The sequence below is a fragment of the Streptomyces sp. NPDC054932 genome (assembly GCF_053610205.1).
Map to the genome: position 1 here is coordinate 1 of NZ_JBSGXU010000046.1, position 47,644 is coordinate 47,644.

Below are 47,644 nucleotides of genomic sequence, written 5' to 3' on the forward strand. Positions count from 1 at the left end.
GCCTTATGGCGGGGGCCTTTTTTTTGTTTTATCGGACCCGTGCCGCCGCCGCATCGATGAACGCGGTCAGGGCCTCCTCGAAGCGGGCCTCGATCGCGACGACCTCCTGGAGGTCATCGGCATGGCCGATGGACCCGAGGTGCGTCGAAATCGCGGCCATCAGCGGACGCAGGCCAGGGTCGTCGGCGACGAGACGCAGACGGAAAGCGGCGGCTTCGGCGGCCGCCCCCAGACGGTCGCTGTCCAGCTGGGCGGTCTGGAGTTCCTCGCGGCTGTCCTGGTCCCGCAGGGCCCGCCGCCGGCGGAACCACAGTGTGATCAGCCCGCGTTTGAGTTCGGTGACCGCGGCGGCGTACGCGCTGTACGCGGCGAGCCGCTCCTGCCGGAGCCGTTCCACCCGGCTCACCGCCTCCGCGCGTTCGGCGCTGCGCCGCTGGAACAGGTACGTGCTCCAGGAGCCGATCAGCGTGCCGCCGACGGCGACCGCGCTGGTGAGAACAGCGAGAAGGGTATTCACCCGCAGGAGTCGACCACACGGCCCGCGGAAGCGACAGGGGGCGGGTCAGTCGCCCTTGCGCTGTTCCGGGACGCGGAAGGCCAGGATGGCCATGTCGTCCGAGGCGGGTTCGGCGGCGAAGCGTTCCACTGCCCGCAGGACCCGGGAGGCCACCGCGCCCGCGGTGAGGCCCGTACAGGTGGTCAGGACCTCGGCGAGGCCGTCGTCGCCGAGCATGCGGGTGCCCTCGCGGCGTTCGGTCACGCCGTCCGTGACGCAGAGCAGGACATCACCGGGGTCGAGCGTGAGGGTCTGTTCGTAGAGGTCCAGGTCGTCGATCACGCCCAGCAGGGGCTGCGGGTCCGCGGCAGCGTCGACCTGGCCGTTCGGGCGCAGGCGCAGCGGCAGCGGGTGGCCCGCGCAGACGACCTTCATCAGGGCGCCGCCGTCGGGCTGGGGGTGCAGCTCGCCGTAGAGGAGGGTGAGGAAGCGGCTGCGGGCGCCCTCGTCGAGGATGGCCGCGTTGAGGCGTTCGAGGACCGCCGGGCCGCCGAGGCCCTCGCGGGCGAGCAGGCGCAGTGCGTGCCGGGCGAGGCCGGTGACGGCGGCCGCCTCGGGGCCCGTACCGCAGACGTCGCCGATGGCGAAGCCGTACGCGCCGTCGCGGATCGGGAAGACGTCGTAGAAGTCGCCGCCGACCTCGTTGCCCTCGCCGGCCGCACGGTAGATGACCTCGACCTCCATGCCGGGGATCGCGGGGGAGCCGGGCGGCAGCAGGCTGCGCTGGAGGGAGCGGCTGATCGCGGTGCGCTCGGAGTAGAGGCGGGCGTTGTCGAGGGCCAGGGCGGCCCGGCGGGAGAGGTCCTCGGCGAGTTCGAGGATCTCCTGGCGGAAGTGCTCCTCGCGGGGCTTGCCGAGGGTGAGCAGGCCGATCACGCGGTTGCGGGCGAGGAGGGGCAGGACCACCGTCTCGCCGCCGACCGCGAGGGCCGTCTCCGGCCACGGGCGGGCGCCGGCCTCGCGGACCGGCTCGGGCGGGCTGACCCGGGAGAGCAGGTCCTTGAGCCCGTCGATGCGGTCCTCGTCCTCGTGGAGGACGTAGGAGAGGTACGGGTCGGAGGACTGGTCGGCGATCGTGTAGACGGCGCACCAGGTGGCGAGGGTGGGGACGGTCATCTGGGCCATCAGGGCCAGGGTCTGGTCCCGGTCGAGGGTGCCGGCCAGCAGGTCGGAGGCCTCGACGAGGAAGGAGAGGGAGCCGCGGCGCAGGCGTTCCAGTTCGCCGAGGCGGGCGGACTCGACGGCGAGGGCGATGCGGTCGGCGGCGAACTGGAGGTGCAGGGCCTCTTCGTTGGAGTAGCGGCCGGGGGTTTCCGCGGCGACGCCGAGCGAGCCGGTGAGGCGGCCCTCCACCTTGAGGGGGACGGTGACGGCCGAGCGCATGCCGGTGGCCTCCAGGAGCGGGACGGCTCCGGGGGAGGCGATCAGGTCGTCGTGGACGGCGGGCATGCGGGCGGAGCCGTAGCGGTTGGTGCCGGCCTCCACGGGAACGCGGGCGAAGCGCTGGCGGGTGGAGGGCAGACCGGTGGTTGCGCGGACCTCCAGCTCGGTCTCGTCGTCGGTGGCGAGCAGCAGGAAGGCGGCGTCGGCGTCGAGGAGGTCGCGGGCGCGTTCGACGGTGCGCTGGAGGAGCCCGTCGAGGTCGTCGGGGGCGGGGGAGCCGATGAAGACCTCGAAGGGGTCCGCGGCGCGCGGCTCGGTGAAGTGGCCGCTGTCCGAGGTGGGTACCCGTACCGGGGTCTGGAGCAGGGCGCGCTCGTCGTCGTGGACCAGGAGGCAGACGATGGAGGGTTCGCCGTGGGCGTCGCGGACCCGCAGGTGGGAGGCGAAGACGGGGATGACGCGGCCGTCGGAGCCGCGGACGCCGTAGCTGCCCTCCCAGCGGGACAGACGCAGGGCCTCGGCGATGCCGGTGCCGGTGCCGGGGGTCTGGGGCCAGGCGGCGAGCTCGGCGAGCGGGCGGCCGAGGGCCTTCTCGGCGGGGTGGCCGAAGATGTGCTCGGCGTCCTCGTTCCAGGCGGAGATGGAGTCGTCCGCGTCGATCTGGAGGACGGCGACGCGGACCCGGCTGTCGGCCAGGGGCAGCAGCTGATCGGGGACGACGGGGCCCGCGGAGCGGGTACCGACCGGCCGGTCTGGGAGGTCGAGGCGGAACCACACGTGCTTGTGGGTGGCGGTGTACTCGACGCCCCAGCGGGTGGCGAGGGCGGCGCAGAGCATCAGGCCGCGGCCGTTCTCGCGGTCGGGGTCGGCGTAGGGGCGCTCTCCGGGGTGCTGGAGCGGGAGCTCACGCTCCGGATACCGGTCGGCGACCTCGACCCGTACGCCGCCCTCGGCGCGCAGGCACAGGACCTCGGCCCGGGTGCCGGCGTGGACCACGGCATTGGTGACGAGCTCGCTGGTGAGGACCACCGCGTCGTCGACGATGTCCGCGAAACCCCAGCCGTGCAGGGTGTCGCGGACGAACCCGCGGGCGGCGGCGACCGAGCGCCCGAGGGGATCGAAGCTGGCAGCCGCCCGTGCCGTGATCACGAGTCTCCTTCGACGCGGTTGGACATCGGGTGCCAGGTTACTTACCTTCGCGGTCGGCATGGTGCCGTCGTCGGGGATTCCACCCGCAGGGTACGGCGGGTGTGCGATGGTGCCGAAGTGTTATGGCCGGGTTCGGCCAGGGTGAAACACTGGGCAGGCTTGCAGAGCCGGCTTGTGATGAGTCAGGCGTCCGGTGGAAGAGTGGTCGACCCTTTCGGGAGGGACACGGTGGAGTCTGGCGCAGCGGTGCGGCGTACGGGAACGCGGCCGAAGGGCGGACGTTCCCGGCGCAGTGGCACGACGGAGGTCGATACCGCCGCTCTGAACCGGCTGCTCACGGCCCTGGTGTCGATGCGGGACGGGAACTTCCGCAAGCGGCTGACGGTGTCCGGCGAGGGCGTGATGGCGGAGATCGCCGCCGTCTACAACGAGGTCGCCGACCGCAATCTCCACCTGACCGGGGAGCTGTCCCGGGTGCGGCGGATGGTGGGCCGCGAGGGCAAGCTGAGCGAACGGCTGGAAACAGGCGCCTGTGAGGGCTCCTGGGCGGCCGCGATCGATGCCTCGAACCAGTTGGTGGACGATCTGGCCCGGCCGGTGTCCGAGGTGGGCCGGGTGCTGTCGGCGGTGGCCGAGGGCGATCTGGACCAGCGGATGGATCTGCGGACGCAGGCGGCCGAGGGGGCCGGGCATCCGCTGCGCGGGGAGTTCCTGAAGGTCGGGCGTACGGTCAACAACCTGGTCGACCAACTGTCCGCGTTCACCGACGAGGTGACGCGCGTGGCGCTGGAGGTGGGTACCGAGGGCAAGCTCGGTGGCCAGGCGCAGGTACGCGGAATGTCGGGTTCCTGGAAGGACCTGACCGACTCCGTCAACACGATGGCGTACCGGCTCACCGCGCAGGTGCGTGATATCGCTCTCGTCACGACGGCGGTGGCCAAGGGCGATCTGTCGCGCAAGGTCACGGTGCACGTGGCCGGCGAGATGCTCCAGCTGAAGAACACCGTGAACACGATGGTGGACCAGCTGTCGTCCTTCTCCTCCGAGGTGACCCGTGTCGCCCGCGAGGTGGGTACGGAAGGCGAGCTGGGCGGCCAGGCGAAGGTGCCCGGGGTCGCGGGCGTGTGGAAGGACCTGACCGACTCGGTCAACACCATGGCCGGGAACCTGACGGCCCAGGTGCGCGGGATCGCGCAGGTGACGACGGCGGTCGCGAACGGCGACCTGTCGCAGAAGGTACGGGTCAGCGCGCGCGGCGAGGTGGCGCAGCTGGCCGAAACGATCAATCAGATGACCGAGACGCTGCGGACCTTCGCGGACGAGGTCACGCGGGTGGCCAGCGAGGTCGGGGCCAAGGGTCTGCTCGGCGGTCAGGCGCAGGTGCCGGGTGCCGCGGGGACGTGGAAGGACCTCACGGACTCGGTGAACACGGTCTTCCGCAACCTCACCACGCAGGTGCGGGACATCGCGCAGGTGACGACGGCGGTGGCCAACGGTGACCTGTCGCAGAAGGTCACGGTCGACGTGGCCGGCGAGATGCTGGAGTTGAAGAACACCGTCAACACGATGGTGGACCAACTGTCCTCCTTCGGCGCGGAAGTGACGCGTGTGGCCCGCGAGGTCGGCGTCGAGGGTGAGCTCGGCGGCCAGGCGCAGGTGCCGGGTGCCGCGGGGACGTGGAAGGACCTCACCGACTCGGTGAACACCGCCTTCCGCAACCTCACGGGTCAGGTGCGCAACATCGCGCAGGTGACGACGGCGGTGGCCAACGGCGACCTGTCGCAGAAGGTCACGGTGGACGTCTCCGGTGAGATGCTCCAGCTGAAGAACACCGTGAACACGATGGTGGACCAGCTGTCCTCCTTCGCGGACCAGGTCACGCGGATGGCGCGGGACGTGGGTACGGAGGGCCGGCTCGGCGGCCAGGCCCGGGTGGAGGGGGTTTCGGGCACCTGGAAGGAGCTCACCGACTCCGTCAACTTCATGGCCGGGAACCTGACGTCGCAGGTGCGCCAGATCGCGCAGGTGACGACGGCGGTGGCCCGGGGCGACCTGTCCCAGAAGATCGACGTGGACGCCCGGGGCGAGATCCTGGAGCTGAAGAACACCATCAACACGATGGTCGACCAGCTCTCGGCCTTCGCCGAGCAGGTGACCCGGGTGGCACGGGACGTGGGTACGGAGGGCCGGCTCGGCGGTCAGGCGCAGGTGCCCGGGGTGGCCGGCGTATGGCGTGACCTGACGGATTCCGTGAACGGCATGGCCGGGAACCTGACCTCGCAGGTGCGCAACATCGCCCAGGTCGCGACGGCCGTGGCGCGCGGTGACCTCTCGCAGAAGATCGACGTGGACGCCCGGGGCGAGATCCTGGAGCTGAAGAACACCCTCAACACCATGGTCGACCAGCTCTCGAACTTCGCGGAGCAGGTGACGCGGGTGGCTCGTGAGGTGGGTACCGAGGGCATCCTCGGCGGCCAGGCGGAGGTGAAGGGGGTCTCCGGTACCTGGAAGGACCTCACGCAGTCCGTCAACTTCATGGCGAACAACCTGACGTCCCAGGTGCGCAACATCGCCGAGGTGACCACGGCGGTGGCCATGGGCGACCTCTCCAAGAAGATCACGGTCGACGCCAAGGGCGAGATCCTCGAACTGGTCACCACCGTCAACACGATGGTGGACCAGCTGTCGTCGTTCGCGGAGCAGGTGACGCGGGTGGCCCGTGAGGTGGGCTCCGAGGGCATCCTCGGCGGTCAGGCCCGGGTGCGCGGGGTGACGGGCATCTGGAAGGACCTGACCGACAACGTCAACCTGATGGCCAACAACCTGACCTCCCAGGTGCGCAACATCTCCCAGGTCTCGGCGGCGGTCGCCAACGGCGATCTGACGAAGAAGGTCACGGTCGAGGCGCGCGGCGAGGTCGCGCAGCTCGCCGACACCGTCAACACGATGGTGAAGACCCTGTCGTCCTTCGCGGACGAGGTGACCCGGGTGGCCCGTGAGGTGGGTACGGAGGGACGCCTGGGGGGTCAGGCGCACGTGCCGGGCGTCTCGGGGACGTGGAAGGACCTCACCGACTCGGTGAACTTCATGGCCTCCAACCTCACCGGTCAGGTGCGGCAGATCGCCATGGTCACGACCGCCATCGCCAAGGGCGACATGACCAAGAAGATCGACATCGATGCCCGGGGCGAGATCCTGGAGCTCAAGACCACCATCAACACGATGGTCGACCAGCTGTCCTCCTTCGCCGACCAGGTGACCCGGGTGGCCCGCGAGGTGGGCACCGAGGGCATCCTGGGCGGTCAGGCCCGGGTCCGGGACGTCGACGGCACCTGGCGGGACCTGACCGAGTCCGTGAACGAGATGGCCGGGAACCTCACCCGGCAGGTGCGCGCGATCGCGGCCGTGGCCACCGCGGTGACCCGCGGCGACCTCAACCTGAAGATCGACGTGGACGCGGCGGGCGAGATCCAGGTCCTTCAGGACAACATCAACACGATGATCGCGAACCTGCGCGACACCACCCTGGCCAACAAGGAGCAGGACTGGCTCAAGGGCAACCTGGCCCGGATCTCCGCCCTGATGCAGGGCCGCCGGGAGCTCGACGACGTCGCCTCGCTGATCATGAGCGAGCTGACCCCGGTGGTATCGGCGCAGCACGGCGCCTTCTTCCTGGCCCTGCCGGCCGGCGGCACCACCGAGATCGGGACGGACGGGGGCGCCGACGGCTCGTACGAGCTGCGGATGCGCGGGAGTTACGCGTACGCGGGCGGCCAGATGCCGATCTCCTTCCGGCCGGGGGAGGGCCTGATCGGGGCGGTCGCCGAGGAGAAGCGGATGATCCTCGTCGAGAACACCCCGCCGGGTTACCTGAAGATCTCCTCGGGTCTGGGCGAGGCGCCGCCGGCGCACGTGATCGTGCTGCCGGTGCTCTTCGAGGGGAAGGTGCTCGGCGTCATCGAGCTGGCGTCCTTCACGCCCTTCACGCAGATCCAGAAGGACTTCCTCAGCCAGATCGCCGAGATGATCGGTACGAGCGTCAACACCATCAGCGTCAACTCCAAGACGGAGATGCTGCTGAAGCAGTCGCAGGAGATGACCGAGCAGCTGCGCGAGCGCTCCGACGAGCTGGAGAACCGGCAGAAGGCCCTGCAGGCCGCCAATGCGGAGCTGGAAGAGAAGGCCGAGCTGCTGGCCCAGCAGAACCGGGACATCGAGGTGAAGAACACCGAGATCGAGGAGGCCCGGCAGGTCCTGGAGGAGCGTGCCGAGCAGCTCGCGGTCTCGATGCGCTACAAGTCCGAGTTCCTGGCGAACATGTCGCACGAGCTGCGCACGCCGCTCAACTCGCTGCTGATCCTGGCCAAGCTGCTCGCCGACAACGCTGACGGGAACCTCTCGCCGAAGCAGGTGGAGTTCGCCGAGACCATCCACGGCGCGGGTTCGGACCTGCTGCAGCTGATCAACGACATCCTCGACCTGTCGAAGGTCGAGGCGGGCAAGATGGACGTCTCGCCGACCCGGATCGCACTGGTCCAGCTCGTGGACTACGTGGAGGCGACCTTCCGGCCGCTCACGGCGGAGAAGGGCCTGGACTTCTCGGTGCGGGTCTCCCCGGAGCTGCCCGCCACCCTGCACACCGACGAGCAGCGGCTGCTCCAGGTGTTGCGCAACCTGCTGTCGAACGCGGTGAAGTTCACCGACAGCGGCGCGGTGGAGCTGGTGATCCGGCCGGCCGGTGCCGATGTGCCGACGGCCATCCGCGAGCAGCTCCTGGAGGCCGGTTCGCTGCGGGAGGCGGACGCGGATCTGATCGCCTTCTCGGTCACGGACACCGGGATCGGGATCGCGGCGAGCAAGATGCTGGTGATCTTCGAGGCGTTCAAGCAGGCGGACGGGACGACGAGCCGCAAGTACGGCGGAACCGGCCTGGGGCTGTCCATCAGCCGGGAGATCGCCCGGCTGCTGGGCGGCGAGATCCATGCGGCCAGCGAGCCCGGCCGCGGGTCCACCTTCACGCTGTACCTGCCGCTGCACCCGAGCGAGCTCCCGCCGCAGGGGTACGCGCCGCCGACGCCCGGTGGTGCCCGCGGCGAGCTGTACCGCAGGGCGCAGGACGGGGGGCGGCCCGCACTGCCGGGGACCAAGGCCGGGCCCGCCCCCGTACCGTCCGTGCAGGCCCAGCCGGTACGGCCGGCGCTGTCGGCGGCCGAGCCGGCCGGGCAGGGGCAGGGGGGCGGGGCGGCGCTGTTCCGGAGGCGGCGCAAGGCGGCGAGTGATCTGGAGCCGCGCACGGCGGTGCCGGGGCAGCCGAACGCAGTGGGGGCCGAGGACGGCTGGGGCAGCGCGGAGGAGGAGCTTCCGGTGGTGCCCCGGACGTACGACTTCCACGGGGAGAGGGTGCTCATCGTGGACGACGACGTTCGCAACGTCTTCGCGCTCACCAGCGTGCTGGAACAGCACGGACTGGCCGTGCTGTACGCGGAGAACGGGCGGGAGGGCATCGAAGTCCTGGAGCAGCACGACGATGTGACGGTCGTACTGATGGACATCATGATGCCCGAGATGGACGGGTACGCGACGACCTCGGCGATCCGGCGGATGCCGCAGTTCGCGGGGCTGCCGATCATCGCGCTGACGGCCAAGGCGATGAAGGGGGACCGGGAGAAGGCGATCGACTCCGGTGCTTCCGACTACGTCACCAAGCCGGTCGATCCCGACTACCTGCTGTCGGTGATGGAGCAGTGGATGCGCGGCAAGTGATCGCCGGGAGAGCGGACGGGCGCGGGTGGCCGACCCAACGTGCCCGAAGCGGTGTGGGAGCGCGGTGAACGGGGAACCTTCTGCTCTCCCACCACGTTTCTGCTTCGTGCACAGTGACATCTTGGTGACAGGGTGTGGCGATCTCGGGACTGGGGCTACGGTGACCGGCACAAGGACGGACGGCGCAAGGATGCCGTCCTCTGGGGCGGGGCCCGGCGCACAGGCCGGAGCCAGGAGCCGGGGAGGCCCCGTGCCGGGGCGAGGAGGACAGGGCATGGTGCAGAAGGCCAAGATCCTCCTGGTCGACGACCGGCCGGAGAATCTGCTGGCGCTGGAGGCCATCCTCTCCGCGCTCGATCAGACACTGGTCCGGGCGTCGTCGGGGGAGGAAGCGCTCAAGGCGCTGCTGACGGACGATTTCGCGGTCATCCTGCTGGATGTCCAGATGCCGGGCATGGACGGATTCGAAACGGCCGCGCACATCAAGCGGCGGGAACGGACCCGGGACATCCCGATCATCTTCCTCACCGCGATCAACCACGGTCCGCACCACACGTTCCGCGGCTACGCGGCGGGTGCGGTCGACTACATCTCCAAGCCCTTCGACCCGTGGGTGCTGCGGGCCAAGGTGTCGGTCTTCGTGGAGCTGTACACGAAGAACTGCCAACTGCGCGAGCAGGCGGCCCTGCTGCGGCTCCAGCTGGAGGGCGGCAGCTCCAACGGCATGGACGCGAGCAAGGAGACGGCCGGACTGCTGGCCGAGCTCTCCGCGCGGCTCGCGGCGGTCGAGGAGCAGGCCGAGGCGCTGACCAAGCAGCTCGGCGAGGATTCGGCGGACCCGGGCGTGGTGGCGACCGCGGCGCACCTGGAGCGCAAACTCACCGGACTGCGGCGGGCGCTCGACGCACTGGAGCCCGGCACCGCCGGAGGGGCTCCGGCTCTGCCTGCGCAGAACTGACCGTGCTCGGGTCGGTACTGGCGGTGCGTCAAAGCGCCTACGGAGCCGACGACACGAACGGGTGAAGGGGTGGGCACGCGTGTCCACCGGCGCGCGCAACGGTAACCTCGGGCCCATGGCCTCAAGTACGTCCGGTAAGGGTTCCCAGAGCACCGCGGGCACCGCGAAGGGCCGCACCGGCCGTACGACGGCGCCGGCGAAGAAGGCGGCGCCCGCGCGCAAGCCGCCCGCGAAGAAGGCCGCGGCCGCCAAGCGCGCCCCGGCCAAGAAGGCCGCGGCAAAGCCCGCGCCCTCGCCGACCGGGGGCGTGGTGCGGCTGGTGCGCGCCCTCTGGCTCGGCTGTGCGCACGCCGTCGGCGCCGTCTTCCGCGGGATCGGCCAGGGGGCCAAGAATCTCGACCCCGCCCACCGCAAGGACGGCGTCGCGCTGCTGCTGCTCGCCCTCGCGCTGATCGTCGCCGCGGGTACCTGGTCGAATCTGAGCGGTCCTGTCGGTGATCTGGTCACGATGCTGATCACCGGTCTCTTCGGACGGCTGGACCTGCTCGTGCCGATCCTGCTGGGTGTCATGGCGGTGCGTTTCATCCGCCATCCCGAGCAGAGCGATGCCAACGGCCGCATCGGCATCGGGCTGTCCGCCCTCGTCATCGGGATCCTCGGTCTGGTCCACATCGCCTGCGGGGCGCCGGGCCGCGACGAGGGCACCACCGCGATGCAGAACGCGGGCGGGCTCATCGGCTGGGGCGCCTCCAAGCCGCTGATCTTCACCATGGGTGCGCCGCTGGCCGTGCCCATGCTGGTACTGCTGACGATCTTCGGGCTGCTCGTGGTCACCGCGACCCCGGTCAACGCGATCCCGCAGCGGCTGCGCCGCCTCGGCATCCGGCTCGGGATCGTCGCCCCGAACGAGTACGACGAGGGCTACGGCGACGAGGCCGAGGGCGCCGCCGGTGACCGGCACGACCCGGAGCGGTGGCGGGCCCGTACGGGAGCCGACGCGGGCTCCGGGGACCCGGTGGACGAGGCCGAGGAGGAGGCGCTCGCCCGGCGGCGCAGGCCGCGCAGGTCCTCGGCCCGGTCGGGCGCGGAGCGGGAGATGGACGCCGTCGACGTGGCCGCGGCGGCCGCCGCCGCGCTGGACGGGGTGGTCTACGGCGGAATGCCGCCCTCCCCGCTCGTCGCCGACCTCACGCAGGGGATCACCGTCGAGCGGGAGGGCGCGGAGGCCACCGCTGCGGTGCCGACCGCCCGCGGGGAGCGTCCCGTACCGGCCGCCGCTCCCGCCACCCCCGAGGAGCGGCCGCCGCACGCCACCACCGCCGCCGCCTCGGGGACGCTGTCGGTGCCCGACCTGACCAAGGCCCCGCCGGAGCCCCAGGCGCTGCCGCCGCGCGCCGAGCAGCTCCAGCTGCGCGGGGACATCACGTACGCCCTGCCCTCGCTCGACCTGCTGGAGAAGGGCGGGCCCGGCAAGACCCGCAGCGCCGCCAACGACGCGGTCGTCGCCTCGCTGCGCAACGTGTTCACCGAGTTCAAGGTCGACGCGGACGTCACCGGCTTCACCCGCGGGCCGACCGTCACCCGGTACGAGGTCACGCTCGGCGCTGCGGTCAAGGTCGAGCGGATCACCGCGCTGACCAAGAACATCGCCTACGCCGTGGCCTCGCCGGACGTGCGGATCATCAGCCCGATCCCGGGCAAGTCCGCGGTCGGCATCGAGATCCCGAACACCGACCGCGAGATGGTCAACCTGGGTGACGTACTGCGCCTCGCGGACGCGGCCGAGGACGACCACCCGATGCTGGTGGCGCTCGGCAAGGACGTCGAGGGCGGCTACGTCATGGCCAACCTCGCCAAGATGCCGCACGTGCTGGTCGCCGGCGCCACCGGCTCCGGCAAGTCCTCCTGCATCAACTGCCTGATCACCTCCGTCATGGTCCGGGCCACCCCGGAGGACGTCCGGATGGTGCTCGTGGACCCCAAGCGGGTCGAGCTGACGGCGTACGAGGGCATCCCGCACCTGATCACACCGATCATCACCAACCCCAAGCGGGCCGCCGAGGCGCTCCAGTGGGTCGTGCGCGAGATGGACCTGCGCTACGACGACCTGGCCGCCTTCGGCTACCGGCACATCGACGACTTCAACCAGGCCATCCGGGACGGCAAGATCAAGCTGCCGCCGGGCAGTGAGCGGGAGCTCAGCCCCTACCCGTACCTGCTGGTGATCGTCGACGAGCTGGCCGACCTGATGATGGTCGCCCCGCGCGACGTCGAGGACTCGATCGTCCGGATCACCCAGCTGGCCCGGGCGGCCGGCATCCACCTGGTGCTCGCCACCCAGCGGCCCTCGGTGGACGTGGTCACCGGACTCATCAAGGCGAACGTGCCCTCGCGCCTCGCCTTCGCCACCTCCTCGCTCGCCGACAGCCGGGTCATCCTCGACCAGCCGGGTGCCGAGAAGCTGATCGGCAAGGGCGACGGGCTGTTCCTGCCGATGGGCGCGAACAAACCGGTCCGGCTCCAGGGCGCCTTCGTCACCGAGGACGAGATCGCCGGGATCGTCCAGCACTGCAAGGACCAGATGGCCCCCGTCTTCCGGGAGGACGTCACCGTCGGGCAGAAGCAGAAGAAGGAGATCGACGAGGACATCGGCGACGACCTGGACCTGCTGTGCCAGGCGGCGGAGCTGGTGGTCTCGACGCAGTTCGGGTCCACCTCGATGCTCCAGCGCAAGCTGCGGGTGGGATTCGCGAAGGCCGGGCGGCTCATGGACCTCATGGAGTCGCGGGGAATCGTCGGGCCGAGCGAGGGTTCGAAAGCACGGGACGTCCTGCTGAAGGCCGATGACCTGGACGGAGTGCTCGCCGTCATCCGCGGTGAGGCCCATCCGTAATGAAATCGCGAGCAACCGTTTCCCTTGGGTCCGCGTCAAGTTGAAGAGAGGTGGCGGTGCCTCGCACGAGATCGCACACAGCGTCGGGCCGCCGCACCGGGGAGGGCCTCCCTTTGCCATTCGGATGGCGTAGGAAGTGCACCCTCCGGTTGCTCCACCCTTTCGTCACCCCCCTAGACTGGACTTCCAGCAGGTGGCTACACGCTCGAAAGGCGCCCACGTGTCCATCGGCAACTCCAACTCCCCCGAAGAAGAGCGGCCTTCGACCGACGACCGGTCCGAGGACCGCCTCGTCGAACGTCCCGTCGAAGGACCGTCCATCGGGACGGCCCTCAAGAAGGCCCGGATCGCCGCCGGGCTCACAGTCGACGAGGTCAGTTCCACCACCCGCGTGCGCATCCCGATCGTGCACGCGATCGAAGAGGACGACTTCACGCGGTGCGGCGGCGACGTCTACGCCCGCGGTCACATCCGTACGCTCGCCCGCGCCGTGGGCCTCGACCCGGCACCCCTGGTCGAGAGCTACGACGCGGCCCACGGCGGCCGGCCGGCACCCACGCCCGCCGCTCCGATGTTCGACGCCGAGCGGATCCGCCCCGAGCGGCAGCGGCCCAACTGGACCGCTGCCATGGTCGCCGCCATCGTCGCCGTCATCGGTTTCGTGGGCTTCACCGCCTTCAGCGGTGGCGACGACAAGGACAAGCGCCCGGTGGCGGAAGGTTCCGCCTCGCCCAAGCCCGCACCCAAGCAGACCGGCGCCAAGCCGGTCGCCCAACCCCAGCAGACCCCGCAGGCACCCAAGCCGGAGCCCTCGGACAGTGCCATCGCCGCCGCGCCCAAGGACCTCGTCACCGTGGTCCTGACGGCCGACTCGGGCGAGAGCTGGATCTCCGCGAAGGACTCCACCGGCCGGCTGCTCTTCGACGGCACCCTCGTGCAGGGTGAGTCCAAGACCTTCACGGACAAGGAGTCCGTCGACCTCGTGCTCGGCGACGCCGGGGCCGTGAAGCTCTTCGTGAACGGCAAGGAGATCAAGGACGACTTCCAGTCGGGTCAGGTGGAACGTCTGAAATACACCAAGGCCGACCCCGTCCAGGACCAGCCCCAGGCGGGCTGATGCGGGTCCGCCCTAGGGCGGAAGGCTTGATCCGGATCCCCGGGGTGCTGCGCCGCACCCCGGGGATCTTGCTGTACGGGGACTTGCGGCTGGGGCCGACGCCGGGACGAAGTAGTCTTGAGTCCATGCCCGAACGCCGTACCGTCGCCCTTGTCACTCTTGGCTGCGCCCGTAACGAGGTGGACTCGGAGGAGCTCGCAGGCCGCTTGGCGGCGGATGGCTGGGAGCTCGTCGAGGACGCCGCCGATGCGGACGTAGCCGTCGTCAACACCTGTGGCTTCGTCGAAGCCGCCAAAAAGGACTCCGTAGACGCCCTCCTGGAAGCCAACGATCTCAAGGATCACGGCAAGACCCAGGCCGTCGTCGCCGTCGGCTGTATGGCCGAGCGCTACGGCAAGGAACTCGCCGAAGCGCTCCCCGAGGCCGACGGAGTCCTCGGTTTCGACGACTACGCCGACATCTCCGACCGCCTCCAGACCATCCTCAACGGCGGCATCCACGCCTCCCACACCCCGCGGGACCGGCGCAAGCTGCTGCCGATCAGCCCGGCCGCACGCCAGGACGCCGAGGTCTCCCTCCCGGGCCACGCCCAGTCGGCGCCCGCCGAGGAGCCGGCCGAGGCCCCCGCCGACCTGCCGGACGGGCTCGCCCCCGCCTCGGGCCCGCGCGCGCCCCTGCGCCGCCGCCTGGACAAGAGCCCCGTCGCCTCGGTCAAGCTGGCCTCCGGCTGCGACCGGCGCTGCTCGTTCTGCGCCATCCCGTCCTTCCGCGGCTCCTTCATCTCGCGCCGTCCCAGTGACGTGCTGGGCGAGACCCGCTGGCTCGCCGAGCAGGGCGTCAAGGAGATCATGCTGGTCTCCGAGAACAACACCTCGTACGGCAAGGACCTCGGCGACATCCGGCTGCTGGAGACCCTGCTGCCGGAGCTGGCCGAGGTGGACGGCATCGAGCGCGTCCGCGTCAGCTACCTCCAGCCCGCCGAGATGCGGCCCGGCCTGATCGACGTACTCACCTCGACCCCCAAGGTCGTGCCGTACTTCGACCTGTCCTTCCAGCACTCGGCCCCCGACGTGCTGCGCGCCATGCGCCGCTTCGGTGACACCGACCGCTTCCTGGAGCTGCTGGACACCATCCGCTCCAAGGCCCCGACGGCCGGCGTCCGCTCCAACTTCATCGTCGGCTTCCCCGGCGAGAAGGAATCGGACTTCGCCGAGCTGGAGCGTTTCCTCACCAACGCGCGCCTCGACGCCATCGGTGTCTTCGGCTACTCCGACGAGGACGGCACCGAGGCCGTCACCTACGAGAACAAGCTGGACGAGGACACGATCGCCGAGCGGCTCGCGCACATGCAGCGGCTCGCCGAGGAGCTCACCTCGCAGCGTGCCGAGGAGCGCATCGGGGAGACCCTGGAAGTACTCGTGGAGACCGTGGAAGCGGTCGACGAGGACGGCGAGGGCGCCTACGGGCGCGCCGCGCACCAGGCGCCCGAAACGGACGGCCAGGTGGTCTTCACGGACAGCACGGGCCTGGTCCCGGGGCGTATCGTCACGGCAAAGGTGGTCGGCACCCTGGGCGTGGACCTGGTGGCCGAGCCCCTCGGCATGGATCTTGAGGAGGCGGCCGGATGACCGGAGTCCCGGCATCTGCGGCGAACGGGACCGGCCGCCGGCCCGTACCCGGCGCGAAGCTGGGGGCCGCGGCGGTCAATCAGGCCAGCCTGTGGAACATCGCCAACATCCTGACGATGATCCGGCTCGTGCTGGTGCCGGGCTTCGTCGTCCTGCTGCTCGCCGACGGCGGCTACGACCCGGCCTGGCGGGCCTGGGCCTGGGCGGCGTTCGCCGTCGCCATGATCACGGACATCTTCGACGGGCACCTCGCCCGGACGTACAACCTGGTCACGGACTTCGGCAAGATCGCCGACCCCATCGCCGACAAGGCGATCATGGGGTCGGCGCTGATCTGTCTCTCCTGGCTGGGTGACCTCCCGTGGTGGGTGACCGGGGTGATCCTCGGACGTGAGCTCGGGATCACGCTGCTGCGTTTCTGGGTCATCCGCTACGGAGTGATTCCGGCCAGCCGCGGCGGCAAGATGAAGACCCTGGCCCAGGGCACGGCCGTGGGCATGTACGTACTCGCACTGACCGGGGCGCTGGCGACCATGCGCTTCTGGGTGATGGCGCTCGCCGTCGTGCTGACCGTCGTCACCGGTTTGGACTACATCCGGCAGGCGGTCGTGCTCCGCCGCCAGGGTCTCGCCGAGGAGCGGGCTGCGGAGCGGGCCGCGCAGTGATCCATGCGGCGGGGGATTCTCCGGCGGCGCAAGCCGGTTCCGGAGCGGTGGAAGCGGTGGGAGTGGCTGCGGATGCGCTGCGCCTGCTTGCGGAGAGTGACCAGACCCTCGCTGTTGCCGAATCGCTGACCGGCGGCATGGTGGCCGCCGAACTCACGGCCGTCCCCGGCGCTTCCCGGTCATTCCGCGGCTCGGTCACGGCGTACGCGACGGAGATCAAGCACCTGGTCCTCGGGGTGGACGCGGGACTGCTTCAGGCCGAAGGCGCGGTGAACGCGCAGGTCGCGGGGGAGATGGCGGCCGGAGTGCGACGGGTGATGGGCGCTTCGTGGGGAATCGCGACCACCGGGGTGGCCGGTCCGGAGCCCCAGGACGGGCAGCCGGTAGGCACCGTTTTCGTCGCCGTGGACGGTCCGGGGGGCAGGAAAACGGTCCGTCTGAGGTTGAAAGGCTCCCGCGCGGAAATCCGTAGGGAGAGTGCACGCACAGTGCTCGGGCTTCTCTCGGACCAACTCCGTGAGAATGCGCGGAGGCAGGATACGGAACAGAACGGGGGGATTTGATGTTTGCAGCCCTGAGTGAACACGACATCGCTCCCCGCACGGCCGCGGCGCGAGGCGGTACGGTGGGGCGTGAAGGATGCGGCTACACGGTCAGAGGAGGGAGCCACCGATGATTCTGCTCCGTCGCCTGCTGGGTGACGTGCTGCGTCGGCAGCGCCAGCGCCAGGGCCGTACTCTGCGCGAAGTCTCCTCGTCGGCCCGAGTTTCTCTCGGCTATCTCTCCGAGGTGGAGCGGGGGCAGAAGGAGGCATCCTCCGAGCTGCTCTCCGCGATCTGCGACGCGTTGGACGTACGGATGTCCGAGCTGATGCGCGAAGTCAGTGACGAATTGTCGCTGGCCGAGCTGGCACAGTCGGCCGCGGCAAGCGAACCGGTGAGTGTGCCGGTACGCCCGATGCTCAATTCGGTCTCCATGGCTTCGGTCACGGGTGGACCGGAGCGGGTGACCATCAAGGCGCCTGCGGAAGCGGTGAATGTCGTAGCCGCGTGAGCGAGCTTGTGCGTGTTTGAGCGTGGCCGGAGCCCCGGCCGGTGCCTGGTGCACCGGCCGGGGCTCCCGGCCGTTCTGGGTGCGGTGGCGCGGGGGGTGCGGGAGGATGGGGCCGTCCGGGTTCCGGCCCCTGGGAGGTGGCCCGTGCGGCGGTTGCTGCGGATACCCGCGGTGTCGGCCCTCGCGCTGACGGTGGGGGCGCTGTGGTGGTGGGCCGTGCTGCGGCTGCTGCTGGTGCCCGCCGAGGCCGGGGCCGTGGAGGGCGCGGTGGCAGTGGGCGGCTGGGGGCTCGGGCTGCTGCCGGTGCACTGTGTGCCGGGCCCGGTGCGGAAGGCACGGCGGTCGACGTCGCTGCGGGCGGCCGACGGGGCTACCAGGGCATGGACACCCCACCGTTCGGGCGAAGGATCTGGCCCGTCATGAAGGACGAGGCGTCCGAGGCCAGGTAGAGCACGGCCCGGGCGATGTCCTCGGGCTCGCCGACCCGGCGCAGCGGGGACATGCGGACCATCGCCGCCTCGGTCTGTTCCTGGACCTCGGGGCTGTGGCGGCCGGTCATCGGGGTGCGGATCCACCCCGGGGCGACGGCGTTGACCCGTATGCCGTGCGGGCCCGCCTCGGTGGCGAGGGTCTTGGTCAGCTGGACGACGGCGGCCTTGGCGGCGCTGTAGCAGAGCAGGCCGGGCTGGGCGGCGTCCACGGCCCCCGAGGCCATGGTGACGATCGAGCCGGGGCGGCCTGCGGCGATCATGGAGCGGGCGGCCTCCTGGCAGGTGCGCAGGACCCCCTTGAAATTGATGTCCAGGATCCGGTCGAGGTCCTCGTCGGCGGTCTCCAGGACGCTGCTCGTGTGCATGACCCCGGCGATGGCGGCCGTGATGTCGAGCGGGCCCGCCGCGGTCACGGCAGCCCGGAGGGCGGCCCGGTCGGTGACGTCGAGGGGGTGGACGGTGGCGGCGCCGCCGGCCTTGGTGACGAGGGCGGCCGTCTCGGTGAGGCCCTGCTCGTCGCGGTCCGCGCAGTGCACGTGGGCTCCCGCCTCGGCGAGGAGGACGGCGGTGGCGCGGCCGATGCCGCTGGCGGCGCCGGTGATCAGGGCGGTGCGGCCGGTGAGACCGTACGGGGCTGTGGGTGTGGGCATGCGGGGACCGTACGACTGGATCTGACGGACCGTCAATCGGTGTGCCCGGCCGCTGTCCGGGTGCTTCCGGTCGTGTCCGTGCGCTTCCTGACGCCCCGACACGTCCTACGGGGTCGGTCCCGACTGGCAGCGGGGGCACCAGTAGGTGGGGCGGCCGTCCTGCGGGGCCTCGCGGACGGGAGTGCCGCAGCGCAGGCAGGGGCGGTGCGTGCGGCCGTAGACGAAGAGGTCCTGGCCCGGGCGGCGGCTCCCGGTCGTGTTGCGGGGGCCCGGCCGCTCCCCGGTGTTCGCGGACAGCAGGCGGTGCGCGGCGGAGGCCAGCCGGGGGAGGGCCGCCCCGGGGAGCGCGCCGACCGGGGTCCACGGGGTGACCTGGGCGAGGAAGCAGAGCTCGGCCTTGTAGATGTTGCCGATCCCGGCGAGGTTGCGCTGGTCGAGCAGGGCCTCGCCGAGGGCCCGCTCGGGGGCGGCGAGGAGATGGGCGGCGGCGAGGTCGGGATCCCAGTCCGGGCCGAGGACGTCGGGGCCGAGGTGGCCCACGACGCGGTCCTCCTCGGCGGTGCGGATCAGCTCCAGGACGGGGAGGCGGTAGCCGACGGCGGTGTGGTCGGCCGTGCCGAGGACGGCCCGGATCTCGTACGCGGGTCCGCCGTGCCACTTCTCGCCGGAGGTGAAGACGTGCCAGGCGCCGTCCATGCGGAGGTGGCTGTGCAGGGTGAGGCCGCCCTCGAAGCGGGCGAGGAGGTGTTTGCCGCGGGGGGTGACGTCGAGGGTGACGCGGCCGGTGAGGTCGGCGGTGGCGAAGCGGGGGACGCGCAGGTCGCTGCGGGTGAGCGTGCGGCCTGCCAGGGCGGCGTGGAGCCGGGTCGCCGCGCGCCGGATGCTGTCGCCTTCGGGCATGCCCTCATTGTGCGCTCCCCGGGGCCCTGCGGCGGCCGGGCCTGCCGCAGGGTCCTGGGGTCGGGACTACTTCCAGGCGATGCCCTTGCCGTTGCTCATCGCGTTGTACGGGTTGCCCCAGTACTCGGCGCCGGCGACCTTCACCTGGGCCGACGGGGCGAGGGCGATGGAGCAAGTGGTCTGGGTCCGGCCGTTGGTGAAGCCCTTCGGCATGGACTCCTCCTTGCACTTCTCGAACTTGCCGATGACCGCCAGGCTCTGGGCCTCGGTGCCGTCGCCGAGCAGGCCCCTCATGTGACCGACCGCCGCGTACGACATGTCGGTGGTGCCGACGTTCTTGACGGTGTAGCGGATGTAGTACGGGACCTTCCCGTTCGCCTTGTCGCCGAGGCCCAGCCCCTCCAGGTCGGCGGGGGTGCCCTGTTCGACGGCGGTGACGGTGAGGGCGAGCCGGCTGCCCTTGAAGTCGCCGTAGTCGTACGGGACCTGCGCCGCTTCGCCGATCTTGAAGACCTGGCCGGACTGCGCCGTGCCCGCTGCCCCGGCGGGGGCCTGGCTGCCGCCGGCCGAGGGGCTGGACGAGGCGCCGGCCGAGGCGCCGGGCGTGGGTGAGACGCCGCCCGGGCTGGACGCGGCCGGCTGGGCCGGGAGTTCTTCGTTGCCGTTCTTGCAGCCGGTCAGGGCCAGACTGCCGATGACCGCGAGGCCGACCGCGCCGAGGGTGGTGTTGCGCATGCTGATGGTGCTCACTCTTCTCGTCCCCCATGACTGTGCATTGCCAATGCAACGCATGTGATCATCTTGATAAAGGATGAGTAAGCGGATCGGCCAGCTCAGAGGCCCTCGGCAACGGCCCTGTGACATGCTCAGGACGAGAGCGGGACAGTCGGGACCGTTTGCGGCTGTCAGCAGCGGCCCTCAGGAGCGCATGCGCAAACCCCTCGGGGTGGCATGGAAGCCGGCCGCCTCCAGAGGCGGGCCCAGCGGCGAGGTCAGCGCTGCCGCGGCATTGATCCTTTCCACCGTCAGGGCCGGGAGCGTGCCCGCGCGGGAGGCGGCCGCCAGGGCGGCCGTGGCCGCCGCGAGCCGCGGATCCTCCGGGGCGGGCCAGGCCAGCAGGGTCTTGCCGCCGCGCTCCAGGTACAGAGTGAGCTCCCCGTCCACCAGGACGACCAGGGAGCCCGCCTTGCGGCCCGGCTTGTGGGTGGCCCCGGCCGGGGGCTCGGGCCAGGGCAGGGCCGCGCCGTAGGCGTTCGCCGGGTCGGCGGCCGCCAGCACCACCGCCGCCAGCGGCGGCGGGGTCCGCTCGGCGGCCCGCAGGCGGTCCACCGCGCCGTCCATCGCGAACTGGGCCGCGCCCAGTCCCTCGACCACATAGCCTCGGCGGGCCTGGCCGCTGTCCTCGAAGGCCGACAGGACGCGGTAGACCGCGCTGAAGCCGCCCTCCACCCCTTCCGCGGCGACCGCACCGCGGGTCACCACCCCGTGCCGGTCCAGCAGGGTGCGGGCCAGGGCATGGGCCCGGTGGGTCGGGTCGGGCGCCGCGGACGGCAGCAGGGACCAGCGCCCTGAGACCGTCGGCGGGCCGGTGCGGGACACGGTCGCGCTGAGGGTGCCGTACCGGCCGCGGGGGACCGTGCGCCGGGCCCGGTGGGCCGTCGAGCCCGCCGTGCGGCCCGAGCCGAGCAGCGAGCGCAACGGGGCCAGGGTGTCGTTGGTGAGCCGGCCCGACCAGGCCAGGTCCCAGACGGCCTCGGAGAGAGCGACGTCGGACACCTCGGGGAACTCGGCACGGATGGACTGCGCGATCTGCCGGAAGAACAGCCCGTACCCGCCCGCGAGCGATGCCAGCACCGCCTGGTGGAGGGGGGTCTGCTCCAGCGGGTGCGGCGGGGGCAGCAGCAGCGGGGCCGACTCCGCCAGGTAGAGCGAGACCCAGCCGTCCTTGCCCGGGAGGGCGCCCGCGCCCGCCCAGACCACCTCGCCCGCGGTGGTCAGCTCGTCCAGGAGGCCGGGGGAGTACCCCGCCACCCGGGACGGGAGGATCAGGCGCTCCAGCGCCGAGGCCGGCACCGGGGCTCCCTGCAGCTGCTCGACCGCCCGGGCCAGGCCGTCGAGGCCGCGCAGAGCCCCGCCCAAGTGCTGCCACTGCGGCAGGAAGGTGGCCAGCGAGGTCGGCGGCACCGGTTCCAGCTCCTGGCGGAGCGCGGCGAGGGAACGGCGGCGGAGCCTGCGCAGCACCGTCGCGTCGCACCATTCCTGGCCGATGCCCGCCGGGTGGAATTCGCCCTGCACCACCCGGCCGGCCGCGGCCAGCCGGTGCAGGGCGCCCTCGGTCACCGCAGCGCCCAGGCCGAAGCGGTGGGCGACCGCGGCCGTGGTGAAGGGGCCGTGGGTGCGGGCGTACCGGGCCAGCAGGTCACCGAGCGGGTCCTTCACCGGCTCGGTGAACGCCTCCGGGACGCCGACGGGCAGCGCCGTGCCCAGCGCGTCCCGCAGCCGGCCCGCGTCCTCGATCGCCGCCCAGTGGTCCGCGCCGCCGATCCTGACCGGGATGGCGCGGCGGGCCGCTGCGAGCTCGCGGGCCCAGGCCGGATCGGCCCCGCGCTCGGTCAGCTGGTCCTGCGTCAGCGGGCCCAGCAGGCGCAGCAGGTCGGCCACCGACTCGGGATCCTTGGCCCGCCGGTCCTCCGTGAGCCACTGGAGCTCCCGCTCCAGCTCCTCCAGCACCTGCGCGTCGAGCAGTTCGCGCAGCTCCGCCTGGCCGAGCAGCTCGGCCAGCAGCCGCGAGTCCAGCGACAGCGCGGCCGCCCTGCGCTCGGCCAGGGGCGAGTCGCCCTCGTAGAGGAACTGGGCCACATACCCGAAGAGCAGGGAACGGGCGAAGGGGGAGGGCTCCGGGGTGGTGACCTCGACCAGCCGCACGCGGCGCGCCTCGATGTCCCCCATCAGCTCGGTCAGGCCGGGCACGTCGAAGACGTCCTGGAGGCACTCGCGCACGGCTTCCAGCACGATCGGGAAGGATCCGAACTCCGAGGCCACCTGGAGCAGTTGGGAGGCGCGCTGGCGCTGCTGCCACAGCGGGGTGCGCCGGCCGGGGCTCCGGCGCGGCAGCAGCAGGGCGCGGGCCGCGCACTCGCGGAAGCGCGAGGCGAACAGCGCGGAGCCGCCGACCTGGTCGGTGACGATCTGGTTGACGTCACCGTGGTCGAAGGCGACATCGGCCGCACCCAGCGGGGCCTTCTCGTCGTCGAACTCGAACGCGTGCGGAGCGGCCGGGTCGTGGTCCAGGAGGTCCATGGACAGCAGGTCCGCGTCGGGGAGCCGGAGCACGATCCCGTCGTCCGCGTGCATCACCTGGGCGTCCATGCCGTACTTCTCGGCGAGGCGGGCGCCGAGCGCCAGCGCCCACGGGGCGTGCACCTGCGCGCCGAAAGGGGAGTGGACCACGACGCGCCAGTCGCCCAGCTCGTCGCGGAACCGCTCCACCACGATGGTCCGGTCGTCGGGGACGTGGCCGCAGGCCTCGCGCTGCTCGGCGAGGTACGCCAGGACGTTCTCGGCGGCCCAGGCGTCCAGGCCGGCCGCCAGCAGCCGCAGCCGGGCGTCCTCCTCGGTCAGAGCGCCGAGCTCGCGCAGGAACGCGCCGACCGCGCGGCCCAGTTCGAGCGGGCGGCCGAGCTGGTCGCCCTTCCAGAACGGCAGCCGGCCGGGCACTCCGGGGGCGGGGGTGACCAGGACCCGGTCGCGGGTGATGTCCTCGATCCGCCACGAGGTGGTGCCCAGGGTGAAGACGTCCCCGACCCGGGACTCGTAGACCATCTCCTCATCGAGCTCGCCGACCCGGCCGCCGCCCTTCTTGGGGTCGGAGCCCGCGAGGAAGACACCGAAGAGACCACGGTCGGGGATCGTGCCGCCCGAGGTGACCGCGAGGCGCTGGGCCCCCGGCCGGCCCGTGATCGTCCCCGCCACCCGGTCCCACACCACCCGCGGCCTGAGCTCGGCGAACGCGTCCGAGGGATAGCGCCCGGCCAGCATGTCCAGCACCGCGGTGAACGCCGATTCCGGCAGCGCCGCGAAGGGCGCCGCCCGCCGCACCAGGGCGAGCAGGTCGTCCAGCTGCCAGGTGTCCATCGCGACCATCGCGACCAGCTGCTGCGCCAGGACGTCGAGCGGGTTGGAGGGCACCCGCAGCGACTCGATCGCCCCCGTGCGCATCCGCTCGGTGACCACCGCCGCCTGCACCAGGTCCCCGCGGTACTTGGGGAAGACCACCCCGGTGGAGACGGCGCCCACCTGGTGCCCGGCCCGGCCCACCCGCTGCAGCCCGGAGGCCACCGACGGCGGGGACTCCACCTGCACCACCAGGTCCACCGCACCCATGTCGATGCCCAGCTCCAGGCTGGAGGTGGCGACCACGGCGGGCAGCCGGCCCGCCTTCAGGTCCTCCTCCACCAGTGCCCGCTGCTCCTTGGAGACCGAGCCGTGGTGCGCGCGGGCCAGCAGCGGCGGTGCGCCGAGGGCGGCACCCGACTGGGCCATGATCTCGGCCGGCGGCTTGCCCTCCGGCAGCTTCTCGCCCAGGGCGCGCTCGTACGCGATCTCGTTGAGCCGGTTGCACAGCCGCTCGGCGAGCCGGCGGGAGTTGGCGAACACGATCGTCGAGCGGTGCGCCTGCACCAGGTCGGCGATCCGCTCCTCCACATGCGGCCAGATCGACGGCTTGTCCCCGCCCTCCCTGCCCTCGGTCGCGGGCGAGCCGCCCAACTCGCCCATGTCCTGCACCGGGACGACCACCGACAGGTCGAACTCCTTGGCCGACGGAGGCTGGACGATCTCCACCTTGCCGCGCGGTGCGAGGTACCGGGCCACCTCGTCCACCGGCCGGACCGTCGCCGACAGCCCGATCCGGCGCGCCGGGCGCGGCAGCAGCTCGTCCAGCCGCTCCAGGGAGAGGGCGAGATGGGCGCCGCGCTTGGTCCCCGCGACCGCGTGCACCTCGTCCAGGATCACCGTCTCGATCCCGGCGAGGGCCTCCCGGGCCGCCGAGGTCAGCATCAGGAACAGGGACTCGGGCGTGGTGATGAGGATGTCCGGCGGGCGCGTGGCCAGCGCCCGCCGCTCGGCGGGCGGGGTGTCGCCGGAGCGGATCCCCACCCGGATGTCCGGCTCGGGCAGGCCGAGGCGGACCGACTCCTGGCGGATCCCGGTCAGCGGGCTGCGGAGATTGCGCTCCACGTCGACGGCCAGCGCCTTCAGGGGCGACACATAGAGCACGCGGCAGCGCTTCTTCGGCTCGGCGGGCGGCGGGGCCGAAGCCAGCCGGTCGAGGGCGGCGAGGAAAGCGGCCAGGGTCTTGCCGGAGCCGGTGGGGGCCACCACCAGCACGTCCGAGCCCTCCCCGATGGCCCGCCAGGCGCCCTCCTGCGCGGTGGTGGGCGTGACAAAGGCCCCCGTGAACCACGAGCGGGTCGCGGGGGAGAACGAGTCGAGCGCAGCGCCTGCCATGCCCCCATCGTGCACCCGGCCACTGACAACGGGTCGGACCTGGGGAAACGCGAGACGGCGCGGGGGCGCAGAATGGGGGGATGGGGACGGAAGAGGGCGCCGGGGGCCGCCGGGAGTGGGCACGGCACTGGCAGTACGCGGAACTGCCGGGGCTGGATCTGCTGCGAGCCCACTACGTGCGCCACACCTTCCCGCGCCACGCGCACGACGGGTACGTCATCGCGGCGGTCACCGGCGGCGTCGAGGAGATAGGACTGCCCGGCCACGTCGTGCACGCCGGACCGGGCAGTATCGTCCTGATCAACCCCGAGGTGCCGCACACCGCGCGCGCCGGGGTGCCCGAAGGCTGGGCCTACGCCACCCTCTACCCCTCGCGCGACCTGATCACCGAGGTCGCCGACGAGATCGGCATCCTGCGCGGCACCCCGGGCTTCACCGCAGACATGGTCGCCGACCCGCAGGGCGCCCGCGCGATCACCGAGATCCACCGGGCCGCGGAGGCGGGGAACGCACTGGCCGCCGACACGCTGCTGCGGGGCCTGGTGGCACGGATGCTGACCCGGCACGCCGGCCCGATGCCCTCCCGTACGGTGCAGGGCGCGGGCGGCGCGGACGCGGCGGCGGCCCGGGCCGTACTGCAGGAGCGCATGGCCGACCCGCCGTCGCTGGAGCAGCTCGCGGCGGAGCTGGGTACGAGTCCCTTCGCCCTGCTGCGGGCCTTCCGGGAGCGGTACGGGATGCCGCCGCACACCTGGCTGACCGACGCCCGGGTCCGCCGGGCGCGCCGGCTCCTCGACGCGGGCACCCCGCCGGCGGAGGCGGCCGTCACCGTCGGCTTCACCGACCAGCCCCACCTGAACCGGCACTTCACCCGGATCGTGGGCGTCCCGCCGGGCGCGTACCGGCGGGAGCGGGCCGTCTAGGCCGGCGATCATGGACGTCGGGGGAGTGCTGGCGCGCTACAACGCGCAGGTGCGGGGGCGGGTGCCCGAGTGGCCGCCGATCGGCGCCGTGGTCGAGCGGGACGGACCCCTCGTCCGCACCCACTACGGCACACACGGGACGGTGGAGCACCCACCGCTCCCTGCCTGCGTGCCGGACCTCGACGCGCTGGTCCTGCGCCAGCGCGAAGCCTTCGCGGCGCGGGGGGAGCCCGCGCGGTGGAACGTGTACGGCACGGAGACGCCCGGTCTGGCCGGGGCGCTGGCCGCTGCGGGATTCACGCCCGGGCCCGAGCGCTCGCTGCTGGCCGCCGAGTTCGCGGAGCTGACTCCTGACGGCCCCGACGACCCGGACGGCCCCGACGGTCGGCGGCCGGGGGGCCGGTCCCTCAACAGCGGTACCGAGGACCCGGCTTGGTGGGCGGCGGCCCGCGAGCTGGCAGCCGCATCAGGTCCGCACGCCAAGAGCCTCGCCGAGTTCGAGGCCGACGGTGGCCCCTCCTACGGCCGGGCGGACGCCACCGTGCTGCTGGAGCGGGGGCGGGTGGCTGCCGCGGGGTGGGCGGAGCGCGTCCCGGGGACCTCGTTCGTCTCCCTCGGCGGGCTGACCGGGCCGCATCCCGAGCTCCTGCGGCCCTGGCGGGCGCTGGGGGAAGCCGCCCGCGTGACCGGCCGCCCGGCGACCCACTACGTCGCCGAGGCCGCCGGAGACCTCCGCACGGCGCTGCTGGCGGCCGGCTTCGGCGAGCTGACCACCGTCCGCACCTTCCGCCGGGACCCGCCCGGGCCGCCCGCGCCCGTGCGGCCCGTGCGACGGCTGCTCGGCGAGCCGGACGACGGACCGGTGTGGGAACGGCTGGAGCGGGAGTTCGGCTTCCGGCCCAGCATCAGCCGCTTTCCCGGCTTCGACGAGCCGGCACCCTCCGTCACCTGGTCGCTCGACGCGATCGACCGGGGCGGGGACGAGCTCCTCGACGAGCTCGGCCGGATCGTCCGGCGCGCGCTGCGCGCCGTCACCCGGCCCGGCCGGACGCTGTACTGGCTCGACTGGCAGCACATCGGCTACGCCTTCGACCCGCACCGGGTCGGCGGCCCCGGCCGCCCGAAGTGGCCCGGTTCGGCCTACCCGGACGGCGACTACTACCTCTACCTCGACCCCGACCTGTGCTTCGGCACGTTCGGGCACCCCTGGGAAGGCACGCTCTGCGTGTTCGGGGCGCCCCTGGCGGCCGTCGTGGAGGGGGAGCTGACCGGGCTGCTCGGCGAGCCGGTGCGGCGGCGGGACTGACGCCGGGCGCGCGCAAGAACGTACAAGACCCCCTCGGCGGGCTTCGCATAGTTTCGAGGCGTGGGAGAGAACCAGCTGGTCACAGCACCAGGGATACGTGAGACACAGGCACCCGAAGAGCGGCCGCAGGCCGCCGTGGTACGGGACGCGCTCGGGGTCGGGGTGGCCGTCGGACTGTCCGGGTTCGCCTTCGGTGTGACCGCCGCCGGCGCCGGGATCAGCACCCTGCAGGCCTGCGTACTGAGCCTGCTCGTCTTCACCGGCGCCTCGCAGTTCGCCCTGGTCGGGGCGCTCGCGGCGGGCGGGAACCCGTTCACCGCCGCCGCCGGGGCCTTCTTCCTCGGGACCCGCAACGCCTTCTACGGACTGCGGCTGTCGCAGCTGCTCAAGCTGCCCCGCCCCGTGCGGCCCCTCGCTGCGCACTGGGTGATCGACGAGACCACCGCCGTCGCGCTGGCCCAGCCCGACCGGAAGTCGGCCCGGCTCGGCTTCACCGTCACCGGGCTCACCCTCTACGTGCTGTGGAACCTCACCACCCTGCTCGGCGCGCTCGGCGCCGAGGCCATCGGGGACACCAGGGCGTGGGGGCTGGACGCCGCCGGACCCGCCGTGTTCCTGGCCCTGCTGGCGCCGATGCTGAAGACCTCCACCGAGCGGGCCGTCGCGGCGCTCGCGCTGGTCCTCGGGCTCGGCTTCCTCCCGGTGCTGCCCGCCGGGGTGCCCGTGCTGATCGCCGCCCTGGCCGCCCCCGTCGTGCTGTGGATGAAGGGACGCCGCTCGTGAACGTCTGGATCGCCATCGGACTGACCGTCGTCGGCTGCTACGCCGTCAAGCTCGCCGGGCTGCTCGTGCCCGCCGGGGCCCTGGAGCGGCCGCTCGTACGCCGCCTGGCCGCCCTGCTGCCGGTCGCCCTGCTCGCCGCACTCACCGCGCAGCAGACCTTCAGCACCGGGTCCGCCCTCGTCGTCGACGCCCGTGCCGCCGGGCTCGCGGCCGCCGGGCTGGCGCTCCTGCTGCGCGCCCCGTTCCTGATCGTGGTCGCGGCCGCCGTGGTCGTCACCGCGGGCGTACGGGCCCTGGGCGGCTGACCCCGCTCCTGCGTCATCGCTCTAACAGTCCTCAGTGGGCCCGGATCGGCCAGGAGTCTCGGGACTGCCGAGGGATCGGCACCATGGACATTCGCGCAGGTCGTTCGCCGAGCTCGCTGGAGGAGGCAGGGGCAGGGGCAGGGAAAAACCCGACCTGTATTCGTCCTGAAGCGCCGGCATCGAGCTCATTTGGGTGCAGGGCGGGGTGGCCGACCGAGCCCTGCCTGCTTCGGCCAGGCGGCGGATCGCCTTCATCAGCGCCGCCCGCACCATGTACGCCACCCGTTGTGCCGCAGTCCATGGATCACGAGCAGCCGGGTCACCGCAGGGGGGCATCCTCACGCAACCCTTCTCGCAGACTGTGTCCAGATGATCCGGAAGCCCCGATCCGTGCAACGAAATTTCCTCGTCCGCCGCACGTCTCGGAGGGATGGACCTTCCCCGCGGAAGCGCCCCATCCATTACGGAGAGGGCCTTCACAATGACAGGTCGATGATAATTCTTTCAGTTTAGATATGTCTCGGCTTTCCCCTCGATAATCGGAACGGAATACATCGAGCGCGAATGAGGTCGGCCACCATAGCCCATTTGGCGGCGAGAGGGTGGCGATGTGCGAATTGCCGGGGTTTAAGCCCGCTCATCGATGCGTAAATTGCCGGGGTTTTCACCGCACTCCGACGATGTACGAATTGCCGGGGTTTTTCAGTGATATCGGCCGCCCTTTCCGCTGGGTGTACTTGATCAGGAGGGCTGGCCGAGCGGCCTCGGTGCGTGCCATTGGGCGGCGTTCAGGTACGACTCCTCCGAGCTCTCCGGGTCATGGTTCGCGAGGGCAATACAGCGAGGCGACGGGCGCTGGACGCACTCTCGCCGAGGTTCTTCCGGCGGCCTCACTGCGCCCCGGGCCTCATCGCCCGGGGTGCCTGCATCACGTGCCTCGCCGGAACCCGGGACGCGACGAAGTCGGAGCCGGCGCGAGCGCTCTGCCGTCAGAGCTGCAGTGGTTCGGCGGGTGGAGCCGGCCGCCAGCAAGGGGGCGTCCTGCCGTAGGACGGGTGGCCGACATGGCTCATGAACGACCCGCATGCGGAGACGCCGGCAGCCTCCTCCCCCGGCCATACCGGCACCGCGGCTTCCCGGCGAGACAGCCGGGTGGCGTCTACGTGCAGGGACAGAACCTGCCTGAAGCGTCGTTGGCGCCTCAGCTCAAGGGTGTCCACGACCCAGAGACGGCCGGCCCCCGAGGAGTTCAACGCGGTGAAAACTGTGCCCAGTGCGGTGGAGATCAGCACGATCCACAGGAGGATGCCTCCCACGGCTGGTCCTTTCGAAGGTTGTAGTTGCAAGGACCGCCCGGACCGGAGCCTCGGCGATCGATCGGCATAACGCAGGGGCATATGCCTGGTTGCGCCCTGTCGCCCGATTGCAGCCATGCGCGGCAATCCGCCGGCCTTGGCGTTTCGATCTATTTACCGATGATCGGTCGACTGCTGTGAGCGTCGGACGAGGGCCGCAGCCGACCCTCCGGGCTCCAGGTCTGAGGTCGGCGCGCTTCTTCGGGCCGCGTAGCCGTCCAGGCCCGGGGGAGCGGAGTCGACGGAGCCGATGACGGGGCTCGACGCCGAGGGGGAAACGTCAACGGCGGCCTGCGCACGAGTCGGCGACAGGCGCAGACGCGTCCCTCCGTGCACGGGAGACTCCGCCGGACGGGACTCGGCAAGCGGGAGGGCGGCCGTGGTGACGTACACGCATTGCCGTCGGCCGGCCCGGCGGATGGGCGGAGGCGACGGTCCGTCGCACTGGAGTCCTGAATCGATCCGAGGCTCATCGGCTACCCGAGTCACGGGGGCGGCGCGGCAGCGGGAATAACGTTCCGGCTGTTCGTCTGATCTGTCTGTTGAAACCGATAAGACAGGCCCATCACTTGCCCATCGGCCACCATCACCCGGATGGCGCATACCCTGACCAACATCGACAGCGTTTATGGAATATGACAACAGCAAAGCTCCCCGTCTTCTTCCGCAGGACTGCGGAAGAAGACGGACAGGGAGGCAGTTTTCACTCCGGGGCGATCCGGATCGGGAAGTGGCTTTTCATTCCGGGATCGGCCGGCTCCGGCGTGACCCGGAACGCAACGCTGGAACACGAGAGTCTGGAAATCGATCTGAGTTACTCGTCCTCGATCTTTGAGGACTTCCTCCATACGATGAGCGTGATCCAGACCGACTTCGGCAGGCGGTTGGGGAACGCGGCAGCGTCCGCCACGGCTGTCGGCGAGTGCTCGGGCGGCAGCTCCCGTGTATGAGCCGTACGGGTACCCGGACATCCAGGGTGTCCGCCCCCAGCCGGAGACCTCGGCGTTCTGGGGCCGGCCGGAGCACGTACGGCACCCCTCTCCCGGGGAACCGCTCGACAGGCCCGGCGAGGTGAATCATCCATGGGATCCGGTGGAGGAACTCGCCGGCCTTCTCCAGGAGAGTGCTGCAGCCGGGCAGCGGGAGCCCCTCACCCGAGGCGGTTTCGACGGCACCGGTGACACGGCCAGCACGATCGGCCTTGTCGCAGGGCTGAAGCACTCTCCTCCCGGGCGTCCGCCCGCACGAGCCTCCAGGGGGCACCGCCGGAACCTGAAATCGCCAGTCGTGACCCTGCTGCAAACGGGCAGTCTGTTCACCGCCGCGCTGGTGGGCGCCATCGCCGCTGTGGTGAGCATCCTCAGTGGGCTGGCCATCTGCGACACCCTGCGTCACAGCGCCGGACCCCACACGGCCCGCGAAGTGGTCAGCTGGTGGCCCCTGCTGATCTACGGCCCCTGGATGGTCGCCTCCCTGTCCATCCTCAGATCGGCCTTGCACCAGCGCCGAGCGCTTCATTCCTGGTCCATCGTTCTGCTGTTCTCCACCCTGGCCACGCTTCTGTGCGTGGCCCAGGCACCCAGAACGATCGCCGCCGGGGCGGCCTCCGCTCTTCCTGCAGCCGCGGCGCTGGCCTGCTTCCAACAGCTGGTCCGCCAGATCACGCTGACGCGACCGCCTCGCCAAGCCGCTCCGCGGCACCGAAACCCGGCAGCCTCCGTGTCCGCTCCGCTCAGGCAGACGGCCGCAGCAAGACGTGGCCCGGGCAGTGCCCCTCCCGGCTTCCCCGCGGCAGACAGCAGGGCAGTCCGCTCTCCGTCCCGCAGCAACGGATTCGGATACGGCGCATGACGGTCGTACGCGTGCGGCGGTGCCACGTGCGCAGGTCGGCGCAACGGCCACGGGCCCGGGTGATGGGTTCCTGTTGCCGCAAAAGGTGGTCGGCCGGCCAGGGAGCGGAAAACCTGGGTGAGCGTCCCGGCGGAGACGGTGTTGTCGGACAGCGACGCAAGAGGGCCGAGCAGCACATGGGCGGCAACCGCGAAGAGCGAAGACGGTAGCAGCCGCTAAGTCCTCCCTGGCCAACCCGGTCCTTCCCACACGTCAAAGGGGTGCTCGCCTGCACCTTTGAAACGAAGATCGAAACCGATAGTCACGGGCCGCACCCAGACTCAGTCCGACGGTCTACCCACTCTTGCCCACATCGCGAGACAAGCCCGGGCCGTCCACCGCGGTGCTGTCCGGACCGCACCCGCGCCCCAGGCATCGATCACTGCGGCACACCCGAGCCGCGCGCCGTAGGGAACGGTCATGCCCGGCAACGCGGACGACCCCGTCGGCATCTGCGCGCGCCAGGCACAGGGCCACACCCCGCTGAACCGAATACACCAACGCGCTCCGGCGTCTCGCCTCCACACCCATCACGAGAGATCGGCAACATGTACGAATTGACCTACGCAGAGCGAATCGAGTACAAGCAGCGCCAGGACACCGCGTACCAGGCCGGCGAAGATGCTGTCACCAACCTTCAGGCGGCGCTCAAGCTCGCAGACCTGACCCTTCCCTCCCTGAGCAACGACGGGCCCGTGGCCAGCCACGGCTTCGTCCGGCTCGGAGGATGCAACGCGGCCTTCGCCAACCGGCTCGCCGAAGTCATTGCCGCTGGTGCCCACGCCCTGCAGTACCAACGGAAGGCCGGCAAGGCGGATCAGCCCCTGGAAGGGCTGCAGCAACAGCGCACCGTCCACGGCGTCGAAGCCGACGGCTACCGGATCCTGCGCGCGGAGGCTCCGGCCGCACCGGACCCCATCGTCGCGTTCCTCCTTGCCGTGCGCGACACCACCGGGCATCGAGCCCGCTTGGACCGGAGGGCGACGCCGGCCCACTGAGGCCCTACGGGCTGACGGGCCGGACGTCTTCGCCGGACGCCGCGACCGACTCGGTGCCGAGCAGCGGGCCGCGCTCGCCGGCCCTGGCGTCGGCCGCGCCGCATGGGTGATGCACGCCCCGGCTGATCACGGCCGAAGACACGGTGCAGGCAGAGCGGGGCAGCGGGGGTTCGGGCCACGCAGGGCCCCGGGACAGGATGCGTCCCGGGGCCAGGCGCCGCGGCACCGCAAGCGGGGTCGTGCACCTGAGGCGACAGCATGAACAGACACAGACGCTGCACCAGTGCGCAACGCTTTCAGCGGCTGAGGCTGCAGGCACGGCCGGTGCCTCCAGCAGGGGAAGCGATGTGGCTCCCGGAGCACCCGGCGGCGGACTGCCCGGCCGGTGCACGTGGCTCTCACCCGGCAGGTGTCACTCGGGCAGGCGCCCGTACGCCCTCAGGGTCAGCAGCGCCTCCAGGGTGGCGATCGGCCGCCGCTCCAGCGAGCTCCCCGGGGCCCAGGCCTCGCGGCGGACCGGCCAGCCGCCGTCCACCTGCTGCGCGGCGGCCAGGTGGTCCAGCGAGCGGCGGATCTCCTCGTCCGTGAACCAGCCGCGGGCCAGTGACTCGGGCCGCCGCGCGAAGTCGTGCGGGAACAGCTGCTCGCCCGGCGCATAGCCCGGGGCCGGCGGGTACTCCGTCCGCCGCCGCGGATCCAGCACCACCAGCCGCTCCTCGCGCACCAGCCGTCCCAGCCGGTCCGCGGCCGCCGCCGCCCGCGCCCGGTCGGGGATGCCGTCGAGGAAGGCGACCGCGCTCTGGATCTCGTACGGATGCGAGTGGCGCAGGCTCTCGACCCGGTCCCAGCAGAAGTCCGTGGCCCGGAAGAGCCAGGCGTGCCAGATCTGGTTGCGGTGCAGTACGCCGACGACGGGGCCCGTGGTGAGGAGCTCGCCCGGCGGGTCGTCGTACACCGGGTGGTACGGGGCGGCGGGATACCCCCGGGGGGCCGGGAAGACCACCGGAAGCGCGCCGTCCGCGGTGGAGACCCCGGTCAGGTGCCGGCACAGCCGCTCGATGCGCTGCCCGGAGCAGCGGCCCAGGCTGTCCAGCACGCGCAGGGCGTGGGCGGTGTGCAGGGGCTGGCTGAGCGGACCGCGCAGATCCGGGTCGAGTGCGTGACCGTAGCCTCCGTCCGCGTTGAGATACGAACCGAGGGCCGCGTCCACCGGGTCGGCGTCCCCGCCGAGGAAGTGGAACGCGAACCGCCGCTGCTCCAGCACGCGGGCCGTCAGCCAGATGAACCCCTCGGCGCGGGCCAGCGGGTTCTGTGGGGGTTGCGGGGAAGCTTCGTCTCCGGGCATGCGTGCAACGTAGGACGCGGTGGTGCGGCCAGGAGGGCCGAACGCTGCCGGTGCACTCTCCCGGGGCGGGATACTGGGGGCATGCGGTTGACGATTTTCTGGGAACGGATGGCGGAGCACTTCGGCGCGGGCTATGCCGACTCCTTCGCGCGGGACCACGTCATGACGGAGCTCGGCGGGCGGACCGTCCACCAGGCGCTGGACGCGGGCTGGGAGACCAAGGACGTGTGGCGCGCGGTGTGTTCGGCGATGGACGTGCCGGCGTCGCTGCGCTGACGCAGCGCCCGGTGCGGGGGCTGCCGGACGGCCGCTTCGCGCTGCGGGGCGCCGGTGGGACAGACTTGGCGGCGTGGCAGCCAGTGAAGAGACGACGGATCAACCCGCAGACGCACGAGGAGTGACACCGCCGGCAGGGGCGCAGGAGCCAGGGTTGCCGGGGCCGCAGGGGCCGCCCGGCCCGCCGGCGCCCGGTGCGGCCCCCGCCGCGGACGATGCGCGGATGCCGCGGTGGCTGCCGCGCGCCGTGATCCTCGTGCTGGCCCTCGTCGCCTGCTTCCAGCTCGGCAGCTGGGCCTTCCACCAGCTGATCGGGCTGCTCGTCAACATCCTGATCGCGTTCTTCCTCGCGCTCGCGATCGAGCCCGCGGTCGCCAGGATGGCGGCCGCGGGCATGCGCCGCGGGCTCGCCACCTTCGTGATGTTCCTCGCGGTGTTCGTCGTGACCGTCGGCTTCCTGGCGCTGCTCGGCTCGCTGCTCGCCGGGCAGATCGTCGCCATGGTCGAGGGCTTTCCGGGCTATCTCGACGCGGTGATCAAAGCGATCAACTCCACCTTCCACACCGAGCTGTCCCGGCTGGAGATCCAGGAGAGCGTGCTGCGCTCCGACTGGCTGCGCAAGTACGTGCAGAACAGCGCGTCCGGCGTGCTCGACGTCTCCGCCCAGGTGCTCGGCGGACTCTTCAAGCTGCTGACGATCGGGCTGTTCTCCTTCTACTTCGCCGCCGACGGACCGCGGCTGCGGCGCGCGCTGTGCTCCGTGCTGCCGCCCGCGAAGCAGGCAGAGGTGCTGCGGGCCTGGGAGATCGCCGTGGCCAAGACGGGCGGCTACCTCTACTCGCGCGGGCTGATGGCGCTGATCTCCGGTGTCGCGACCTACATCGTGCTGGCGGTGCTCGGGGTGCCGTACGCGCCCGCGCTCGCCGTGTGGGTGGGGCTGGTCTCCCAGTTCGTCCCCACCATCGGCACCTATCTCGCGGGCGCGCTGCCGGTCCTGCTCGCCTTCACCGTCAATCCCTGGTACGCGCTGTACGTACTCGGCTTCGTGGTGATCTACCAGCAGTTCGAGAACTACGTCCTCCAGCCGAAGCTGACCTCGAAGACCGTCGACATCCATCCGGCGGTGGCCTTCGGATCGGTCGTCGCGGGCACCGCCCTGCTGGGCGCGGTCGGGGCGCTCATCGCGATCCCGGCCGTCGCCACCCTGCAGTCCTTCCTCGGTGCGTACGTCAAGCGCTACGAGCTGACGCGGGACGCGGACAGTTCTACGTCTCGTCCGAGGCGACGCGTACGACTGCCAAGGCTTCGCTGACGGTCGCCTCGACGGCGGCCTTGTCGAGGCCGAGGCCGTTCAGCGGGCCCTCGCCGTTCTCCAGCTCCAGGAGCGCGAGCAGGATGTGCTCCGTGCCGACGAAGTCGTGGCCCAGGCGCAGGGCCTCGCGGAAGGTGAGCTCCAGGGCCTTCTTCGCGGACGCGTCGAAGGGGATCAGGTCGGGGACCTCCGCCCCGGCCGGCGGGAGCAGGGCGGTCACGGCGGCGCGTACGTCGTCCGCCGCCACCCCGTGGGCGCGCAGGGCGTACCCCGAGAGGCCCTCGGGTTCGGAGAGGAGGCCGAGGACCAGGTGCTCGGTGCGGATCTCGGCGCCGCCGGCGGCGCGGGCCTCGTTCTGTGCGGTCACGACCACGTTGCGGGCGCGGGGGGTGAAGCGGCCGAAGCCCGCGTTCGGGTCGAGGCCGGTGGCACCTTCCTTGTCCGCCTTGGGGACGAAGCGCTTCTGGGCGGCCTGGCGCGTGACGCCCATGCTGCGGCCGATGTCGGTCCAGGAGGCTCCGGAGCGGCGGGCCTGGTCGACGAAGTGGCCGATGAGGTGATCGGCGACGTCCCCGAGGGCCTCGGCCGCGACGACGGCGCCGCTGAGCTGCTCCAGGGTGTCGGTGTGGACCTTCTTGATGGCCTCGATGAGGTCGTCGAGGCGTACCGGGTTGGTCATGCGAACGGGTTCCACTGAAGGGTTCGTCATAGAGGCAACCCTAGGTTGACACTTCGAGGAGTGTCAACCGTCGGTTGTCACTCGGGCGGGCCTTCGTGGCGGCGGCGCGGCGGTGCCATGCTGAGGAGGAGGTGCGAGACGCGGAGGGTGCCATGGGGTTCTACGCCGACCAGGCAGTGCCGCGGATCCTCAACGCCGCCTGCGGGGCCAAGACGGCCCGGCCGCTGCGGCGCCGGGTCTGCGAGGGGCTCAGCGGCGAGGTCGTCGAGATCGGCTTCGGCGCAGGACACAACGTCCCCTTCTATCCGCCGGGCATCAAGGGCGTGGCGGCGGTCGAGCCCTCCGACGTCGCGTGGCGACTGGCCGCGAAGCGCGTCCGGGACTCCCGCGTCCCGGTACGGCGGGCAGGCCTGGACGGCCAGTCCTTGCCGTTCGAGGACGGCGGTTTCGACTGTGCGCTGTCCACCTGGACGCTGTGCACCATCCCGGACGCCGTCGCCGCCCTGCGCGAGCTGCGACGCGTCCTCAGGCCGGGGGGAACCCTGCACTTCCTCGAACACGGGCTCGCCCCGGAAGGGGACTGGCGCGTGCGCCGTCGGCAGCGACGGCTCGAGCCGCTGAACATGCGGATCCTGGGCGGATGTCACCTCACCCGGTCGGCGCCGGACCTGCTGAGGGCGGCCGGATTCACCATCACCGCCCTCGACGTCTTCTACGAGGAGGGCGCGCCGAAGTTCCTGTGCGCCTACTCCCTCGGAGTGGCGGTCTCCCTCTGACTCCCCGCGAGCCGGCGGCCCGTCACGAAACCATCACGAGGGACACGGGCCCGGACGGTCCCTGGCAGCATCGGTCGCACCGATCCAGGGGGGTTCCAGATTTCATGCGATTCCGTGTGCGCGTCCCCGTACAGACCCGCGTCACTGCTTCCGTTTCCGTCTCCGTCTGTCTCGCGGCCGTGCTGCTCGGCGGCTGTTCCCAGACCCCGGCCGAGAAGCTGGAGGACTGGTACGGCTCGGGGGGCGAGGCGCAGATCAGGAAGCTGAACGAGGACGCCGGGCGGGTCAACGAGGTGAGCATGCGCACGATCGACGTCCAAGGGCCCGCCTGCCAGGACCTGTTGGCCCGGACCGCCAAGGCCGAGAAGCTCGACCCGATCCCGCACGAAGCCGCCCAGCGGTACTGGAAGGAGGCCCTCGGCGGATTCCGGCGCGGCGCTGCCGAATGTGCCGACGGGGCCGCGCGGAAGGACGAGAGCCAGGTCAACCGAGGCATCAGGGTGGTCCAGACGGAAGGCCTCCCCAAACTGGTGAGCACCGTCTCCATGATCAAGGCGGGCCTCGCGCACAAGTGACCCGGCCCGGTGCCGGCGGCGCTGCACGGGGTCTGTGCAGCACAGGCCGCGGGGGTGGACCACGGCCGGCCGCCGCACACGACGAGATCGCCGGGCCGACCGGACCGCAGTTCCTGGAACTCGGCCCGCAGGACTGGCGCGTCCTGCTCGACGCCGCAGCCGTCCCGCGCGACCCGCGGCCCGTCAATCGCGTCGATCTCCGCGCGGGGCACTGCTTACCCTGCCCGTATGGCTCATGCGAAGACCTCCTACGTCTGTCTGCCCTGCCGGGCCTCGTACAAGCAGCCCTACGACCGGGACCGGGAGCGGATCTGCCCGCGGTGCGCGGCGCCCCTGATCCACGCGGGGTCGGCCTTCGCCGCGCCCAAACGGCGGGACGCCGCGGCGTGGCGGACGCTCTCCGTGCTGCTGAACGCGGGGGTGCGCTTCCACAAGAGCTGCTGCGGCGGGCCGGGTTACCGGCCGCGCACCCTGCACGAGGTGCGGGAGCGGATGGCGTACGCGCAGCGCACCGGCAGGCCGTTCGCGGAGGTCCTCGTCCTGCGCGAGCTGCCGTGACCGGCCGCGACGCCCGGGGGGACTGAACCTCGGCCGACACCGACCTGCCGGACAGGGCCGCTTCGCGACCGTCGACACCGACCGGCCGCTCACCTGCGACGTGTTCCGCCCGGTGGGATCATGACCGGATGCACGAGACATCCACCGCGCGGGTGACCGACCAATGGCCGCTCGCACCGTCCGGCGAGACCGACTGGCTGCGGGAACTGGCAGGCACGGACGGACTCACCGGATTCAGGCCACCGCCGCTGCCCGACGCGGCATGGGTGCTCCACGCCATGTACGAGCACGAACTCGGGCCGACCGGAATGTCGTTCGGCGCGTACGAACGGGCCGTGCGGATGGCCGACGGCACCGGACCCGAGATCATCGCGGGTCTCGACCCCGCGGAGGTGCTCTCGGACACCACGGGCGAGACCCCCGGACCCCGTTGGCGCCGCCTGCGGTGGGCGGAACTCGCCGGGCGGCTCGGCGATCCCGTCGTGCCCGAGGGGAAGCTGCCCTGCTTGACGTCCTTCCCCTCGATCTGGGCGGGCGGATGGCCCGCCGGCATTACCGGGCCGTCCGAGGGCAGTCTCGGCCGGGCGGACTGGGACCGGCTGGTCGAGATCCTGACCGAGCACAGTCCGGAGGGCGAGGACACCCGCTGCCTGGCCTACTACACCCCGCTGGTGCTGGGGGCCGAGGACTTCGACAACCTGTGCGTCCGGGTCGGCCGGCTGGGGGACGCCAAGGCCCTGTACGACCACCCCGAGGCCGAGGTCAGCCCGTCCAACCTCTGGCCCCACGACCGGTCCTGGGTCCTCTGCACGGACTACGACCTGTGGGCCACCAAGGTGGCGGGCCCCGCCCCGCTCGTCGAAGCGCTCCTCGGCGACGGGGAGATCGAGGCCGTCCGGCTGCCGGAAGCCCGTTGAACCGGTCCCCGGAAGCCCTCGCGGAACGGTGTGCCTCCTTCGCCTCCTCCTACACTGCCGCCGCGTCCCCGGACCGCACCGGTACGGCCTGCCCGGCCTCGGCGGCAGCCTCGGCGGCGGTGTAGGAGGAGGCGAAGGTGAAGGCGCGCGGGGACGGCCCGTGCGTCCGCAGGTCCGCCAGCCGCTCCAGGGCCTCGGCGACGGTCGGGAGGTGCCCGGCGGGGACCCACCAGAGCACCAGGTGCGCCTCGACGTGCCGCTCGAACCATTCGCGCCGCCGCCGCATCACCTCCAGGTGCCCGCTGCGGTAGGAGAACTCCCACAGGGCCTCCTGGGTCTCCCACACCGACAGGTTGACGACGACGTCCTCACCCGCGGGGCGCAGGCCGGTGGCATCGGCCTCCCCCTCCTCCACGAGCCGCCACACGAAGCCGGGCGCGCCGTCCGCGGCGGCGTTGACCGGATCGAGCATCTCGACGAACGGCGCCATGCGCGGGTCGTCGAAGGGGTGGCGGAGCGTCGCGACGTTGAGCTGGGCGAGGTGGGCGGCATGCGCGGATGCGGTCATGGCCTCATCCCAGCACAGGGCGCTTTTCTATGTCAATCATCATTGTTTTTAGAAACCTCCACCACCACGCAGCACTCGCCCGGCCGGGCGTCCATGCGGGCGCGGACGGGGCCGTCCGTGCCGAGCAGCCCCTCGAGGAGCGCGAGGTTCATGCCGCAGACGAGCGGCGGGAAGCGTTCGGCGACGGCATGGAAGGGGCAGTTGCGCATGCGGACGGCGGGAGTGGCCGCCCCGGCCGCCCCTTCGGCCCCTCCTTCGTCCCCTTCGGCGCCGTGGGTGCCCTCCGCGCTCCCGGCGCCCTCCAGGTGCGGCTCGTAGCCGCGGTCGGCCAGCATCTCCATGGCCTCTTCGAGGCCGCCGCAGGGCGCCGCCGAGCCGCGCAGGGCCTCGCCCCGGCGGCGCGCGGCCGCGCAGAGCGCGGCGTCCAGCCCGGCCTGTTCGGCGGCCTCGGCGAGCAGCTCGGCGGCGGTGCGGTAGTCGCGGGCGGGCAGCGACACCGACCGCTCGGCCCGTGCCCGCGTGTAGACCTTGGCGGGACGGCCGGCCCCCGGACCCGAGCGACCGGTCAGGCGGCGGCTGCCGCTCTCCAGCAGTCCGGCCTGGGTCAGCCTGTCCAGGTGGTGGGCGGCGAGGGTGCGTGTCACCCCGGCCGCCTCGGCGGCCTCGTTGCGGCCGACCTCGCGGCCCTGTGCCGCCACGTACTCGTACAGGCGGCGCCGCACCGGATCCTGCAACACCGCGATCGCATCGATATCCTTCACACGGTCATTCTAGGAACAACGCAGATTGGCGATAGAGCGGTCGCGGCCCACCGCCCCGGCCGGTGCGTCCCGATGTCCCCGGCCGGGCGCGGCGCGCTTGACAGGGAAATCGAACATCCATTCTGATGAGTTATCCACAGCCGAAACGCTCGTGGAGGCGCATTGTCAGTGGCAGGCATTAGCGTCAGTGGCGTGAAGCGATCGACTCAAGCAAACCGGGTGGAACCCATGGCAGGCACCGACCGCGAGAAGGCTCTCGACGCCGCTCTCGCACAGATTGAACGGCAATTCGGCAAGGGTGCGGTCATGCGCCTCGGCGACAAGCCGAACGACCCCATCGAGGTCATCCCCACCGGGTCGACCGCGCTGGACATCGCCCTCGGCGTCGGCGGGCTGCCCCGCGGCCGTGTGATCGAGGTGTACGGCCCGGAGTCCTCCGGTAAGACGACCCTGACCCTGCACGCCGTGGCCAACGCACAGAAGGCCGGCGGCACCGTCGCCTTCGTGGACGCCGAGCACGCGCTCGACCCCGAGTACGCGAAGGCCCTCGGCGTCGACACCGACAACCTCATCCTGTCGCAGCCGGACACCGGCGAGCAGGCACTGGAGATCGTGGACATGCTGGTCCGCTCCGGTGCCCTCGACCTGATCGTCATCGACTCCGTGGCGGCGCTCGTGCCGCGCGCGGAGATCGAGGGCGAGATGGGCGACTCGCACGTGGGTCTCCAGGCGCGACTGATGAGCCAGGCGCTCCGGAAGATCACCGGTGCGCTCAACCAGTCCAAGACCACCGCGATCTTCATCAACCAGCTCCGCGAGAAGATCGGTGTGATGTTCGGCTCGCCGGAGACCACCACCGGTGGTCGCGCGCTCAAGTTCTACGCCTCCGTGCGCCTCGACATCCGCCGCATCGAGACCCTCAAGGACGGCACGGACGCGGTCGGTAACCGCACCCGCGTCAAGGTCGTCAAGAACAAGGTCGCGCCCCCGTTCAAGCAGGCCGAGTTCGACATCCTCTACGGCCAGGGCATCAGCCGCGAGGGCGGCCTGATCGACATGGGCGTGGAGCACGGCTTCGTGCGCAAGGCCGGCGCCTGGTACACGTACGAGGGCGACCAGCTCGGCCAGGGCAAGGAGAACGCCCGCAACTTCCTGAAGGACAACCCCGACCTCGCCAACGAGATCGAGCGGAAGATCAAGGAGAAGCTGGGCGTGGGCGTCCGCAAGGACGCCACCGAGGCCGGTGCCGACACGGCCACCGCCGGCGATGCCGCGGCCACCGCCGTACCCGCCCCGGCATCGAAGGCCAAGACGACGGCCAAGGCCGCCGCGGCCAAGAGCTGACCCGTGCGGGAGCAGGAAGGGGGCGGCGAGCGCCGGGGCGGCCGTGAGGGCCGTACGGAGCTGCCGCCCCAGAGCCCCGAGGAGCAGGCGCGGGCGATCTGTCTGCGTCTGCTCACGGGGAGCCCGCGCACCCGGCGCCAGCTCGCGGACGCCCTGCACAAGCGGGGCATCCCCGAGGAGGTGTCGCAGCAGGTCCTCTCCCGGTACGAGGAGGTGGGCCTGATCGACGATGCCGCCTTCGCCGGAGCCTGGGTCGAGTCCCGGCACCGCGGCCGGGGCCTGGCCCGGCGGGCGCTGGCCCAGGAGCTGCGGACCAAGGGGGTGCACGCCACCCTCGTGGAGGAGGCCCTGGAGCTGCTGGACTCCGACCAGGAGGAGCAGACCGCCCGGGAGCTCGTGGAGCGCAAGCTCGGCTCCACCCGGGGCCTGGAGCGGGACAAGCGGATCCGGCGCCTCGCCGGGATGCTCGCCCGCAAGGGATACCCGGAAGGCATGGCCCTGCGGGTGGTGCGCCGCGCGCTGGAGGCGGAGGGCGAGGACGCCGACGACCTCGGGTACCCGGGGGAGTGAGCCGGTGGGCCCGGGGTGGGGGTAGCCCCCGGGACCGGACGCCGGGGTACGCCAGTGTCAGGCGCCGAGCACGTCGGCAGAGTTGGCCGCATGATGCTGCGTTACGCCCTCCAGACCGTCAGGGACCGCAAGGCCGGTTTCCTCGGCGCCTTCGTCGCACTGCTGTGCGCGGCCGCCCTCGTCACCGCCTGCGGGACGCTCCTGGAAACGGGACTCCGCGGAAAGATCGGCACCGAGCGCTACGCGGCCACGCCGGTCCTCGTCTCCGCCGACCAGAACGTCCACGAGACCACGGTCAAGGAGAAGAAGGGCGGACGGACCAAGACCAAGCACAAGGCCAAGCCCGTGGCCGAGCGGGCCTGGCTCCCCGCCGCCACCATGGACACGGTCCGTGCCGTGCCCGGCGTCGAGCGGGCCGTACCCGAGCTCACCTTCCAGGCCGTCCCGCTGGTCAGCGCCCCCGGCGAGCCCGGGCCCTCGTACGGGCACGCCTGGACCTCCGCCGCACTGACCCCCTTCACCCTCGCCGAGGGCCGCGCCCCGCAGAGAGCCGATGAGGTTGTCATCGACCGTGCGCTGGCCGCCCGCGCCGGACTGGAGCCCGGCTCCGAGCTCGCCGTCCAGTCCACCGGCGAACCCAGGACGTACCGGGTCAGCGGGGTCGCGAAGACGGCCCGGGGCGACCTCGCGCGGCAGAGCGCGCTCTTCTTCAGCGACGACGAGGCCCGACGGCTCGCCGCCCGCGACGACCGGATCAGCGCCATCGGAGTGCTGCCCGCGCCGGGCGTCGGAGCCGACGAACTCGCCGCCCGCGTCGAGCAGGCCCTGCGGGGCACCACGGCGCAGGTCGCCACCGGTGACGAGCGCGGACCCGTCGAGTTCCCGGCCGCCGCCGGCGCCCGCATCAAGCTGGTCTCCATGGGCGGAGCGATGGGCGGTACCTCGCTGCTCGTCGCGATCCTCGTGGTCGTCGGCACCTTCGCGCTCTCCGTCCAGCAGCGCTACCGCGAACTCGCCCTGCTGCGGGCCGTCGCCGCCACCCCGCGCCAACTGCGGCGCATGATCGGCCGGGAGGCGCTGCTCGTCGGCCTGACCGCCGGGGTGGCCGGAGCGCTCGCCGGACTGCCGCTCGCCGCCTGGTTGTACGGCCGGTTCGTCGACAGCGGGGTCGTCCCCGCCACCCTGGAGCGCACCGCCGGCATCTTCCCGATGGCCGCGGCCGTCGCCGCCAGCCTGCTCGGAGCCTGGGCCGCCGCGCGGATCACCGGGCGGCGGATCGCCCGGATCCGACCGGCCGAGGCGCTCGCCGAAGCCGCCGTCGAGCGGGGTCGGCCCGGCTGGATCCGCAGCGTGCTCGGGGTGCTGATGCTGGCGGGCGGTGCGGTGCTGGTCGTCGTACTGGGCTCGCTGCGCACCGAGCCGGCCTCGACACCGGTCACCTTCCTGGCCGTGGTGGTGCTGGCCGGAGCGGTCTCGCTGCTCGGCCCGCCGCTCGTGCGGGGCGCCACCGCGCTGCTCGCCGGTCCGCTGCGGCTGACCGGCCCGGGCGGCCACCTGGCCACTGCCAACCTGCGGGGGAACGCCGCGCGGATGGCCTCCGCCGTCACCCCGCTCGCGCTGCTGACCGGCATGACCTGCACCGTGCTCTTCATCACTCCGACGCTCGGGGACGCCGCCCGCGCCCAGGCCCGTGACGGGATCCGGGCCCAGTGGGTGCTGGCCGCCCAGGGCCCCGGTGTCACGCGGGAGGCCGCGGAGCGGATCCGGCGTACCCCGGGTGTCACTGCGGCCACCGAGATCGTGCACACCTCGGTACGGGTGGGGCTCACGAAGTACGCCGCCCAGGGCGTGACCCCGGCCGGACTGACCCGGACCTGGGATCCCGGGATCACCGGCGGCAGCCTGGACGGCTTCGGCGAGGGGACCGCGGCGGTGAGCGAACTCGCCGCCGAACAGCTGGGGCTGAAGCCGGGTAGCCCGCTGAAACTGACGCTGGGCGACGGCACCCCGGTCACGCTGACGGTCTCGGCCGTGTACGCGCGGGGGCTGGGCTTCGGGGATCTGACGCTGCCGCACGGGCTGGTGGCCGCACACGCCGACAATCCGCTGGCGAGCAGTGTGCTGGTGGCGGCGGAACCGGGGTCGGGTACCGGGCGGGAGCAACTGGCCGCGGCGGTACAGGCGTCGCCGGGCGTACGGGTGCTGTCGGCGGCGGAAGCCGACCGGGCGCGGGCCGAACGGCAGGATGCCGGGGCGGAGATCAACCTGCTGGCGATGGGCCTGGTCCTGGCCTTCACCGCGATCGCCGTGGTGAACACGCTCGCGATGTCGACCGCCGAACGGTTCCGGGAGTTCGCGATGCTGCGGCTGGCCGGGGCGAAGCGCCGGCAGGTACTGCGGATGCTGCGCGCGGAGGCCCTGGCGGTGGTCCTGATCGGGACGGCGCTGGGGTCGGGGATCGCGCTCGCGGTGCTGACCGCGTTCAGCGTGGGCATGACGGGCGTGGCGGCGCCCGCGGTGCTGCCGGTCGCGTACGCGGCGGTGGTGGGGGTGGCCGGGGTGCTCGCCCTGGCGGCCACTGCCCTCCCGGGCCGGGTGGCGTTGCGGATACCTCCGGTGGAAGTGGCCGTGGCCAAGGGCTAGTCCGGCCCCCGGAGCCCCGCCCGTGCGGCGCGGTTGCCGGGGGCGCTGCCCCGGACCCCCGCGCCCCAAACGCCGGCGGGGCTGAAAGAGCGCCGGCCGGGCTGAAGGCGCGGGGAAGGTCAGGCGGGCGTGACCGGGAGGCCGGCCGCCTTCCAGGCCTGGAAGCCGCCCGTCAGATCCGTGGCACGGTGGAGACCCAGGGCGTGGAGGGAGGCCGCGGCGAGGCTGGACGCGTAGCCCTCGTTGCAGATCACCACCACCTGGAGGTCGTGGCTCGTGGCCTCGGGGGCGCGGTGGCTGCCCCGGGGGTCCAGGCGCCACTCCAGTTCGTTGCGCTCGACCACCAGCGCGCCCGGGATCAGCCCGTCCCGTTCGCGCAGGGCCTGGTACCGGATGTCCACCAGGAGGGCCCCGCCGCGGGAAGCGGCGTACGCCACCTGCGCGTCGACGCGGGTGTAGCCCGCGCGGACCCGCTCCAGCAGCTCGTCGATGCCGACCGGGGCGCTCACTGCCAGTCCGCCGGACGCTCGACGTGCTCCAGGCTGAGCACCGGGCCGTTGCGGCTGTAGCGGCGGATCAGCGGGAGCGGCGGGTAGTAGGCGTGCACGGAGATCGCGTGCTCGTCCGGCGACTCGTTGAGGACCTCGTGCACGTGGTGTTCGCGGAAGGCCCGCCCCGTGCCCCCGGCCAGTGTGCGGCGGCGGTCCACGTCCGGGGTCAGCTCCAGGGACTTCCAGCCTTCCGAGGGCAGGCGCACGGTCAGCGAGTGCTCGGTGAGCCGGCCCCGGGCGGTGGCGAACGCGCCCCGCGACTCGGCGTGGTCGTGCCAGCCGGTGCCGGTGCCCGGCGGCCAGCCGATCAGCCACGCCTCGCTGCCGCCCGGCCCCTCCAGCCGGATCCAGGTGCGGCCCTCGGGATCGAGCGGCAGTGAGGCCACGATCGAGGGGTCGGCCGCGGTGCGGAGGGCGAAGTCGAGGAGCTCGGCGGCCGTGGGGCCCCCGGCCAGCACGGGCTCAGGGGCGTACGCGGGTGCGGGTGCGGGTGCAGACATGAAAGTGGACCGTTCCTGGGTTCGCGGAGGTGCGCGCAGGCCGGTGGACGGCACGGGGCACGCGGAGGAAAGGGCGAATCAGCAGGAAGGGCGACACACGCAGCCCGCGTAGCGGAGCAGGTCCATATGGACCCTCCGCCACAGGCGTACGTCGTTGCCGGTCATTCCGCGAGTGAACCACGGAGTCCCGGAGACGGTCAATCGATCACCACGTGCGGGGTCGTCGCCGGTGTCCCCGGTGTCGTCGCCGCGGGCGCCGGGACGCGGGACGCGGGCGCGCCCGCCCGGACCGCGTCCGCCGCCTCGTACAGCTCCGCCGGGCGGACCCCCGCGAAGGTCGCCGCCAGGTGTCCGTCCGGCCGCACGAGCAGCACGGTGTGCGCCGGGGCCCCCGGATAGCTGTCCGCGACCAGCAGGTCGGTGCGGACCGGAAGGGCGCTCACCGCCGCCGCGAGACGGGGCATCAGCCCCGCGCCGAGCCAGTGGCGCCGGTCCCAGACCCCCGTCCCCGGAGCGACCAGGACCACCAGCAGCCGGCCCTGGCCCAGCAGGTCCCGCAGGGGCACGGTCGCCCCGTCGGGTGCGGTCACCGGGACGTTCGCCACCGGACCGCCCGGCTCCGTGGCCGTCGGGACCTCCCGTACGGCGACCGGCGGGGCGTACGCGGGCTCCGCGCCCAGCGGCCCCCGCCCCAGGTGGCCGTCGGTGAGGAGGGACTCGGCGGAACGCGCGGCCCCGGGGAGGTAGGTGCGCAGGCCGGCCCCGGCCCGCAGCGACGGGATCGCCTGGTCGGCCGCGCGCAGCCGGGAGGCGACCGCGGTCCGCCGCTCCTCCTCGTAACGGTCGAGCAGGGCCTCGGAGGCCCCCTGGTGCCAGGCCAGGGAGAGCTTCCACGCCAGATTCTCGGCGTCCCGGAGCCCTTCCTCGACGCCCTGGGTGCCGAGCGCGCCCAGCAGGTGCGCGGCGTCCCCGGCGAGGAAGGCGCGGCCGTCGCGCCAGCGCCGGGCGAGGCGGTGGTGCAGGGTGTGGACCCCGGTGTCGATGAGGTCGTACGGGGGAGTCGTGCCGCCGCACCAGACCGCGAGGGTGTCGCGGATCATGGTCACCAGCGCGTCCGGGGTCACCAGCTCCCCGCGGGCCGGGAGCAGCCAGTCCAGCCGCCACACCCCGTCGGGCAGCGGCCGGGAGGTGACCTCCTGCGGCGGGCTGCGGTGCAGCAGGGCCTCGCCGGGCCAGGGCAGTTCGGTGCGCAGCGCGGCCACGGCGTGGCGCTCGACCGCGGTGCGGCCGGGGAAACGGATGCCGAGCAGTTTGCGCACGGTGGAGCGGGCGCCGTCGCAGCCGACGAGGTAACTCCCGCGCCACCACGTGGTCTCGGCGCCGCGGGTGTGCGCGGTGATGCCCCCGCCGTCCTGCTCCAGCGAGTCCACCCTGGTGTCGGTGACCAGCTGGACGAGCGGGTGGGCGGTGGCGGCCCCGCGCAGCCCGCGCGTCAGCGCGTGCTGCGGCACGTGCAGCGGGGCCGGGTGGTCCTCGAAGGTGATGCGCCGGTCGGCCTGGCGCCGGCGCATGGTGCGCCAGGCGGCGAAGTACGCCCCCTCGTCGCGCAGGGTCGTACAGCCCAGCCGGTGGGCCATGGCCGCCGTGTCGGCGTGCAGGACGACCGTGCGGGCCGGCCGGACCTCCTCCTTGCCGGGCCCTTCGTCGAGCACGACGGAGGGCACGCCCGCGCCCGCCAGGGCGAGCGCCAGGGACAGTCCGACGGGCCCCGCGCCGACGACGATCACCGGGTCCATGGCGCGGCTCCCGATGTCCGGTATGTGATCACAGAACGTATGCAACCCACTGGAGGTGCCCGCGTCAAGTGACACCCGAGGGCGCAACGCAGCGTGGTGGGGCGGCTGAGTTGCCCCGCACCCCCAAAATTCCGGCCAAAAAGATGACCGCAGTGACACCCCCCGGGCGGTGGAACAGGAGGCGCGCCGCATGGAACCG

The 47,644-nt window shown here is 72.1% G+C and carries 38 protein-coding genes; 24 read left to right on the plus strand and 14 right to left on the minus strand.

Annotated elements, in window-relative coordinates; translation table 11 throughout:
- Positions 1 to 28 precede the first annotated feature (28 nt).
- Positions 29 to 517: a hypothetical protein gene (locus ACWGE1_RS15445; RefSeq protein WP_453421005.1), complete on the minus strand. Its 489-nt coding sequence runs from the start codon at positions 515 to 517 to the stop codon at positions 29 to 31.
- A gap of 45 nt (positions 518 to 562) precedes the next feature.
- Positions 563 to 3,148: a SpoIIE family protein phosphatase gene (locus tag ACWGE1_RS15450; RefSeq protein WP_453421006.1), complete on the minus strand. Its 2,586-nt coding sequence runs from the start codon at positions 3,146 to 3,148 to the stop codon at positions 563 to 565.
- A 168-nt stretch (positions 3,149 to 3,316) separates the two neighbouring features.
- Here ACWGE1_RS15450 and ACWGE1_RS15455 point away from each other — a divergent pair, with 168 nt between their 5' ends.
- The 8 genes from ACWGE1_RS15455 (at position 3,317) to ACWGE1_RS15490 (ending at position 17,165) form a co-directional block, all read left to right on the plus strand.
- Positions 3,317 to 8,851 carry a HAMP domain-containing protein gene (locus ACWGE1_RS15455; protein WP_453421007.1) on the plus strand — a complete coding sequence of 1,845 codons (5,535 nt, stop codon included), beginning with the start codon at positions 3,317 to 3,319 and terminating at the stop codon, positions 8,849 to 8,851.
- Between the two features lie 274 nt (positions 8,852 to 9,125).
- The gene (locus ACWGE1_RS15460; RefSeq protein ID WP_453421008.1) at positions 9,126 to 9,809 is read left to right on the plus strand and encodes a response regulator; all 684 of its coding nucleotides are present in this window, start codon (positions 9,126 to 9,128) and stop codon (positions 9,807 to 9,809) included.
- 115 nt (positions 9,810 to 9,924) lie between these two features.
- Positions 9,925 to 12,702: a DNA translocase FtsK gene (locus ACWGE1_RS15465; protein ID WP_453421009.1), complete on the plus strand. Its 2,778-nt coding sequence runs from the start codon at positions 9,925 to 9,927 to the stop codon at positions 12,700 to 12,702.
- 220 nt (positions 12,703 to 12,922) lie between these two features.
- Positions 12,923 to 13,819: a helix-turn-helix domain-containing protein gene (locus tag ACWGE1_RS15470; protein WP_453421010.1), complete on the plus strand. Its 897-nt coding sequence runs from the start codon at positions 12,923 to 12,925 to the stop codon at positions 13,817 to 13,819.
- Positions 13,820 to 13,944: 125 nt separating this feature from the next.
- Positions 13,945 to 15,447 carry a 30S ribosomal protein S12 methylthiotransferase RimO gene (gene rimO, locus ACWGE1_RS15475; protein WP_453421011.1) on the plus strand — a complete coding sequence of 501 codons (1,503 nt, stop codon included), beginning with the start codon at positions 13,945 to 13,947 and terminating at the stop codon, positions 15,445 to 15,447.
- Positions 15,444 to 16,112 carry a CDP-diacylglycerol--glycerol-3-phosphate 3-phosphatidyltransferase gene (pgsA, locus tag ACWGE1_RS15480; RefSeq protein WP_453421012.1) on the plus strand — a complete coding sequence of 223 codons (669 nt, stop codon included), beginning with the start codon at positions 15,444 to 15,446 and terminating at the stop codon, positions 16,110 to 16,112. Before rimO ends, pgsA begins: the two co-directional genes overlap by 4 nt.
- 47 nt (positions 16,113 to 16,159) lie before the next feature.
- The gene (locus ACWGE1_RS15485) at positions 16,160 to 16,675 is read left to right on the plus strand and encodes a CinA family protein (RefSeq protein ID WP_453421036.1); all 516 of its coding nucleotides are present in this window, start codon (positions 16,160 to 16,162) and stop codon (positions 16,673 to 16,675) included.
- Between the two features lie 109 nt (positions 16,676 to 16,784).
- Complete coding sequence (locus tag ACWGE1_RS15490; RefSeq protein ID WP_030012484.1) at positions 16,785 to 17,165, plus strand: helix-turn-helix domain-containing protein; 381 nt, start codon at positions 16,785 to 16,787, stop codon at positions 17,163 to 17,165.
- Between the two features lie 370 nt (positions 17,166 to 17,535).
- On the opposite strand, the gene ACWGE1_RS15495 is transcribed toward ACWGE1_RS15490, so the two are convergent.
- The 4 genes from ACWGE1_RS15495 to ACWGE1_RS15510 form a co-directional block, all read right to left on the minus strand.
- Positions 17,536 to 18,306, minus strand: coding sequence for an SDR family NAD(P)-dependent oxidoreductase (locus ACWGE1_RS15495; RefSeq protein ID WP_453421013.1), 771 nt, complete (start codon positions 18,304 to 18,306; stop codon positions 17,536 to 17,538).
- A gap of 105 nt (positions 18,307 to 18,411) precedes the next feature.
- Positions 18,412 to 19,206, minus strand: a complete 795-nt coding sequence (locus ACWGE1_RS15500) for an Fpg/Nei family DNA glycosylase (protein ID WP_453421014.1) — start codon at positions 19,204 to 19,206, stop codon at positions 18,412 to 18,414.
- Between the two features lie 66 nt (positions 19,207 to 19,272).
- Positions 19,273 to 19,956 (minus strand): hypothetical protein, encoded by a 684-nt coding sequence (locus ACWGE1_RS15505; protein ID WP_453421015.1) that lies wholly within the window; start codon positions 19,954 to 19,956, stop codon positions 19,273 to 19,275.
- 168 nt (positions 19,957 to 20,124) lie between these two features.
- Positions 20,125 to 24,714 carry an ATP-dependent helicase gene (locus tag ACWGE1_RS15510; RefSeq protein WP_453421016.1) on the minus strand — a complete coding sequence of 1,530 codons (4,590 nt, stop codon included), beginning with the start codon at positions 24,712 to 24,714 and terminating at the stop codon, positions 20,125 to 20,127.
- An 80-nt stretch (positions 24,715 to 24,794) separates the two neighbouring features.
- On the opposite strand from ACWGE1_RS15510, the gene ACWGE1_RS15515 reads away from it, so the two are divergent.
- From ACWGE1_RS15515 to ACWGE1_RS15545, 7 genes are all read left to right on the plus strand, one after another.
- Complete coding sequence (locus ACWGE1_RS15515; protein WP_453421017.1) at positions 24,795 to 25,637, plus strand: AraC family transcriptional regulator; 843 nt, start codon at positions 24,795 to 24,797, stop codon at positions 25,635 to 25,637.
- Positions 25,638 to 25,647: 10 nt separating this feature from the next.
- Positions 25,648 to 26,943, plus strand: coding sequence for a DUF2716 domain-containing protein (locus ACWGE1_RS15520; RefSeq protein WP_453421018.1), 1,296 nt, complete (start codon positions 25,648 to 25,650; stop codon positions 26,941 to 26,943).
- Between the two features lie 135 nt (positions 26,944 to 27,078).
- Complete coding sequence (locus ACWGE1_RS15525) at positions 27,079 to 27,726, plus strand: AzlC family ABC transporter permease (protein ID WP_453421037.1); 648 nt, start codon at positions 27,079 to 27,081, stop codon at positions 27,724 to 27,726.
- On the plus strand, positions 27,723 to 28,031 hold the full coding sequence (locus tag ACWGE1_RS15530) for an AzlD domain-containing protein (RefSeq protein WP_327737746.1): 309 nt from the start codon (positions 27,723 to 27,725) through the stop codon (positions 28,029 to 28,031). Before ACWGE1_RS15525 ends, ACWGE1_RS15530 begins: the two co-directional genes overlap by 4 nt.
- 1,990 nt (positions 28,032 to 30,021) lie before the next feature.
- Positions 30,022 to 30,336: a hypothetical protein gene (locus tag ACWGE1_RS15535; RefSeq protein ID WP_453421019.1), complete on the plus strand. Its 315-nt coding sequence runs from the start codon at positions 30,022 to 30,024 to the stop codon at positions 30,334 to 30,336.
- 337 nt (positions 30,337 to 30,673) lie between these two features.
- Positions 30,674 to 31,237, plus strand: coding sequence for a hypothetical protein (locus tag ACWGE1_RS15540; protein WP_453421020.1), 564 nt, complete (start codon positions 30,674 to 30,676; stop codon positions 31,235 to 31,237).
- 587 nt (positions 31,238 to 31,824) lie between these two features.
- Positions 31,825 to 32,274 carry a hypothetical protein gene (locus ACWGE1_RS15545; RefSeq protein WP_453421021.1) on the plus strand — a complete coding sequence of 150 codons (450 nt, stop codon included), beginning with the start codon at positions 31,825 to 31,827 and terminating at the stop codon, positions 32,272 to 32,274.
- 412 nt (positions 32,275 to 32,686) lie between these two features.
- Here ACWGE1_RS15545 and ACWGE1_RS15550 read toward each other — a convergent pair whose 3' ends face one another.
- On the minus strand, positions 32,687 to 33,619 hold the full coding sequence (locus tag ACWGE1_RS15550; protein ID WP_453421022.1) for a hypothetical protein: 933 nt from the start codon (positions 33,617 to 33,619) through the stop codon (positions 32,687 to 32,689).
- 81 nt (positions 33,620 to 33,700) lie between these two features.
- Here ACWGE1_RS15550 and ACWGE1_RS15555 point away from each other — a divergent pair, with 81 nt between their 5' ends.
- On the plus strand, positions 33,701 to 33,895 hold the full coding sequence (locus ACWGE1_RS15555) for a DUF3046 domain-containing protein (protein WP_033217375.1): 195 nt from the start codon (positions 33,701 to 33,703) through the stop codon (positions 33,893 to 33,895).
- A gap of 121 nt (positions 33,896 to 34,016) precedes the next feature.
- A complete protein-coding gene (locus tag ACWGE1_RS15560; protein WP_453421038.1) occupies positions 34,017 to 35,207 on the plus strand; it encodes an AI-2E family transporter in 1,191 nt (396 codons plus the stop codon).
- On the opposite strand, the gene ACWGE1_RS15565 is transcribed toward ACWGE1_RS15560, so the two are convergent.
- Entirely contained in the window at positions 35,161 to 35,916 is a 756-nt protein-coding gene (locus tag ACWGE1_RS15565; RefSeq protein ID WP_453421023.1) for a Clp protease N-terminal domain-containing protein, read from the minus strand. The genes ACWGE1_RS15560 and ACWGE1_RS15565 overlap by 47 nt on opposite strands.
- Positions 35,917 to 36,038: 122 nt before the next feature.
- Here ACWGE1_RS15565 and ACWGE1_RS15570 point away from each other — a divergent pair, with 122 nt between their 5' ends.
- The 4 genes from ACWGE1_RS15570 (at position 36,039) to ACWGE1_RS15585 (ending at position 38,712) form a co-directional block, all read left to right on the plus strand.
- Positions 36,039 to 36,662: a class I SAM-dependent methyltransferase gene (locus ACWGE1_RS15570; protein WP_453421024.1), complete on the plus strand. Its 624-nt coding sequence runs from the start codon at positions 36,039 to 36,041 to the stop codon at positions 36,660 to 36,662.
- A gap of 104 nt (positions 36,663 to 36,766) precedes the next feature.
- Positions 36,767 to 37,237, plus strand: a complete 471-nt coding sequence (locus ACWGE1_RS15575; protein WP_453421025.1) for a hypothetical protein — start codon at positions 36,767 to 36,769, stop codon at positions 37,235 to 37,237.
- A 228-nt stretch (positions 37,238 to 37,465) separates the two neighbouring features.
- A complete protein-coding gene (locus ACWGE1_RS15580) occupies positions 37,466 to 37,795 on the plus strand; it encodes a deoxyxylulose-5-phosphate synthase (RefSeq protein WP_453421026.1) in 330 nt (109 codons plus the stop codon).
- A gap of 128 nt (positions 37,796 to 37,923) precedes the next feature.
- Complete coding sequence (locus ACWGE1_RS15585; RefSeq protein ID WP_453421027.1) at positions 37,924 to 38,712, plus strand: hypothetical protein; 789 nt, start codon at positions 37,924 to 37,926, stop codon at positions 38,710 to 38,712.
- 49 nt (positions 38,713 to 38,761) lie between these two features.
- Here the strand turns inward: ACWGE1_RS15585 and ACWGE1_RS15590 are convergent, their stop codons facing one another.
- Positions 38,762 to 39,280, minus strand: coding sequence for a DUF3291 domain-containing protein (locus ACWGE1_RS15590; RefSeq protein WP_453421028.1), 519 nt, complete (start codon positions 39,278 to 39,280; stop codon positions 38,762 to 38,764).
- Between the two features lie 32 nt (positions 39,281 to 39,312).
- Positions 39,313 to 40,041 (minus strand): helix-turn-helix transcriptional regulator, encoded by a 729-nt coding sequence (locus ACWGE1_RS15595; RefSeq protein WP_453421029.1) that lies wholly within the window; start codon positions 40,039 to 40,041, stop codon positions 39,313 to 39,315.
- Between the two features lie 228 nt (positions 40,042 to 40,269).
- Here ACWGE1_RS15595 and recA point away from each other — a divergent pair, with 228 nt between their 5' ends.
- The 3 genes from recA (at position 40,270) to ACWGE1_RS15610 (ending at position 44,598) form a co-directional block, all read left to right on the plus strand.
- Positions 40,270 to 41,385, plus strand: coding sequence for a recombinase RecA (recA, locus tag ACWGE1_RS15600; protein ID WP_453421030.1), 1,116 nt, complete (start codon positions 40,270 to 40,272; stop codon positions 41,383 to 41,385).
- A gap of 3 nt (positions 41,386 to 41,388) precedes the next feature.
- Positions 41,389 to 41,955, plus strand: coding sequence for a recombination regulator RecX (recX, locus tag ACWGE1_RS15605; protein ID WP_453421031.1), 567 nt, complete (start codon positions 41,389 to 41,391; stop codon positions 41,953 to 41,955).
- Positions 41,956 to 42,045: 90 nt separating this feature from the next.
- Positions 42,046 to 44,598, plus strand: coding sequence for an FtsX-like permease family protein (locus ACWGE1_RS15610; RefSeq protein ID WP_453421032.1), 2,553 nt, complete (start codon positions 42,046 to 42,048; stop codon positions 44,596 to 44,598).
- Between the two features lie 119 nt (positions 44,599 to 44,717).
- Here the strand turns inward: ACWGE1_RS15610 and ACWGE1_RS15615 are convergent, their stop codons facing one another.
- The 4 genes from ACWGE1_RS15615 to ACWGE1_RS15630 form a co-directional block, all read right to left on the minus strand.
- The gene (locus ACWGE1_RS15615; RefSeq protein ID WP_453421033.1) at positions 44,718 to 45,107 is read right to left on the minus strand and encodes a rhodanese-like domain-containing protein; all 390 of its coding nucleotides are present in this window, start codon (positions 45,105 to 45,107) and stop codon (positions 44,718 to 44,720) included.
- Positions 45,104 to 45,649 carry a cysteine dioxygenase gene (locus ACWGE1_RS15620; protein WP_453421034.1) on the minus strand — a complete coding sequence of 182 codons (546 nt, stop codon included), beginning with the start codon at positions 45,647 to 45,649 and terminating at the stop codon, positions 45,104 to 45,106. Before ACWGE1_RS15620 ends, ACWGE1_RS15615 begins: the two co-directional genes overlap by 4 nt.
- Before the next feature lie 78 nt (positions 45,650 to 45,727).
- The gene (locus tag ACWGE1_RS15625) at positions 45,728 to 45,814 is read right to left on the minus strand and encodes a putative leader peptide (RefSeq protein ID WP_311318651.1); all 87 of its coding nucleotides are present in this window, start codon (positions 45,812 to 45,814) and stop codon (positions 45,728 to 45,730) included.
- A gap of 32 nt (positions 45,815 to 45,846) precedes the next feature.
- Entirely contained in the window at positions 45,847 to 47,445 is a 1,599-nt protein-coding gene (locus tag ACWGE1_RS15630) for an FAD-dependent monooxygenase (protein ID WP_453421035.1), read from the minus strand.
- Between the last annotated feature and the right edge of the window lie 199 nt (positions 47,446 to 47,644).

Bases quoted from the DNA above. Each gene is read 5' to 3' on its own strand.
- ACWGE1_RS15450 (WP_453421006.1), bottom strand. From the start codon at position 3,148: ATGCCGACCGCGAAGGTAAGTAACCTGGCACCCGATGTCCAACCGCGT.
- ACWGE1_RS15460 (WP_453421008.1), top strand. From the start codon at position 9,126: ATGGTGCAGAAGGCCAAGATCCTCCTGGTCGACGACCGGCCGGAGAAT.
- ACWGE1_RS15465 (WP_453421009.1), top strand. From the start codon at position 9,925: ATGGCCTCAAGTACGTCCGGTAAGGGTTCCCAGAGCACCGCGGGCACC.
- rimO (WP_453421011.1), top strand. From the start codon at position 13,945: ATGCCCGAACGCCGTACCGTCGCCCTTGTCACTCTTGGCTGCGCCCGT.
- pgsA (WP_453421012.1), top strand. From the start codon at position 15,444: ATGACCGGAGTCCCGGCATCTGCGGCGAACGGGACCGGCCGCCGGCCC.
- ACWGE1_RS15490 (WP_030012484.1), top strand. From the start codon at position 16,785: ATGATTCTGCTCCGTCGCCTGCTGGGTGACGTGCTGCGTCGGCAGCGC.
- ACWGE1_RS15495 (WP_453421013.1), bottom strand. From the start codon at position 18,306: ATGCCCACACCCACAGCCCCGTACGGTCTCACCGGCCGCACCGCCCTG.
- ACWGE1_RS15500 (WP_453421014.1), bottom strand. From the start codon at position 19,206: ATGCCCGAAGGCGACAGCATCCGGCGCGCGGCGACCCGGCTCCACGCC.
- ACWGE1_RS15510 (WP_453421016.1), bottom strand. From the start codon at position 24,714: ATGGCAGGCGCTGCGCTCGACTCGTTCTCCCCCGCGACCCGCTCGTGG.
- ACWGE1_RS15515 (WP_453421017.1), top strand. From the start codon at position 24,795: ATGGGGACGGAAGAGGGCGCCGGGGGCCGCCGGGAGTGGGCACGGCAC.
- ACWGE1_RS15520 (WP_453421018.1), top strand. From the start codon at position 25,648: ATGGACGTCGGGGGAGTGCTGGCGCGCTACAACGCGCAGGTGCGGGGG.
- ACWGE1_RS15535 (WP_453421019.1), top strand. From the start codon at position 30,022: ATGACAACAGCAAAGCTCCCCGTCTTCTTCCGCAGGACTGCGGAAGAA.
- ACWGE1_RS15545 (WP_453421021.1), top strand. From the start codon at position 31,825: ATGTACGAATTGACCTACGCAGAGCGAATCGAGTACAAGCAGCGCCAG.
- ACWGE1_RS15550 (WP_453421022.1), bottom strand. From the start codon at position 33,619: ATGCCCGGAGACGAAGCTTCCCCGCAACCCCCACAGAACCCGCTGGCC.
- ACWGE1_RS15555 (WP_033217375.1), top strand. From the start codon at position 33,701: ATGCGGTTGACGATTTTCTGGGAACGGATGGCGGAGCACTTCGGCGCG.
- ACWGE1_RS15565 (WP_453421023.1), bottom strand. From the start codon at position 35,916: ATGACGAACCCTTCAGTGGAACCCGTTCGCATGACCAACCCGGTACGC.
- ACWGE1_RS15570 (WP_453421024.1), top strand. From the start codon at position 36,039: ATGGGGTTCTACGCCGACCAGGCAGTGCCGCGGATCCTCAACGCCGCC.
- ACWGE1_RS15575 (WP_453421025.1), top strand. From the start codon at position 36,767: ATGCGATTCCGTGTGCGCGTCCCCGTACAGACCCGCGTCACTGCTTCC.
- ACWGE1_RS15580 (WP_453421026.1), top strand. From the start codon at position 37,466: ATGGCTCATGCGAAGACCTCCTACGTCTGTCTGCCCTGCCGGGCCTCG.
- ACWGE1_RS15585 (WP_453421027.1), top strand. From the start codon at position 37,924: ATGCACGAGACATCCACCGCGCGGGTGACCGACCAATGGCCGCTCGCA.
- ACWGE1_RS15590 (WP_453421028.1), bottom strand. From the start codon at position 39,280: ATGACCGCATCCGCGCATGCCGCCCACCTCGCCCAGCTCAACGTCGCG.
- recA (WP_453421030.1), top strand. From the start codon at position 40,270: ATGGCAGGCACCGACCGCGAGAAGGCTCTCGACGCCGCTCTCGCACAG.
- ACWGE1_RS15610 (WP_453421032.1), top strand. From the start codon at position 42,046: ATGATGCTGCGTTACGCCCTCCAGACCGTCAGGGACCGCAAGGCCGGT.
- ACWGE1_RS15620 (WP_453421034.1), bottom strand. From the start codon at position 45,649: ATGTCTGCACCCGCACCCGCACCCGCGTACGCCCCTGAGCCCGTGCTG.
- ACWGE1_RS15625 (WP_311318651.1), bottom strand. From the start codon at position 45,814: ATGACCGGCAACGACGTACGCCTGTGGCGGAGGGTCCATATGGACCTG.
- ACWGE1_RS15630 (WP_453421035.1), bottom strand. From the start codon at position 47,445: ATGGACCCGGTGATCGTCGTCGGCGCGGGGCCCGTCGGACTGTCCCTG.